The sequence below is a fragment of the Sinorhizobium terangae genome, assembly GCF_029714365.1.
Lineage (GTDB): Bacteria > Pseudomonadota > Alphaproteobacteria > Rhizobiales > Rhizobiaceae > Sinorhizobium > Sinorhizobium terangae.
The window spans coordinates 3,914,429-3,970,375 of record NZ_CP121659.1 but is presented as its reverse complement, the minus strand read 5'-3'; the positions used below and the strand labels follow the sequence as shown (position 1 = coordinate 3,970,375).

56 protein-coding genes and 1 pseudogene (1 of these 57 running past the window's edge) are annotated in these 55,947 nt (G+C 62.6%); 38 read left to right on the top strand and 19 right to left on the bottom strand.

Features of this window, described 5'->3' with window-relative positions; genetic code table 11:
* Positions 1 to 1,013: 1,013 nt before the first annotated feature.
* From rpsT to mutM, 3 genes are all read right to left on the bottom strand, one after another.
* Positions 1,014 to 1,280 (bottom strand): 30S ribosomal protein S20, encoded by a 267-nt coding sequence (gene rpsT / locus QA637_RS18700; protein WP_136506717.1) that lies wholly within the window; start codon positions 1,278 to 1,280, stop codon positions 1,014 to 1,016.
* Between the two features lie 194 nt (positions 1,281 to 1,474).
* A complete protein-coding gene (locus tag QA637_RS18695) occupies positions 1,475 to 2,248 on the bottom strand; it encodes an enoyl-CoA hydratase (protein ID WP_153442583.1) in 774 nt (257 codons plus the stop codon).
* Positions 2,249 to 2,287: 39 nt separating this feature from the next.
* On the bottom strand, positions 2,288 to 3,178 hold the full coding sequence (mutM, locus tag QA637_RS18690; RefSeq protein ID WP_283062762.1) for a bifunctional DNA-formamidopyrimidine glycosylase/DNA-(apurinic or apyrimidinic site) lyase: 891 nt from the start codon (positions 3,176 to 3,178) through the stop codon (positions 2,288 to 2,290).
* Positions 3,179 to 3,399: 221 nt separating this feature from the next.
* On the opposite strand from mutM, the gene ubiE reads away from it, so the two are divergent.
* The 8 genes from ubiE (at position 3,400) to coaBC (ending at position 11,016) form a co-directional block, all read left to right on the top strand.
* Complete coding sequence (ubiE, locus tag QA637_RS18685; RefSeq protein WP_283062760.1) at positions 3,400 to 4,176, top strand: bifunctional demethylmenaquinone methyltransferase/2-methoxy-6-polyprenyl-1,4-benzoquinol methylase UbiE; 777 nt, start codon at positions 3,400 to 3,402, stop codon at positions 4,174 to 4,176.
* A gap of 5 nt (positions 4,177 to 4,181) precedes the next feature.
* Positions 4,182 to 5,756, top strand: coding sequence for a 2-polyprenylphenol 6-hydroxylase (gene ubiB / locus QA637_RS18680; protein ID WP_283062758.1), 1,575 nt, complete (start codon positions 4,182 to 4,184; stop codon positions 5,754 to 5,756).
* Between the two features lie 363 nt (positions 5,757 to 6,119).
* Entirely contained in the window at positions 6,120 to 6,623 is a 504-nt protein-coding gene (locus QA637_RS18675; protein ID WP_283062757.1) for a GNAT family N-acetyltransferase, read from the top strand.
* Positions 6,624 to 6,721: 98 nt separating this feature from the next.
* The gene (locus QA637_RS18670) at positions 6,722 to 7,576 is read left to right on the top strand and encodes a helix-turn-helix transcriptional regulator (protein WP_283062756.1); all 855 of its coding nucleotides are present in this window, start codon (positions 6,722 to 6,724) and stop codon (positions 7,574 to 7,576) included.
* A gap of 38 nt (positions 7,577 to 7,614) precedes the next feature.
* Positions 7,615 to 8,157: a YbhB/YbcL family Raf kinase inhibitor-like protein gene (locus QA637_RS18665; RefSeq protein WP_283062755.1), complete on the top strand. Its 543-nt coding sequence runs from the start codon at positions 7,615 to 7,617 to the stop codon at positions 8,155 to 8,157.
* Positions 8,158 to 8,426: 269 nt separating this feature from the next.
* Positions 8,427 to 9,206, top strand: coding sequence for an SDR family oxidoreductase (locus QA637_RS18660; RefSeq protein ID WP_283062754.1), 780 nt, complete (start codon positions 8,427 to 8,429; stop codon positions 9,204 to 9,206).
* A 44-nt stretch (positions 9,207 to 9,250) separates the two neighbouring features.
* A complete protein-coding gene (locus QA637_RS18655; RefSeq protein WP_153442576.1) occupies positions 9,251 to 9,721 on the top strand; it encodes a nucleoside deaminase in 471 nt (156 codons plus the stop codon).
* A gap of 86 nt (positions 9,722 to 9,807) precedes the next feature.
* Entirely contained in the window at positions 9,808 to 11,016 is a 1,209-nt protein-coding gene (gene coaBC, locus QA637_RS18650) for a bifunctional phosphopantothenoylcysteine decarboxylase/phosphopantothenate--cysteine ligase CoaBC (RefSeq protein WP_283062751.1), read from the top strand.
* A 135-nt stretch (positions 11,017 to 11,151) separates the two neighbouring features.
* On the opposite strand, the gene QA637_RS18645 is transcribed toward coaBC, so the two are convergent.
* Positions 11,152 to 11,982, bottom strand: coding sequence for a class II glutamine amidotransferase (locus QA637_RS18645; protein ID WP_283062749.1), 831 nt, complete (start codon positions 11,980 to 11,982; stop codon positions 11,152 to 11,154).
* A 247-nt stretch (positions 11,983 to 12,229) separates the two neighbouring features.
* Here QA637_RS18645 and QA637_RS18640 point away from each other — a divergent pair, with 247 nt between their 5' ends.
* From QA637_RS18640 to QA637_RS18590, 11 genes and pseudogenes are all read left to right on the top strand, one after another.
* Positions 12,230 to 13,360 carry a Gfo/Idh/MocA family protein gene (locus QA637_RS18640; RefSeq protein WP_283062747.1) on the top strand — a complete coding sequence of 377 codons (1,131 nt, stop codon included), beginning with the start codon at positions 12,230 to 12,232 and terminating at the stop codon, positions 13,358 to 13,360.
* 244 nt (positions 13,361 to 13,604) lie between these two features.
* The gene (locus tag QA637_RS18635) at positions 13,605 to 14,465 is read left to right on the top strand and encodes a MurR/RpiR family transcriptional regulator (protein WP_153442572.1); all 861 of its coding nucleotides are present in this window, start codon (positions 13,605 to 13,607) and stop codon (positions 14,463 to 14,465) included.
* A gap of 109 nt (positions 14,466 to 14,574) precedes the next feature.
* Positions 14,575 to 16,527 carry a bifunctional 5-dehydro-2-deoxygluconokinase/5-dehydro-2-deoxyphosphogluconate aldolase gene (locus tag QA637_RS18630; protein WP_283062744.1) on the top strand — a complete coding sequence of 651 codons (1,953 nt, stop codon included), beginning with the start codon at positions 14,575 to 14,577 and terminating at the stop codon, positions 16,525 to 16,527.
* A gap of 67 nt (positions 16,528 to 16,594) precedes the next feature.
* Positions 16,595 to 18,448, top strand: coding sequence for a 3D-(3,5/4)-trihydroxycyclohexane-1,2-dione acylhydrolase (decyclizing) (gene iolD / locus QA637_RS18625; RefSeq protein WP_283062742.1), 1,854 nt, complete (start codon positions 16,595 to 16,597; stop codon positions 18,446 to 18,448).
* 239 nt (positions 18,449 to 18,687) lie between these two features.
* A complete protein-coding gene (gene iolE, locus QA637_RS18620; RefSeq protein WP_283062740.1) occupies positions 18,688 to 19,587 on the top strand; it encodes a myo-inosose-2 dehydratase in 900 nt (299 codons plus the stop codon).
* A gap of 193 nt (positions 19,588 to 19,780) precedes the next feature.
* Entirely contained in the window at positions 19,781 to 20,581 is an 801-nt protein-coding gene (gene iolB, locus QA637_RS18615) for a 5-deoxy-glucuronate isomerase (RefSeq protein WP_283062738.1), read from the top strand.
* 176 nt (positions 20,582 to 20,757) lie between these two features.
* A complete protein-coding gene (locus tag QA637_RS18610; protein WP_283062736.1) occupies positions 20,758 to 21,162 on the top strand; it encodes a GFA family protein in 405 nt (134 codons plus the stop codon).
* A gap of 4 nt (positions 21,163 to 21,166) precedes the next feature.
* Positions 21,167 to 21,972: pseudogene (locus QA637_RS18605) on the top strand (AraC family transcriptional regulator).
* Positions 21,973 to 22,044: 72 nt separating this feature from the next.
* Positions 22,045 to 22,947 (top strand): DMT family transporter, encoded by a 903-nt coding sequence (locus QA637_RS18600; protein ID WP_283062734.1) that lies wholly within the window; start codon positions 22,045 to 22,047, stop codon positions 22,945 to 22,947.
* Positions 22,948 to 23,018: 71 nt separating this feature from the next.
* Positions 23,019 to 23,711: a B3/B4 domain-containing protein gene (locus tag QA637_RS18595; protein WP_283062733.1), complete on the top strand. Its 693-nt coding sequence runs from the start codon at positions 23,019 to 23,021 to the stop codon at positions 23,709 to 23,711.
* A 125-nt stretch (positions 23,712 to 23,836) separates the two neighbouring features.
* A complete protein-coding gene (locus QA637_RS18590) occupies positions 23,837 to 24,208 on the top strand; it encodes a hypothetical protein (RefSeq protein WP_153442564.1) in 372 nt (123 codons plus the stop codon).
* A 43-nt stretch (positions 24,209 to 24,251) separates the two neighbouring features.
* Here the strand turns inward: QA637_RS18590 and QA637_RS18585 are convergent, their stop codons facing one another.
* Positions 24,252 to 25,835, bottom strand: a complete 1,584-nt coding sequence (locus QA637_RS18585) for a peptide chain release factor 3 (RefSeq protein WP_283062732.1) — start codon at positions 25,833 to 25,835, stop codon at positions 24,252 to 24,254.
* 91 nt (positions 25,836 to 25,926) lie between these two features.
* Between QA637_RS18585 and dut the strand changes: the two genes are divergently transcribed.
* Positions 25,927 to 26,403 (top strand): dUTP diphosphatase, encoded by a 477-nt coding sequence (gene dut / locus QA637_RS18580; RefSeq protein ID WP_283062730.1) that lies wholly within the window; start codon positions 25,927 to 25,929, stop codon positions 26,401 to 26,403.
* A 46-nt stretch (positions 26,404 to 26,449) separates the two neighbouring features.
* Here dut and QA637_RS18575 read toward each other — a convergent pair whose 3' ends face one another.
* Positions 26,450 to 26,884 carry an Lrp/AsnC family transcriptional regulator gene (locus QA637_RS18575; protein ID WP_136506692.1) on the bottom strand — a complete coding sequence of 145 codons (435 nt, stop codon included), beginning with the start codon at positions 26,882 to 26,884 and terminating at the stop codon, positions 26,450 to 26,452.
* Between the two features lie 135 nt (positions 26,885 to 27,019).
* Between QA637_RS18575 and QA637_RS18570 the strand changes: the two genes are divergently transcribed.
* A complete protein-coding gene (locus QA637_RS18570) occupies positions 27,020 to 27,931 on the top strand; it encodes a DMT family transporter (RefSeq protein WP_283062728.1) in 912 nt (303 codons plus the stop codon).
* Here the strand turns inward: QA637_RS18570 and QA637_RS18565 are convergent.
* Positions 27,915 to 28,664, bottom strand: coding sequence for a gamma-glutamylcyclotransferase (locus QA637_RS18565; RefSeq protein WP_283062727.1), 750 nt, complete (start codon positions 28,662 to 28,664; stop codon positions 27,915 to 27,917). The genes QA637_RS18570 and QA637_RS18565 overlap by 17 nt on opposite strands.
* Before the next feature lie 74 nt (positions 28,665 to 28,738).
* Positions 28,739 to 29,371, bottom strand: a complete 633-nt coding sequence (locus tag QA637_RS18560) for a LysE family translocator (RefSeq protein ID WP_283062725.1) — start codon at positions 29,369 to 29,371, stop codon at positions 28,739 to 28,741.
* Positions 29,372 to 29,545: 174 nt separating this feature from the next.
* On the opposite strand from QA637_RS18560, the gene QA637_RS18555 reads away from it, so the two are divergent.
* Both QA637_RS18555 and cysK read left to right on the top strand, forming a co-directional pair.
* Positions 29,546 to 30,163: a LysE family translocator gene (locus QA637_RS18555; protein WP_283062724.1), complete on the top strand. Its 618-nt coding sequence runs from the start codon at positions 29,546 to 29,548 to the stop codon at positions 30,161 to 30,163.
* Positions 30,164 to 30,300: 137 nt separating this feature from the next.
* Positions 30,301 to 31,269, top strand: coding sequence for a cysteine synthase A (cysK, locus tag QA637_RS18550; protein ID WP_283062722.1), 969 nt, complete (start codon positions 30,301 to 30,303; stop codon positions 31,267 to 31,269).
* A gap of 145 nt (positions 31,270 to 31,414) precedes the next feature.
* Here the strand turns inward: cysK and QA637_RS18545 are convergent, their stop codons facing one another.
* The 10 genes from QA637_RS18545 to rsmI form a co-directional block, all read right to left on the bottom strand.
* Positions 31,415 to 31,705, bottom strand: coding sequence for a hypothetical protein (locus tag QA637_RS18545; protein ID WP_283062721.1), 291 nt, complete (start codon positions 31,703 to 31,705; stop codon positions 31,415 to 31,417).
* Positions 31,706 to 31,996: 291 nt separating this feature from the next.
* Positions 31,997 to 33,529, bottom strand: a complete 1,533-nt coding sequence (locus QA637_RS18540) for a YifB family Mg chelatase-like AAA ATPase (protein WP_283062720.1) — start codon at positions 33,527 to 33,529, stop codon at positions 31,997 to 31,999.
* 239 nt (positions 33,530 to 33,768) lie between these two features.
* Positions 33,769 to 33,945: a hypothetical protein gene (locus QA637_RS30890; RefSeq protein WP_346283760.1), complete on the bottom strand. Its 177-nt coding sequence runs from the start codon at positions 33,943 to 33,945 to the stop codon at positions 33,769 to 33,771.
* Positions 33,942 to 34,760, bottom strand: a complete 819-nt coding sequence (locus QA637_RS18535; RefSeq protein ID WP_346283759.1) for an endonuclease/exonuclease/phosphatase family protein — start codon at positions 34,758 to 34,760, stop codon at positions 33,942 to 33,944. Before QA637_RS18535 ends, QA637_RS30890 begins: the two co-directional genes overlap by 4 nt.
* Complete coding sequence (locus QA637_RS18530; RefSeq protein WP_283062719.1) at positions 34,757 to 35,875, bottom strand: sn-glycerol-3-phosphate import ATP-binding protein UgpC; 1,119 nt, start codon at positions 35,873 to 35,875, stop codon at positions 34,757 to 34,759. Before QA637_RS18530 ends, QA637_RS18535 begins: the two co-directional genes overlap by 4 nt.
* A gap of 64 nt (positions 35,876 to 35,939) precedes the next feature.
* Positions 35,940 to 36,782: a sn-glycerol-3-phosphate ABC transporter permease UgpE gene (gene ugpE / locus QA637_RS18525; protein ID WP_283062717.1), complete on the bottom strand. Its 843-nt coding sequence runs from the start codon at positions 36,780 to 36,782 to the stop codon at positions 35,940 to 35,942.
* A gap of 10 nt (positions 36,783 to 36,792) precedes the next feature.
* On the bottom strand, positions 36,793 to 37,713 hold the full coding sequence (locus QA637_RS18520; protein ID WP_283062716.1) for an ABC transporter permease subunit: 921 nt from the start codon (positions 37,711 to 37,713) through the stop codon (positions 36,793 to 36,795).
* A 122-nt stretch (positions 37,714 to 37,835) separates the two neighbouring features.
* Positions 37,836 to 39,134 carry an extracellular solute-binding protein gene (locus tag QA637_RS18515; protein WP_153442551.1) on the bottom strand — a complete coding sequence of 433 codons (1,299 nt, stop codon included), beginning with the start codon at positions 39,132 to 39,134 and terminating at the stop codon, positions 37,836 to 37,838.
* Positions 39,135 to 39,228: 94 nt separating this feature from the next.
* Positions 39,229 to 39,597 (bottom strand): YraN family protein, encoded by a 369-nt coding sequence (locus tag QA637_RS18510; RefSeq protein ID WP_283062715.1) that lies wholly within the window; start codon positions 39,595 to 39,597, stop codon positions 39,229 to 39,231.
* Complete coding sequence (gene rsmI, locus QA637_RS18505; protein ID WP_283062712.1) at positions 39,587 to 40,501, bottom strand: 16S rRNA (cytidine(1402)-2'-O)-methyltransferase; 915 nt, start codon at positions 40,499 to 40,501, stop codon at positions 39,587 to 39,589. The genes QA637_RS18510 and rsmI overlap by 11 nt, the downstream gene beginning before the upstream one ends.
* 271 nt (positions 40,502 to 40,772) lie before the next feature.
* On the opposite strand from rsmI, the gene dnaN reads away from it, so the two are divergent.
* The 7 genes from dnaN (at position 40,773) to QA637_RS18470 (ending at position 45,953) form a co-directional block, all read left to right on the top strand.
* Complete coding sequence (dnaN, locus tag QA637_RS18500; RefSeq protein WP_136506667.1) at positions 40,773 to 41,891, top strand: DNA polymerase III subunit beta; 1,119 nt, start codon at positions 40,773 to 40,775, stop codon at positions 41,889 to 41,891.
* A gap of 232 nt (positions 41,892 to 42,123) precedes the next feature.
* Positions 42,124 to 42,726 carry a phospholipid N-methyltransferase PmtA gene (gene pmtA, locus QA637_RS18495; RefSeq protein ID WP_283062710.1) on the top strand — a complete coding sequence of 201 codons (603 nt, stop codon included), beginning with the start codon at positions 42,124 to 42,126 and terminating at the stop codon, positions 42,724 to 42,726.
* Between the two features lie 8 nt (positions 42,727 to 42,734).
* On the top strand, positions 42,735 to 43,313 hold the full coding sequence (locus QA637_RS18490) for a histidine phosphatase family protein (RefSeq protein ID WP_283062708.1): 579 nt from the start codon (positions 42,735 to 42,737) through the stop codon (positions 43,311 to 43,313).
* 7 nt (positions 43,314 to 43,320) lie between these two features.
* On the top strand, positions 43,321 to 44,025 hold the full coding sequence (gene pyrF, locus QA637_RS18485; RefSeq protein WP_283062706.1) for an orotidine-5'-phosphate decarboxylase: 705 nt from the start codon (positions 43,321 to 43,323) through the stop codon (positions 44,023 to 44,025).
* Positions 44,026 to 44,164: 139 nt separating this feature from the next.
* Positions 44,165 to 44,452: a DUF1330 domain-containing protein gene (locus QA637_RS18480; protein WP_153442546.1), complete on the top strand. Its 288-nt coding sequence runs from the start codon at positions 44,165 to 44,167 to the stop codon at positions 44,450 to 44,452.
* A 119-nt stretch (positions 44,453 to 44,571) separates the two neighbouring features.
* A complete protein-coding gene (locus tag QA637_RS18475) occupies positions 44,572 to 45,552 on the top strand; it encodes a complex I NDUFA9 subunit family protein (RefSeq protein ID WP_283062704.1) in 981 nt (326 codons plus the stop codon).
* A gap of 239 nt (positions 45,553 to 45,791) precedes the next feature.
* Positions 45,792 to 45,953: a hypothetical protein gene (locus QA637_RS18470; protein ID WP_153442544.1), complete on the top strand. Its 162-nt coding sequence runs from the start codon at positions 45,792 to 45,794 to the stop codon at positions 45,951 to 45,953.
* A gap of 129 nt (positions 45,954 to 46,082) precedes the next feature.
* On the opposite strand, the gene QA637_RS18465 is transcribed toward QA637_RS18470, so the two are convergent.
* Positions 46,083 to 46,889 (bottom strand): undecaprenyl-diphosphate phosphatase, encoded by an 807-nt coding sequence (locus tag QA637_RS18465; protein ID WP_283062701.1) that lies wholly within the window; start codon positions 46,887 to 46,889, stop codon positions 46,083 to 46,085.
* Between the two features lie 169 nt (positions 46,890 to 47,058).
* On the opposite strand from QA637_RS18465, the gene QA637_RS18460 reads away from it, so the two are divergent.
* From QA637_RS18460 to QA637_RS18425, 8 genes are all read left to right on the top strand, one after another.
* Positions 47,059 to 47,751, top strand: coding sequence for a glutathione S-transferase family protein (locus tag QA637_RS18460; RefSeq protein WP_136506799.1), 693 nt, complete (start codon positions 47,059 to 47,061; stop codon positions 47,749 to 47,751).
* Positions 47,752 to 47,761: 10 nt separating this feature from the next.
* Positions 47,762 to 48,934, top strand: a complete 1,173-nt coding sequence (gene queG, locus QA637_RS18455; RefSeq protein ID WP_283062699.1) for a tRNA epoxyqueuosine(34) reductase QueG — start codon at positions 47,762 to 47,764, stop codon at positions 48,932 to 48,934.
* On the top strand, positions 48,922 to 49,797 hold the full coding sequence (locus QA637_RS18450; RefSeq protein WP_283062698.1) for an SDR family oxidoreductase: 876 nt from the start codon (positions 48,922 to 48,924) through the stop codon (positions 49,795 to 49,797). Before queG ends, QA637_RS18450 begins: the two co-directional genes overlap by 13 nt.
* Before the next feature lie 461 nt (positions 49,798 to 50,258).
* Positions 50,259 to 50,633 (top strand): septal ring lytic transglycosylase RlpA family protein, encoded by a 375-nt coding sequence (locus QA637_RS18445; RefSeq protein ID WP_153442539.1) that lies wholly within the window; start codon positions 50,259 to 50,261, stop codon positions 50,631 to 50,633.
* A gap of 137 nt (positions 50,634 to 50,770) precedes the next feature.
* Positions 50,771 to 52,060 carry an RsmB/NOP family class I SAM-dependent RNA methyltransferase gene (locus tag QA637_RS18440; RefSeq protein WP_283062697.1) on the top strand — a complete coding sequence of 430 codons (1,290 nt, stop codon included), beginning with the start codon at positions 50,771 to 50,773 and terminating at the stop codon, positions 52,058 to 52,060.
* 162 nt (positions 52,061 to 52,222) lie between these two features.
* On the top strand, positions 52,223 to 53,503 hold the full coding sequence (locus tag QA637_RS18435) for an imelysin family protein (RefSeq protein ID WP_283062695.1): 1,281 nt from the start codon (positions 52,223 to 52,225) through the stop codon (positions 53,501 to 53,503).
* A gap of 326 nt (positions 53,504 to 53,829) precedes the next feature.
* The gene (locus tag QA637_RS18430; protein ID WP_428843113.1) at positions 53,830 to 55,380 is read left to right on the top strand and encodes a di-heme oxidoreductase family protein; all 1,551 of its coding nucleotides are present in this window, start codon (positions 53,830 to 53,832) and stop codon (positions 55,378 to 55,380) included.
* On the top strand, positions 55,380 to 55,947 hold the 5' portion of the coding sequence (locus tag QA637_RS18425) for an imelysin family protein (protein ID WP_283062691.1). 560 nt of this gene lie beyond the right edge of the window; 568 of the gene's 1,128 nt are visible here — the first part of the coding sequence; its start codon is at positions 55,380 to 55,382; its stop codon lies beyond the right edge, outside the window. Before QA637_RS18430 ends, QA637_RS18425 begins: the two co-directional genes overlap by 1 nt.

Genomic DNA, 55,947 nt, shown 5'->3' with positions numbered 1-55,947 from the left:
GTCCTGTTTTTCCCCCGCCGCCTGAGACTGATTGCTTCCGGCCTGACGCGCGTCAGGTGCCGTCGCCAAATTCATCTGCATGTTGCCGCCTTCCAAATTCATGCTCCGATGCCGTCATTGCTGCCGGCCTCATCTCTTATGCCCGCCTGGCACGGCCGCCTTCAAAGCCATGCCGCGCCCGACGGACGCCCTGTCGCACCGAAAGCCGGGCTCCTCATATCCCGTTCCGGTGCGCGCTGCGCTCATCCGCTCGCTTTCGTGAGCGAATGTCCCCTCGCGCCTCGCCTTTACCGACTCCACCCGGCTGTTTTCAAGCCGCGTCAGAGTCGCATTCCTCGCCGGCTGCGCCGCACCCTCGTACGAAGCGGGCAGCCCACCTGTCTCCTTCTTTCCTGGAACGCCTTCCGGCGTCCTCCCATTGCCCGGCCACCCACTCAACCAAAAGACGAAAGATCCTCGTTCCGGAACGAAGCGTCGGTCCGGTTTTTTTATCTCGACTTGTATGATTGAACGACGTGGAATGACCCCGCCACAGAGAACAGAAAGCTCGAAGCCACCTCTATCGAAATGGCCCTGTTCTTCCCTTTACAGATATGATCCGTGTCCCCTGTGCGAGGCATTTAGGCAGGATCGTTGGGCAAGATCAATCGCGAATTTTACCGACCGTTAAACGCCGCCGGTTGACTCTCTCGCCGCCTTTTGCTTGCCGCATTCTGAGTCCATCAAGAATCGCTGTTGAATCAAGGGTTTTGATTTGCGCGCGCTTGCTTAGCTGGCGAAAAAGAAAAAAAATAAAAATTCGCTTGACTCGCTTCGGACCCCGCTTGTCCCCGATCTTCGACGACACTCGCGCAAAGACCTCGCGTAAGCCATTGAAATTGCATCAAAAATTTTGTCATCGCAGTGACATACGCCAAAACTGGCGATTTGCCGATTGCCGTGACAGAAGTATGAATCCGAAAAGCCCGGCGCAAGGGCCGGGCGTTTCTTCAACAGATTTTTATTTAGCCGGATTAGGCCGAAAGGGCTTTCACGCGCTGTGCAAGGCGGGAAACCTTGCGCGATGCCGTGTTGGCATGCAGCACACCTTTGGTGGCGGCGCGCATCAGTTCCGGCTGCGCTGCCTTGAGGGCGGCAGCGGCGACTGCCTGATCGCCGGAGGCGATGGCTTCTTCCACCTTGCGGATGAAGTTGCGGACGCGCGAACGACGGGCCTTGTTCACTGCGGTGCGGCGTGCGATCTTGCGGGTCGCCTTTTTCGCCGAAGTTGTATTGGCCATTGATGCCTCTCTTCGAAAACTGACATGAACTCCGCCTTCGCCGTGCCGGGTCACTGCGACCTGTCATCCAAAGCAATTCGGGAGCATTATCGGAAAGCCTCAGAAAGCGGCGTTCCAAACTGAGGGCGGCGTATAGCTGGAAACCGCCCTCTCGTCAACGCGCAAAATTGAGAAAACTGCGCGGTTTGCGCGCGTCACTTATGCTTGAATTCGGCTTTGCGCTTTCCGACGAAGGCGGCCATCCCCTCCTTCTGATCCTCGGTCGCGAAGAGCGACTGGAAAAGCCGCCGCTCGAAGCGCAGACCTTCGGCCAGGGTAACCTCCAGCGAGCGGTTGACTGCCTCCTTGGCCATCATCACCGCCGGCAGCGAGAAGGCGGCGATCTTTTCTGCGGCGGCGAGCGCTTCCTCCATCAGTTTTTCAGGTGCCACCACACGCGAAACGAGTCCCGACCGTTCAGCTTCCGCCGCATCCATCATCCGGCCGGTCAGCACCAGATCCATGGCCTTGGCCTTGCCGACGGCGCGCGTGAGGCGCTGGGAACCGCCCATGCCCGGAATGACGCCGAGGGTAATCTCCGGCTGGCCGAACTTCGCCGTCTCCGACGCAATGATGATGTCGCACATCATCGCGAGCTCGCAGCCGCCGCCGAGTGCAAACCCGGAAACGGCGGCAATCAGCGGCTTGCGGGCGCCGGCCACCCGCTCCCAGCCGCCGAGAAAATCGCCAAGATAGGAATCGACGAAATCGAGCGCCTGCATCTCCTTGATATCGGCACCGGCCGCGAATGCACGTTCCGAACCGGTCAGCACGATCGCGCCGATGTCCTTGTCGGCATCCAAGACCTTGAACGCAGCATCGAGCTCCCGCATCACGGTCGAATTCAGCGCGTTCAGGGCCTGCGGGCGGTTGAGCGTGATCACGCCCACGCGTCCGCGCGTTTCGACCAGCAACGTCTCGTAACTCATTCTTGATCTCCTCCGTTCGGAGGCGCCCGATCGAGCGCCCTATTTCTGGCAGCGCAGGCAGTAGAAGGTCGAACGCCCGGCATGAACGATGCGGGCGACGGTACCGCCACAGCCCGGCTTGCGGCAAGCCTCGCCTTCACGATCGTAGACCGAAAAGGAATGCTGGAAATAGCCGAGCGAGCCATCCGCCTGGATGTGGTCCTTCAAGGACGAGCCGCCGGCGGCGATAGCGTCGGCGATCACCTCGCGGATCGACTGCGTCAGCGTCACCAGGCCTTGCTTCGCGCGTCCGCGCTTGTCCACCAGCGAGCCGGCGGGGCGGGAGGGCGACAGGTCCGACCGCCACAGCGCTTCGCAAACATAGATATTGCCAAGGCCGGCAACGATCTTCTGATCCAGAAGCGCTGCCTTGAGCGGCTGCGCCTTGCCGGCAAAGCGCTGGGCGAGGTAGGCGGCATCAAGCGCGTTGCCTGTCGGCTCTTGGCCGAGGTCGCGGAAGAACACGTGATCGGCGATCCCGTCGCGCCGGGCGAGATCCATGAAGCCGAAGCGGCGCGGGTCGTTGTAGATCACGCGCGCGGGGCCGGATCGGCCGTTGAGATGGAAAATCACATGGTCGTGCTTCTCGTCCTTACCGCGCGGATGATGGAACTTGCCCGGTCTCGCCGGATCGTCGCCGGCCTCGATCCGGAAAGAACCGGACATGCCGAGATGCGCGATGATGACATCGCCGCCTTCGAGATCGATCATCAGATATTTGGCGCGGCGCGACAGGGAAACGATGCGGCGCCCGGAGACCGAAGCTGAAAAATTGTCGGGAAAGGGAAAGCGCAGGTCCGGCCTGCGCAACTCGGCCCGCACGAGAAGCGCCCCCTCCATGGTCGGCGCCAGCCCCCGCTTCACCGTTTCGACCTCGGGCAATTCCGGCATTGTTCGTCTTCCCTGTTGCGCTCGCGCACCGGTCGTGCGCGGCATTCCCTTCACGGCATTGATGTCCTATAGGGATGCAGCGATTTGAAAGTGTTACAGCGACCTCGTGCGTCCGAAAGACGCACGAGGCTGTAGGCGGCAGCCATCCTCACCGCTGAGATAGCGCGGATGGGGCGATTTCGCTATGGTGCCGCCAAATTTGGTTGAAGTGGAGTTTCGTAATGACGGATGAGCGAGTATCGGCCAATGGGGGCATGGAAACCTCCTTCGGTTTTCGCGAGGTCAGCGCGGGCGAAAAGCAGCCGCTCGTCAACGATGTCTTCCACAAGGTCGCCAAGCGCTACGACATCATGAACGACGTGATGTCGGCCGGGCTTCACCGTGTCTGGAAGGATGCGATGATCGCGGCGCTCAATCCGCCGCGGCGCGAAGGCTATCGGGTGCTCGATGTGGCAGGCGGCACCGGCGACATCGCGTTTCGCATCGTCGAAGCCTCCGATCGCAAGGCCCATGCGACAGTGCTCGACATCAACGGCTCGATGCTCGCCGTCGGCGCCGAACGGGCAAGCAAGAAGAAGCTTTCGCCCAATCTCGACTTCGTCGAGGCCAATGCCGAAGACCTGCCTTTCGATCCGAATTCCTTCGACGCCTACACGATTGCCTTCGGCATCCGCAACGTGCCGCGCATCGACGTGGCGCTCAAGGAGGCCTATCGCGTCTTGAAGCGCGGCGGACCGCTGCTGGTGCTCGAGTTTTCCGACGTCGAGATGCCGCTGCTTGACCGTTTCTATGACGCCTGGTCGTTCAATGCGATTCCCAAATTCGGCAAACTGATCACGGGTGACGATGCGCCCTACCAGTATCTGGTCGAATCGATCCGGAAGTTCCCCAACCAGCGCGATTTCGCCGCGATGATCAAGGATGCCGGCTTTTCACGCGTCTCGTTCACCAATTATACCGGCGGTATCGCGGCACTTCATTCCGGCTGGAAAATCTGAACGCAATGAGCACGCCTGGAGCATATTTCCGCCTCGTGCGGATCGGCTGGGTCCTTGCGCGCGAGGACGCCTTTTCTGCCGTTCCGTCCGAGCATCTTCCTCCGCTGGCACGCTTCGTGCAGCGGCTCGCTGGCCTGCTTGCCCGCCGCAGGGCCCGGCTTGAGGCGCGCAGCGGTCGTCTTGCCCGCGCCGTCGAACGGCTTGGCCCCTCCTATGTCAAGGTCGGCCAGTTCCTGGCGACGCGCCCGGATGTCGTTGGTGCCGAGCTCGCCGCCGATCTCTCGCTCTTGCAGGACCGGATGGCGACGTTTCCTGAAAGCGACGCCAGGGCCGCGATCGAAGGCTCGCTCGGCCGATCGGTCGATGCGCTTTTTGCCGAATTTTCCGAGCCGATGGCTGCCGCCTCGATCGCACAGGTCCACCCCGCCGTCGTTCTGCGCGACGGCAAGCGCGAAAAGGTGGCCGTCAAAGTCATCCGGCCCGGCGTGCGCCAGCGCTTTGCCGCCGACATCGAGGCCATGTACCTGGTCTCCCGCATGCAGGAGCGGTTTCTTCCCTATACACGGCGGCTGAGGCCGGTCGAGGTGACAAAGACGCTGGAGCAGACGACCAAGGTCGAAATGGACCTGAGGCTCGAGGCCGCAGCACTTTCCGAACTCGGAGAAAACACCAAAGAGGATTCCGGTTTTCGCGTGCCCAAGGTCGATTGGGAACGCACCGGCCGCGACGTCGTCACCATGGAATGGATCGACGGCGTGAAGATGTCCGATATCGAAGGACTGAAGCGGGCCGGCCACGATCTCAACCGGCTCGCCGAAACGCTGATCCAGTCCTTCCTGCGGCACACGCTGCGTGACGGTTTCTTCCATGCCGACATGCACCAGGGCAATCTGTTCGTCGACGACGCCGGCCACATCGTCGCCGTCGATATGGGCATCGTCGGGCGGCTCGGCAAAAAGGAACGCCGCTTCCTCGCCGAGATCCTTTACGGCTTCATCATGCGCGACTACCAGCGCGTCGCCGACGTGCATTTCGAGGCGGGTTACGTTCCATCCCATCACGACGCCGCGAGCTTTGCCCAGGCGATCCGCGCGATCGGTGAGCCGATTCACGGCCAGCCGGCCGAGACCATCTCGATGGCGAAGCTCCTGACGCTGCTCTTCGAGGTTACCGAGCTCTTCGACATGCAGACGCGCCCCGAACTGGTGATGCTGCAGAAGACGATGGTCGTAGTCGAAGGTGTGGCCCGCACGCTCAACCCGCGTTTCAACATGTGGAAAGCGTCGGAACCGGTCGTCGGCACATGGATCCGCGACAATCTCGGCCCGAAGCGCATTGTCGCCGATCTGCGCGACGGCCTGCATGCGGCGCTCCGGGTTGCCGAGGCAGTGCCAGAGATCGCCGCCCGGACCGAGCGATTCTCATCGGAACTCATGGCGATGAGCGAAAACGGCCTGCGCTTCGATGCCGAGACCGCGCATGCGATCGGCAAGGCCGAGGCGCGCCACACGCGCTCTGGCCGCGTCGCGCTCTGGATTATCGCGGCGACGCTCATCTATATCGCCTGGCAGCTCGGATGATAGGCAGTAATCGCCCCTCTCTTCGGATTTAACCCGAGGACTAACCCTCTCCCCGCCGGCGCAGGGGATTTGAGAGGGCGCCACTGTCTCCCGCCCCCGCGGCGGACCCCACAAGTGGAGAAGGTGGCGGCCGCTGCGGAAACTTTGTCCCTCTCTTGCGATCCCCCTTCCGATTCTTCGCATCCTGAAGTAGCATCCGGCCATGGACAGTCGTTTTGCGCTCGTGCCGATGGTGACCACGCACACCCCAGGGTGTGCGGGGAGCCTGTTGCGCTAAGCGGACCGTCTCCACGCCAACCCTGCCGAGGTAAGCAGGGTTCGGCGCTGTTTCCTCGGTCTCACATCTTGAGGAGAGAGGAAACGATGCCCCCTATCCAACCCGAATTGCTAATCCGCGCCGCGTCCGCTGACGACTGGGAGGCCCTCGCCGCCTTGCGGGACTTGCCGGGCGTTCGCCGAGGCACACTCAGACTGCCCTTCGCGCCGCCGGAACAGACCCGAAAATGGCTCGAAAACCTCACCGAAACCGACATGGTTATCGTTGCCGAACTGGAGGGGCGCATCGTCGGGTTAGCTGGCCTGCATCGTCACAGGGGACGACGGCATCATGCGGCGGATCTTGGCATGAGCGTGCATGACGATTACCGGCGGCGCGGTATCGGCAGGGCCTTGCTCAACGCCCTGATCGACGCGGCCGACCGGTGGCTCGGCATTTCCCGCATCGAGTTGACGGTCTTCACCGACAATGAAGCGGCGATCGCGCTCTATCGCCAGGCAGGTTTCGAGACCGAGGGCCTACTGAAATCCTACGCGCTGCGGGACGGCGCGCTTGCCGACGTGCTAGCCATGGCGCGACTACACCCATGACGGGACGCCGCCTTCAGGCGGCCGCGGCAGGCGACGGTCTCAGAGTTTTGCCAGCGACCACCGAACTGCCATGTCATTCGTCAACCGGGAGGGAACACATGCAGCACGAAACTCCTCTTCTTTCGGCCGGTGCCCTCATCCGACAGGCGGGACGGGCGTGCTTTCATCGGCTCGTGAGCACCACCCCTGCGCTTGTCCAGGTGCGTTCGGGAACCAAGGTGGTGATCATACGCGATACCCCTTTGCGCTTCACAGCCGGCGACTTTGGCCTGTTGCCCGATCATCAGCCCATGACGATCGAAAACATTCCCAATGCAGCGCAGAACTACGAAGCCCGCGCCCTGCCCATTTCACGCCACTTGTTTGAAGAGACCTACGCGCGCCTGGCTTCCGTCGCGCCTCCTCGGACGCCACTTGCGATGAAGGCCGTGGATCTGCCGGGGGAAGCGGTCGCGCTGTTTGACTTCTGCTGCTCGCAGGAAAATCTCGCGACACTCCCCAGTGCCGTCGCCACGGTTCGCTTGATGGAACTCATAACCTGGTTTGCGCTCAGCGGTGCCGTGTTGGGCAACAGGGGAAGCCTGCTTCTGCAGGATCGCCTGCGTCAGATGATCGAGACCGACCCCGCCCACGGCTGGACTTTGGGCCATGCCGCGCGCGCCTTCCACATGAGCGAGGCCACGCTCCGGCGGAAGTTGGCGGCGGAGAACACCAGCTTCACCGAGACATTGAGCGACACGCGCATGACGCGGGCGCTGGCGCTCCTGCAGACGACAATGTTGTCTATCGCCAACATTGCCCAGGAAGTGGGCTACGATTCGCCGTCCCAATTTGCAGCACGGTTCAAAGAACGCTTTGGCGTCAATCCGCGCGACGTGCGGGGAGGTTCCGCGATATTTGAGCGGATCGGGACAGACGTTGCACATATCGGGGCAGACAAAATTTCTGCCTGACGTAGGCTTGCTTCATTGGCAACTACAGGAAAATACCTATGCGCCTCATCACAACACTTCTCACCTTGAGCTTTCTCGGCACCACCGCCGCGCACGCCGAGATGAAACTGACCTCGAAAGACCTGACAGCAGGCAAGCCGATGGCCGATGCGCAGGTCTTCAACGGCTTCGGCTGCAGCGGGAAGAATACCTCACCACATCTGGCATGGTCGGGTGCGCCGGCGGGTACCAAGAGCTTCGCGGTCATGGCTTATGATCCCGATGCACCCACGGGTTCTGGCTGGTGGCACTGGACCGTGTTCAACCTGCCCGCCGACGCCACCGAGATCGCGACCGGGGCAAGCGGAGACAAGAAGCTTCTCGCAGGCGCGGTCGAGGGCCGCACCGATTTCGGCATGTCCGGCTACGGTGGCGCGTGCCCGCCTGAAGGTCACGGACCACACCGCTACCAGTTCACGGTCTATGCATTATCCCAGGACAAGCTCCCCCTCGATGAAAATGCCCCCGCCGCCATGGTTGGCTTCTTTGTCCGGGCCAATGCACTGGACCAAGCGACGATCGAGGTCACGTACGAGCGCTGATCTGCGCTGCCCCGCGGCGCATTTCCCGCCACGGGGCAAGTTCTTGGCGGTCCGCATCGGCGGCCCCGCATCCCGAACCTGGCCATAGCAAACCTCCATGCCGAGACCGAACGCGGTGCCCCCGGGGCTTTCTCTTTGAATCCACCAGTGAATTTTCCGACTTGTGCGACACGCGGTCGCCCTGCCATTTTCCCTCTGCTTCATTGACGACATCGTCCAGGCGCGGTCCAACAATGCGAGCAGCGACAATCAGGTGGGAGGATCGGATCATGGATCTCGGTATCGCAGGAAAACGGGCGCTCGTGCTTGGCGGGAGCAAGGGACTTGGACGCGGCATCGCCGAAGCACTGGCGGCCGAAGGCGTTGCCGTTGCGCTGACCGGCCGGGACGAAGAGGCAGCCGGCAAGGTCGCGGCCGAGATCGGGTCGACCGCTGCGGGGTTTTCGCTCGACCTTACGAAACCGGAAACGATCGACGTTTTTCTGGACCGACTGGCCGCAAAATTCGGCTTGGTCGACATTCTGGTACTGAACGGCGGCGGACCACCGCCGACGCGTGCGGCCGACATCGATGCCGATTTCTGGCGGACACAATTCGAGGCGACGGTGCTGGCAGGCATGCGCATCACCCATCGCCTGCTGCCGGCAATGCGCGAGCGCCGCTTCGGCCGCATCATCGCGGTCGCCTCGACCAGCATTCGCGAGCCGATCCCCGGCCTCACCGCCTCCAATGCCTTGCGCAGCGCGCTTGCCGGTTGGATGAAGACGCTTGCGGGCGAGGTTGCGGCCGACGGCGTCACGGTCAACATGCTGCTGCCGGGGCGGCTGGCGACCGATCGCACGCTTTCCTTCGACCGCATGGACGCGGAAAGCGAAGGGGTCACGGTGGAGACCGTCGCCGCGCGCAGCCAGTCGGAAATCCCGATCGGCCGCTACGGCACGCCCGCGGAATTCGGTGCGGCTGCCGCTTTCCTTGCGAGCCGCCAGGCGGCCTATGTTACAGGTATCGCGCTGCCGGTCGACGGCGGGCTCAGCCGGTCGATGCTATGAGCGCTCTCGCGGCCGCGCAGCAGGCACGGGGTAGGAGCAGGAATATGGATGAGGAACAACGCTTTCTGCGCGAGGCCGTGTCGCTCGCGCGCAGCAATATGGAAAACGGCGGCCGCCCTTTCGGCGCCGTCGTGGTCAAGGATAGCGTGGTGATCGCGACCGGCGTCAACGAGATGGCTCGGACCGGCGACCCGACTTCGCATGCGGAGCTCAATGCGCTGCGTGCAGCGGCCAAGGCTCTTCAGTCGCTGCGGCTCGAGGGCTGCACGGTCTACGCCAGCGGCCAGCCATGCCCGATGTGCCTTGCCGCAATGCGCATGGCCGGCATCAACGAGATCAGCTACGCCCATTCGAATACGCAAGCGGAGCCTTACGGACTGTCGACTTCGGCGATCTACGCGGAACTCGCCAAGCCAGTCACGGAACAGGCGATGCGGTTTCGCCATGTGCCGCTCGAGGTGCAGGATGCGGTGCCGCTTTACGCCGAGTGGCAGAAGCGGCAACAGACAAGTTAGCCGCACACCGGCTCCAATTGCGCGCGACAGGCCCGTCGGGTAGGGTCGCGATCAAAGAACCAGGAGCGGCCACGAGCCGAAGCGGAATGACACTTTCCGGCAAGCGCATACTGCTGATCGTTTCCGGCGGCATTGCCGCCTACAAGAGCCTCGACCTCATTCGCCGCCTGCGTGAGCGCGGTGCGGAGGTCCGGCCCGTGATGACGGCGGCTGCGCAGGAGTTCGTGACGCCGCTTGCCGTCGGCGCCCTTTCCGCATCCCATGTCTTCACCGACCTTTTCTCGCGCGAGGACGAGCAGGATGTCGGCCATATCCGGCTGGCGCGCGAATGCGATCTCGTCGTCGTTGCTCCGGCGACTGCCGATCTGATGGCCAAGATGGCGAACGGCCACGCCAGCGACCTCGCCTCGACCATCCTGCTTGCGACCGACCGTCCCGTGCTGCTCGCTCCGGCGATGAACCCGAAAATGTGGGCGCATCCGGCGACGCGCCGCAACCGCAAAACACTAGCAGGCGACGGCGTTCGTTTCGTCGGGCCGACCGCAGGCGAAATGGCCGAAAGCGGTGAAGCCGGCGAAGGCCGGATGGCCGAGCCGCTCGAGATCGTCGCCGCCGTCGAGGAACTCCTGAATGGCGGACAAAAGCCCTTGGCGGGGCGAAAGGCCATCGTCACCTCCGGACCGACGCACGAGCCGATCGACCCGGTGCGCTACATCGCCAACCGCTCTTCCGGCAAGCAAGGCCACGCGATTGCAGCCGCACTCGCGAAACTTGGGGCGGAGGTCACGCTTGTTTCCGGTCCGGTGACGATTCCCGATCCCGCGGGTGTTCGCGTCGTCCATGTCGAGCGCGCCGAGGAGATGCGCGATGCGGTGCTTGCGGCGCTCCCGGCCGATGTTGCCGTCATGGTGGCGGCGGTTGCGGACTGGCGCGTCGCCTCGGCCGCCGGCAACAAGATCAAGAAGAAGCCGGGCGAAACCCCCCCTCCGCTCCAGCTTGCGGAAAACCCCGATATTCTGAAGACGATCGGCCATCACCCCTCCCGGCCAAAGCTGGTGATCGGCTTTGCCGCCGAGACGGAAAACGTCGCCGAGAACGGTCGCGCCAAGCTGGAACGGAAAGGCGCCGATTACATTCTCGCGAACGACGTTTCGCCCGCGACCGGCATCATGGGCGGCGATCGCAACCGGGTGAAGCTGATCGGCCGCAACGGCGTCGAAGATTGGCCGGACATGGACAAGGAAGACGTGGCGGCGAAGCTTGCCGCGCGCATAGCCGAGGCGCTTTCACGATAGCCTATCGTTGGATTAATGTACTGCCGCGCCTATGCGCTCAATTCGGCGCGTGGCGCATCCGCTACTGCATGATTCCTTAAATCGGAATCGATTTAAGGACAAAATCATGCAGCCATTCAAATTGTTACAGCGACCTTAGCGCGTCCGATTGGACGCGCGGCGCTGTAACGGGCCTTCCCGCACCTCGACCTCGGCGGTACCGAAAAGACGCACGTCGACGCCGTTCTCGCCTACGATGACCGCTGCACCGTCCGGGATCTCGACCCAGGCATTGTCGTCATCGTTGAGCGGTTCGGAGACCAGACAGTAGCCGCCGCTCGGTCCCATCGGCGCCGCATAAAGCGTCGGCGCCTTCCAGTCGGTGGCGTAGCGTACCGCATAGAGGTTCCGACCATCGGACAAGGCGGCCGTGAAGCGGACGAGCGGCGGCCGACCGAGACGATCTGCAAGCCGCTCGACGAAGGCCAGCGCCTCGGCAATCGCGCCGAGCGGATCGCGATCGAGGCCGAACTGCAAGGCCAGGAGAAAGAGCAATTCCGAGTCCGTCGTGCCGGTGCGCGCGGCATAGAGATCGTTGTCGAGCATGCTCTCCATCGGCCGGCGCAGATGCTCGAAATCGCTGATCTGGCCGTTATGCATGAAGGACCAGCGCCCGAAGACGAAGGGGTGGCAATTGTCGCGGCGTGTGCCGCCGCCGGTCGCCGCGCGGACGTGGGCAAGGAACAGCGGCGAGCGGATCTGCCGGGCGATGCTCCTGAGATTGCAATCGGACCAGGCGGGAAGGATGTCGCGGTAGCGGCCGGGCTCCGGACGATCGCCGTACCAGGCAATACCGAACCCGTCGCCGTTAGTCGCCGTTTTGGCGCGTGTTGCACAATGGGACTGTTCGATCAGCGAGTGCGCCGGAGAGGTTACCAGTTCCTCGAGATAGAGCGGCTCTCCGCGATAGGCGGCCCAACGGCACATACTTCTTCACTCCGGCTTTTCGAGACGATTCGTTAACCATCGTTACCGGATGTTCCAACGAAACACGGTAAAAATGCGTTAACAAATTCACCCCGTTCTCCGTAGCGGATTCGCCGCACCGGCGCTGTTTCTCGTGGCACATTGCCGGGCCGAGAAGATTTCGAACAAACATTCCATATTGACAATATTCGCACATTTCATTTCATTTCCACGAAGCGCAAAGGGGCCCTTGCCCGGGAGGAATGATATGAGCGGCAAACGCAAACTCGGCGTCGGCTTGATCGGCACGGGCTTCATGGGCAAGGCCCACGCCCTTGGCTTCACGACCGCGGCCCGCGTGTTCGATCTTCCCTTTGAGCTGGATCTCGTTTCCGTTGCTGACGTGACAAAGGACAGCGCCGAGGCCGCGCGCGGGCGCCTCGGTTTCCGCAAGGCGACGGCGGACTGGCGGGAGTTGTTGACCGATCCCGATATTGACATCATCGACATCACCACACCGAACCTTCTGCACAAGGAGATGGCGCTTGCGGCGATCGCCCACGGCAAGCACGTCTATTGCGAGAAGCCTCTGGCGCCAACCGTCGCCGATTGCGCCGAAATGGTCGCCGCCGCCGAAAAGGCCGGCATCGTCACCCAGGTCGGCTTCAACTATCTCAAGAACCCGCTGATCTTCCTCGCCAAGGACATTATCGAAAGCGGCGAGATCGGCGAAATCCGCTCGATGCGCGGGATTCATGCCGAGGACTTCATGGCGGATGCCAACGTTCCGTGGGGCTGGCGGCTCGATCCGCGCAGCGGCGGCGGTGCGCTCGCCGATATCGGCAGCCACATTATCGCCTCCATGCGCCATCTTGTCGGACCGATCAGATCGGTACTCGCTGAAACGGTCATCCAGATCCCGGAACGCCCTGTCTCGCCCGGCACGGCCGAAACGCGTACCGTCGAAGTCGATGACATTACACGCGCTTTTGTACGCTTCGAGAACGGCGCGACCGGCAGCTTCGAGGCAAGCTGGATCGCCACCGGCCGCAAGATGCAGCATGACTTCGAAATCTACGGATCGAAGGGCAGTATTGTCTTCACCCAGGAACGGCTGAACGAAATCAAGGTCTACTATGCGGGCGACGACATCCGCAGTCGTGGCTTCCGCACGATCTGGGCCGGACCCGAGCACCCGCCCTACGGCGCCTTCTGCGTGGCGCCCGGCCACCAGATCGGCTTCAATGACCTGAAGGCAATCGAGGTCCACGAATTTCTTGACGCGATCGCCAAGGGCGGCAAGCCGTCGACCGATTTCCGCGAGGGCTACGAGGTCCAGAAGGTGCTATCGGCAACCTACCAGTCGGCCCGGACGAACGAATGGGTCGAAATCGGCTGAGGCTACTCGATCCGACACCTGGGCTGGCTCGTTATTCGCCCCTCACCCTGACCCTCTCCACGCAGGCGGGGCGAGGGGACGAAGTGGGCGCCGCGGGAGTCCTTCTCCCCGCCTGCGGGGAGAAGGTGGTCGGCAGGTCGGATGAGGGGCGTACATGACGGAAAAATGGAACATCCATTCTACCGCGACCGTCATCAATCGATTAGAATAAGGCAGTGAAACAAGAGGCCGGAGATTCTGAACGATGCCGATGCCGGAGACGACCATGGACGTCCCTCAGGATTTCGAGGCGCTGAAGGCCGTCATCCTCGAGCGCAAGGCGCAACTGCCGAAGCGGCTGAAACAGGTCGCCGCCTATTCGCTCGACAATCCGGACGAGATCGCCTTCGGCACGGCGGCAAGCATTGCGACATCCGCCGATGTCCAGCCGTCGACACTCGTGCGCTTCGCGCAGCATTTCGGTTTCGAGGGTTTTTCGAGCCTGCAGCAGATTTTCCGAGCGCGGCTCAGGGAACGCACGCCCGGATACGAAGAGCGGCTGAGGGCGCTGAGCCAGAACGAACACAGCAAGCTCGAAAGCGGCTCGATCTTCAACGGCTTCGTCGCCGCCGCTCATCGATCGCTGGACAATGTTGCCACATCCGTCGACCCGGAGGCCTTCGAGCGCGCCGTCGACATCCTCGCCAACGCCGACACGATCTATCTCATCGCCAAGCGCCGCTCCTACCCTATTTCCAGTTATATGGCCTACGCCTTTGGCAAGCTGAAAGTGAAGTATCAACACGTCGGGACGGCAGCCGGGATTGACGACGACATGCTGGCCATGGCGACGAAACAGGATGCAGCCTTCGCGGTCAGCTTTTCGCCCTATGCCTCGGAAAGCGCCAGTCAGGCTCGATCCCTCGCCAGCCGAAAGGTGCCGGTCGTGTCGCTTACCGATTCGGCCTTCTCGCCGCTCGCCGAATCGTCGAAGGTCTGGTTCGAACTGGTGGAGGCCGACCATGCCGGCTTCCGTTCCCTTTCCGCCAGCATGGCCTTTGCAATGGCGCTGACGGTGGCGATCGCCGAGAAGCGGCAGCGCCTGACGGACAGCGGCGGTCAATAGAATGAAAATTCCATATTGACGGACAGACGGAACTTATGTTTCATAACCTCATCGCCCATGACATAATGATAATTGTCGGCGCCGGCGCGGCGTCCGCGGGGAGGAAGCAGTGAGCCAGAGTCCATCGGCCCAAAACCCGTCGGCAAAGGGAGCCAAGCCCCTCGACCTCATCACCATCGGCCGGGCATCGGTCGATCTTTACGGCCAGCAGATCGGCACACGGCTCGAGGACGTGGCAAGCTTTGCCAAATCCGTCGGGGGCTGCCCCTGCAACATCTCGGTCGGCACCGCTCGCCTCGGCCTGAAATCAGCGCTGCTGACACGCGTTGGCGACGAGCAGATGGGCCGCTTCATCCGTGAGCAGCTTCAACGCGAGGGGGTGGAGACCCGCGGCATCGTCACCGATCCGGAGCGGCTGACGGCGCTCGCGATCCTTTCCGTCGAAAACGACAAGTCCTTCCCGCTGCTCTTCTATCGCGACAACTGCGCCGACAACGCGCTCTGCGAGGATGATGTCGCGGAAGACTTCATCCGTTCCGCGCGCGCGGTCCTCGTTTCGGGGACGCATTTCTCCAAGCCGAATACCGATGCCGCCCAGCGCAAGGCCATCCGCATCGCCAAGGAAAGCGGCGCGAAGGTCGTCTTCGACATCGACTATCGCCCCAATCTCTGGGGTCTTGCCGGCCACGACGCAGGCGAAAGCCGCTATATCGCCTCCGACCGCGTCTCCGCGCACCTGAAGACCGTTCTCGGCGACTGCGACCTCATCGTCGGCACCGAGGAAGAGGTTCTGATCGCGTCCGGCGAGAGCGATCTGCTCAAGGCGCTGAAAACCATCCGCACACTGTCCAAAGCCACGATCGTGCTGAAGCGCGGGCCGATGGGCTGCATCGTCTATGACGGCCCGATCTCCGACAATCTCGAAGACGGCATCGTCGGCAAGGGTTTTCCGATCGAAGTTTACAACGTGCTGGGTGCGGGCGATGCCTTCATGTCCGGCTTCCTGCGCGGCTGGCTGACCGGCGAGCCGCACGCGACATCGGCCACCTGGGCCAATGCCTGCGGCGCCTTTGCGGTGTCGCGCCTGCTCTGCGCGCCGGAAATCCCGACCTGGACCGAGCTCAATTTCTTCCTCGAAAACGGCAGCAAGGAAAAGGCGCTCCGCAAGGACGAGGCAATCAACCACGTTCACTGGGCGACGACCCGCCGCCGCGACATCCCGCTTTTGATGGCGCTTGCCATCGATCACCGCAGCCAACTGGAAGATATTGCCGAAGGCAAGCCGGAACTTCTGGCACGCATTCCGGCCTTCAAGGTGCTTGCGGTCAAGGCTGCCGCTCAGGTCGCCGCCGGCCGGCCCGGCTTCGGCATGCTGATCGACGACAAATATGGCCGCGACGCCCTCTATGCCGCCGGCGCCCACCGCGATTTCTGGATCGGCAAGCCGATCGAGCTTCCCGGTTCGCGTCCGCTGCAGTTCGAATTCAACCAGGACCTCGGCAGCCGCCTCATCGACTGGCCGGTCGATCATTGCATCAAGGTGCTGTCGTTCTTCCACCCCGATGATCCGGCCGAGCTCAAGGCCGCGCAGATCGCCAAGCTTCGCTCTGCCTTCGAGGCGGCGCGCAAGGTCGGCCGCGAGATCTTGATCGAAATCATTGCCAGCAAACACGGCACGCTTGACGATCTGACCGTTCCGCGGGCGCTCACCGAGCTTTACGATGCCGGTTTGAAGCCCGATTGGTGGAAGCTGGAGCCACAGGCGAGCCGCGGTGCCTGGGCGGCTATCGACGCCGTGATCGAAACGCGCGATCCGCTTTGCCGCGGCGTCGTCCTGCTCGGCCTCGAGGCACCCTATGAGGTGCTGAAGGATGGCTTTGCCGCCGCGCGGACGTCGAAGACGGTCAAGGGTTTTGCGGTCGGCCGGACGATCTTCGCCGACGCCAGCAAGGCCTGGCTCGCCGGCACCATAACCGACGAGCAGGCGGTCGCCGACATGGCGGCGAGGTTCAAGGCGCTGGTGGACCTCTGGCTGCAACTGGGTGAAACAAAGGCTGCATAGTATCGCTCCGGCGACGATGCAGCGGAAGGGCGAAGCAGAAACTTCGCCCGCGAGGAGGAAACAGAAAATGAGCCAGAAAACCGTGCGCCTCACCATGGCCCAGGCCGTGGCGCGGTTCCTGACCAAGCAGATGACGATCATCGACGGCGAGCGCGTGCCGATCTTCGGCGGTGTCTTCGCGATCTTCGGCCACGGCAACGTCGCCGGAGTCGGCGAGGCGCTTTACGCCGTGCGCGAAACATTGCCGACCTACCGCGGGCAGAACGAGCAGGGCATGGCGAATGCGGCGATCGCATTTGCCAAGGCGAGCTTCCGCCGCCGCTTCATGGCCTGCACGACCTCAATCGGCCCGGGTGCGCTGAACATGGTCACGTCGGCGGCGCTTGCCCATGTCAACCGGCTGCCGGTTCTTCTTCTGCCCGGCGATGTCTTCGCCAACCGCCGGCCCGATCCGGTGCTACAGCAGGTGGAAAGCTTCGGCGACGGCACGATCTCGGCAAATGACTGTTTCCGCCCCGTCTCGCGCTATTTCGACCGCATCACCCGGCCGGAACAGATCATCCCTGCGCTGCGTCGCGCCATGCAGGTTCTGACCGACCCGGCCGATTGCGGCCCGGTCACACTCTCGCTCTGCCAGGACGTCCAGGCGGAGGCCTACGACTATCCGGAATCCTTTTTCGACGAGAAGGTGTGGGTCCCCCGGCGGATCGAGCCCGATCTCGACGAGCTCGCCGCGGCGATCGCGTTGCTCAAGTCAGCCAAGAAACCGATCATCATCGCCGGCGGCGGCGTGCTTTATTCGGAAGCAAGCGCGGAACTGGCCGACTTTGCCGAAAAGCATGGCATTCCGGTCGTCGAGACCCAGGCCGGAAAGTCCTCGCTGCCGCATTCGCATCCGCTCAACATGGGCTCGGTCGGCGTGACGGGCACCTCCGCCTCCAACAGGCTTGCTGAGGAAGCCGACGTTGTACTCGCCGTCGGCTCGCGGCTTCAGGATTTCACCACCGGGTCCTGGGCGCTCTTCAAGAACGAAGGGCTGAAGATCATCGGCCTCAACGTCCAGCCTTTTGATGCCGGCAAGCACAATGGCCTGCCGCTGATTTCCGATGCGCGGGCCGGCCTCAACCGGATCTCCGGCGGCCTTGGCGGTTACAAGGCCGACAGCGCCTGGACCGAGAAGGCGAAGGCCGGCAAGGCCGAATGGCTGGCCGCGGCCGACAAGTCGACGGCCACGACTAATGCGGCGCTTCCCTCCGATGCCCAGGTGATCGGCGCCGTCCAGCGTGCCCGCGGCGGCAAGAAGACGACGCTCGTCTGCGCTGCCGGCGGGCTCCCTGGCGAACTGCACAAGCTGTGGCAAGCGGAAGAGCCCGGCGGCTACCATATGGAATACGGCTTCTCGACCATGGGCTATGAAGTGGCCGGTGGCCTCGGCGTCAAGCTCGCCAAGCCCGACAGCGACGTGGTCGTCATGGTCGGCGACGGCAGCTACATGATGCTGAACTCCGAGATCGCCTCCTCGATCATGCTCGGCGCCAAGATCACCATCGTGCTCCTCGACAATGCCGGCTATGGCTGCATCAACCGGCTGCAGATGGAAACGGGCGGCGCGAACTTCAACAACCTGTTGAAGGACACGCATCACGTGATGCTGCCGGGCATCGATTTTGCCGCGCATGCCGCGGCGATGGGCGCCGTCACCCGCAAGGTCGGCTCGATTCCGGAGCTTGAGGCCGCACTCGCCGAAACGGCGGAAGAACCGCGCACTACCGTCATCGTCATTGATACTGACCCGCTGATCACCACGGAAGCCGGCGGCCATTGGTGGGATGTCGCGGTTCCGGAGGTTTCGGATCGCGAGCAGGTGAAGGCAGCCCGCGACGGGTATGAGAAGGCGCTCCAATCGCAGCGCTTCGGCTGATCGCCACGAATGGCGCTCGCGGTTTTGCGCGGGCGCCGCTCTACGTCCAATGGCCCCTCACCCTAACCCTCTCCCCGCAGGCGGGGAGAGGGGACTTGAGAGGGCGCGGCATATCCCTTCTCCCCGCAAGCGGGGAGAAGGTGCCCGGCAGGGCGGATGAGGGGCATTATGTGCCCTTTGCGTAAATAGAACAGCGACCATCCGCCCCAAGCGCGTGGTGCATCAGAAAGTGAAGAGACATGATCCGCTACGGAACCAACCCGATTGCCTGGAGCAATGACGACGATCATTCGATCGGCGCGCATTTGACGCTCGACGACTGCCTTTCCGACTGCCAGAAGATCGGCTTCGACGGCATCGAGAAGGGCCACAAGATGCCGTCCGACCCGGAGGCGCTGAAGCAGAAGCTCGCCTCTTATGACCTCGTCTTCGTTTCCGGCTGGCACTCCACCAATCTGCTGACGCATGACGTCGAAGCCGAGAAGAAGGCGATCCAGCCGCATCTCGATCTCCTGAAACACAATGGCTGCAAGGTGGCGATCGTCTGCGAAACCTCCAATGCCATTCACGGCGATGATTCCAAATCCGTCGCCAACGACAAGCCGGTGCTGCCGGCCGATCAGTGGAAGAAGTTCGGCGCCGACCTTGAGGCGATCGCGCAGTATTGCGCCGACCAGGGCATCGATCTCGTCTATCACCATCACATGGGCACGATCGTCCAGACCGGCGAGGAGATCGATCTCTTGATGCAGCATACCGGCCCGGCCACGAAGCTCTTGCTCGACACCGGCCACGCTTGGTTCGGCGGCTCCGATCCGGCGGAAGTCGCGAAGAAATACATGCACCGCGTCCGCCACATCCATTGCAAGAACGTCCGTCCGGCGATCCGCAAGGAAGTGGAGAGCCAGGGCCTCTCCTTCCTCGAGGGCGTGCGCCGTGGCGTGTTTACCGTTCCGGGTGACAAGGAAGGCGGCGTCGACTTCCTCCCCGTGCTGAAAATCGCAGCCGAACACGGCTATAATGGCTGGTTGGTGATCGAGGCGGAGCAGGATTCGGCCGTACGCGATCCGTTCGAATACCAGTCGCTCGGGCTAAAATCGCTGAAAGCGTTTGCGAAGGAAGCGGGGCTGGACAAGTAAAGCCCATCGGCTGCTGGCACGCCGCCCCTCATCCGGCTGCCGCCACCTTCTCCCCGCAAGCCGGGAGAAGGGATATGCCGCGCGCCCTCAAGTCCCTCCCGCAGGCGGGGAGAGGGCTAGTCCTCGGGTTAAACCCGAGGAGAGGGGCTTAAGCGCCGAGCCGCCCCGATCGAACAAACAGGAGACCGTCGAAATGTCCAAACTGCTCGTCAAACCGAAGGCACAATCCGGGCTGATGCAGGAGATCACGCCCGAGAGCGCCGGCTGGACGTATGTCGGTTTCGCGCTCAACCGCTTGAAGCCCGGCGAGAGGACGGCGGGTGAAGCCGGTGCGAAGGAGCTCTGCCTCGTTCTCGTCAGCGGCAAGGCGAAGATTTCCGTCGATGGCGAAGACTTCGGCGAACTCGGCGAACGCATGACGCCGTTCGAGGGCCAGCCCTACGCCGTCTATGTGCCGAAGGGCGGCAAGTGGGAGGCTGAGGCGACGACCGATCTCGACCTTGCCGTCTGCTCCGCGCCCGGTGGCGAGGGCTTCAAGGCCAAGGTCATCCGTCCCGGCACGCACCCGCAGATGACGCGCGGCAAGGGCACCAACACCCGTTATGTCACCAACATCATGCCGGAGGACGACGGATCGGCGCAGTCGCTGCTCGTCGTCGAGGTGATCACGCCGGGCGGGCACACCTCGTCCTACCCGCCGCACAAGCACGATCAGGACAACCTGCCGGCCGAAAGCTATCTCGAGGAAACCTATTATCATCGCCTCAACCCGCCGCAAGGATTTGCGATGCAACGCGTCTACACGGACGATCGCTCGCTCGACGAAACGATGGCGGTGGAAGACGGCGACGTGACCCTCGTCCCGAAGGGCTACCATCCGGTCGCCGCCGTTCATGGCTACGATGTCTATTACTTGAACGTCATGGCGGGACCGAAGCGGATCTGGAAGTTCCATAACGCCAAGGAACATGAGTGGCTGTTCACCGGCATCTGAGGGTACACTCTGGACGTTTGTCCCGGCTGGTCTATCGTACCCCCTCTACCGCGTCGGGCGTTTTATCAAACGCGCAAAGGACGCTGTAGCAGTTTGAATTGCTGCATGTTTCTATCCTTAAATCGGCTACGATTTAAGGAACCATGCAGCAGCGAAAACCGTGCGAGGAGCGGCCGATGCGGATCGATGGTCAGTGCCATTGCGGCCATATCACCTATGAGGCGGAGATCGACCCGGACGAGGTGTCGATTTGCCATTGCACCGATTGCCAGCAACTGACCGGGTCGGCCTATCGCGTCACGGCGAGCACGCCGCGGGCGTCCTTCCATCTGACCGGCGCCGAGCCGAAACTTTACGTGAAAATCGCCGAGAACGGGCGAAAGCGCCTGCAGTTCTTCTGCCCTGACTGCGGCTCGCCGATCTATACGACCGGCACGGACGAAGACGCCGAGGAGATCGGCATCCGCCTTGGCACGATCAACCAGCGGCGCGCGCTTGCGCCGCGGTCGCAGATCTGGTGCTCGTCCGCCCTGCCCTGGATCGGGGACGTCGGCAAGCTGCCTGGCAAACCGCGGGACTAGAGGCATGACGAAGCGCCAGTTCAGAATGCTGCCTCGCCGGATCGCCGGCGTGAATGCGGTCGAGGCGGCCACAAACCACAGCTTTCCGCGCCATACGCATGATCAGTTCGGCATCGGTCTTATCCATCAAGGGGCGCAAAAATCCCTGAGCGGACGCGGGCCGGTGGAGGCCGCGCGCGGCGACGTGATCACTGTCAACCCTAATGAGGTCCATGACGGCTCGCCGATCGGCGATGCCGGTCGCTCCTGGCGGATGCTCTATCTTGATCCGGCAATCGTCGAAGCCGCAGTCAGCGATATCAGCGAGAGCGGACGGCGAACATGCGAGTTCGCCAACCCGGTCATCCGGAACGCCGCCATTGCGGCCCGTTTCCGTGAACTCTTCGCAATCGCGACTACCGCGGACGCCAGTGACGCCACCGTTCGCTGGGACGAGCTCGTTCTGATGCTTTTTGCCGAGGCGATGCAGGTCGTCCCAGGCGGCGCACGCAAAGTGCCGGAATCGATCGCCGCGGCGCGCAGCCTGATCGATGACGACCCGTTGGCTTCCATCACGCTGGCCGATCTGGCGCGCGAAAGCAGCCTCAGTCGATTCCAACTGGTGCGGGGATTTGCGAGGCCACCGGTCTCACGCCCCACGCCTATCTCCTTCAGCGGCGGATCGACATCGTCCGGCGGCTGATCGCCGAGGGGACCCCGCTCGCGGAAGCGGCGATCGCCGGTGGCTTCGCCGACCAGAGCCACATGACGCGCGTCTTCGTGCGCACCCACGGCATTTCGCCGGGCGCCTATGTCGCAGCCTTGGGCTGATCCCTGCAATTCCGTTCAAGACCGCCGGGCGCCGATTGGGTTTTCTGCAGCTCTCACGCGGGGCTTGCAGTCATGTCGAAGCAATTTCAGGGTTATATCTATTTGTCGCTCGCGATGGCACTCGTGGGCAGTACGGTTATCGCGAGCAAGATTATAGCGTCCGGACTGCCGCCGTTCACGGCCACGGCCTTGCGCTTTGCGCTCGCCTTTCCGCTCTTCCTCATGCTGATGCGCGCGACCGCGACGCCATGGCCAAGGCTGCAACGGCGCGAATGGCTCATCCTGTTCATCCAGGCGGGTGCCGGCAGCGTCGGTTATACGACGCTCCTGATTTCCGGCCTGCGACTGACACCCGCAGCCGATGCCGGCGTCATCATCGGTACGCTGCCCATCGTTTCGGCGGCGATTGCCATTGTCGTTCTCGGCGAACGGCCGGATCGTGCGATCCTGCTGGCGATCGTCCTCGCCGCCGCAGGCGTCCTTTCGATCGTCTTCCGGGCAAATAGCGGTGGTGCGCCTTCGCTCCTCGGCAACATTCTGGTGTTTGGCGCCGTCATCTGCGAAGGCCTCTTCATTCTCATCAACAAGCGCCTGACAACGGCTATTTCGCCCCTCGCTCTGTCGACGCTGATGGCCGGACTGGGCGTCGCTGTCTCGGCACCGATCGCCCTGCTCGAAATTCCACAGGCAGTTGCGGTAACCACGCATTCGATCGCCGCGGTCTGCTATTACGCACTTGTACTGACAGTCGGCGGCTTCCTGCTCTGGTATGCAGGACTAGCCAACGTAAGCGGCACGGAGGCATCGGTGTTCACGGCGCTTGCCCCTGTTTCAGCCGTTCTCCTTGCCTTTATCGTACTTGGTGAGCCGATTTCCGCCAATCAGCTGATCGGCATCGCCTGCGTACTCGCCGCCGTCCTCAGTCTGGGTCTTCGGTTGCCGGGCACGCAGCGAAACCGCTCGGAGGCCGGATGAGGCAACGTGCCCTCCCGGCTGCAATGCCGTCACCGCTGCAATCGCCGTTCACATCAGAGAGGCCAGCAACCATGTATTTCCGCCATGCAAGCGACATCTGGAGCGACTTTCCCGGACTTTCCGCCGGAATTCTTCATGTCGAAGGCATTCACCGAGACGCCTCCGCCGATGCGCACATCGCTGGTTTCGAGGCCGCGGCGAAGGCACGGCTCGCGGCAAGCTCGGAGGGTGAATTTCCGGAGATCCAGGCCTGGCGACGCGCCTTCTCGCGCATGGGTTTGAAGCCGACGCAATACCGTTCGGCCTCCGAGGCGCTGCTGCGGCGTTTGCGCAAGGATGGCTCCCTACCGCGGATCCACCCGCTGATCGACCTTTGCAATGCGGTATCGCTTGCATTCGCCATTCCGATCGCGGTTTTCGATCTTTCGAGAGTGACTGGTCACCTCGAGGTTCGTTACGCCTCCGGCAGCGAGATCTACACGACGTTTTCCGGCGAAACCGAACATCCCGAGCAGCACGAGGTGATCTTCGCGGACGAGGAAGGGCGAGCCCATGCGCGCCGCTGGACGAACCGCCAGAGCGGCTATTCGGCGGTGGGCGACGAGACGACGGCCGTGCTGATCGTCGCCGAAGCGCTGCATGCCGGCGCGGCGACAGACGTTGGCCGGCTCGTCCATGAACTGGCGGGAGCCGTGGCCGCGGTCTGGGCCGTCACGCCGCGCAGCGCCGTGTTGGACAGCTCGGCCCCGCGCTTCGATATTTGAGGCCGTGGCGCACGTGCGTCCCCAAAAGGGGTCTGATGTCCGCGCGACCGGCCGAAACTCTTTGACGACGCAAACGCGAGGCCAATATCATCCGCGCCAAATCACAAAGCGAGACCACAGCATCGATGTCCGACGAACGCGCCACGCCATGGCTTCTGAACCTCAAGCAGGCACTCCTCGATCGGGGCGGGCTCGAGGAAATCTTCCGCCACGTCCGCAATCTGGTTGTCGCGACCCTGGTCATCGCAGCCGGCCTGCATGCCGTCGAGAATCCCGACATCATCAATGTGAAGGGGCTTTTGAGCATCCCGGTCGCCGGTTACATCGTCTTTTCGATCGGGATTGCGCTGTTCTTCCTGAACTTCGCAGACGGGCTTCATCGGCTTGGGAAAATCAAGCGGCACGTCGCCCTGCAGCTGCTGCTGGTGGCCGTCTACGTGTTGATCACCATCCGTGTCGCCCAACTGATCCTGGCACTCCGGATGACGCCGTCGTAGCCGGCGCTGTGCGGGCGCCAGCGACCATGTTCACGTGGATCGATCACGCAGCCTTGGCGACGTGATATTCCTTGATCGCCACCATCTTGATTGCAGGATAGCGTTCCGCCTCGTAGCGCAACGAGAAGCTATCCTGCGCCATGAACACCGGGTCGCCATCGAGATCGCGGGCGATGTCGCCACGGCGGGCCGTGATGAACTTGTCGAGCTCGCCCGGATGATCCGCGGAAACCCAGCGGCAGACGGAGAAGCGCGACATTTCGAAGGAGACCGGCAGGCCGTATTCCGCCTGCAGGCGCTCCTTCAGAACGTCGAGTTGCAGCGCGCCGACGACGCCGACGATCGCCGGCGAGCCGTCGTCCGGCGAGAAGAGCTGCACGACGCCCTCTTCCGCCATCTGCTGCAGCGCTTCCTTCAGCTTCTTCGCCTTCATCGCGTCCTCAAGCCGAACGCGGCGGAGAATTTCCGGCGCGAAGTTGGGGACGCCCTGGAAGACGAGCGGCTCACCTTCCGTCAGCGTATCGCCGATGCGAAGCGTGCCGTGGTTCGGGATGCCGACGACATCGCCGGCAAAGGCCGTGTCGGCGAGCTGGCGCTGCGAGGCGAAGAAGAACTGCGGCGCGCTCAGCCCCATCTGCTTGCCGGTGCGCGAGAGGCGCGCCTTCATGCCGCGCTCGAGCTTGCCGGAGCAGACACGGACGAAGGCGATGCGGTCACGATGGTTCGGATCCATGTTCGCCTGGATCTTGAAGACGAAGGCCGTCATCTTCTCGTCCGTCGCCTCGACGGTGCGGATGTCGGCGACCTGGGCACGCGGCGGCGGCGCATATTCGCTGAGCGCATTGATAAGGTCGCGTACGCCAAAATTCCTGAGCGCCGAGCCGAAGAACACCGGCGTCAGATGGCCTTCGAGAAAAGCCTTGTGATCGAAGGACTTGCAGGCCTCGATCGCCAGCGTCGTTTCCTCGATGAAGGCGTCACGCTCGTTTTCCGGCAGTCGATGCGAAGCCATTTCGGGATCGTTGACCTTGGTGAGCCGCTCCTGCGTGTCGGCGCCGCGCACCTCGTTGGTGGCGAGATGATAGGTGCCGCAGAAGGTCTTCGAGCGGCCGATCGGCCAGGTGACCGGCGCGCAGTCGAGCGCCAGCTTATGCTCGACTTCGTCGAGAATCTCGAAGGGATCGCGGCTCTCGCGGTCCATCTTGTTGACGAAGGTGATGATCGGGATGTCGCGCAGCCGGCAAACCTCGAAGAGTTTCAGCGTGCGCGGCTCGATACCCTTGGCGGCGTCGATCACCATGACGGCCGCATCCACGGCCGTCAGCGTCCGATAGGTGTCGTCTGCAAAGTCCTCGTGACCGGGCGTGTCGAGCAGGTTGAAGACGGTGTCGTCATATTCGAAGGTCATAACCGAGGTGACGACCGAGATGCCGCGTTCGCGCTCGATCTTCATCCAGTCCGAGCGGGTCTGAATGCGATCCTTCTTGGCCTTGACTTCGCCTGCGAGCTGAATCGCGCCGCCGAAGAGGAGGAGCTTTTCGGTGAGCGTCGTTTTACCGGCGTCCGGGTGCGAAATGATCGCAAATGTGCGGCGGCGGGAAACCGCCTCGGCAATGCTTTCGGCCATGATCTGAGTATCCTGTGAGTTGCGGCGTCTTTACAGGCTCGCAGGCCAATATGCAATTGACTGCGGAGGCGGCCGTGACGCTTATGACGGAATGATCACGCACACCTCCGAAAACCGCCCCGCTCTCAGCCTTGTCCGCCTGCCGCACGCGCAGGATCTCGACCTGCCCGCCTATGAGACGGCGGGAGCCGCAGGCATGGATTTGCGCGCGGCTGTTCCGGCCGGCGAGCCGACGATGATCAAGCCGGGCGCGCGCGCCTTGGTGCCGACCGGGTTCATCTTCGAGATTCCTCTCGGCTACGAAGGCCAGGTCAGGCCGCGCTCGGGCCTTGCCTTCAAGCACGGCATCACCTGCCTCAACACGCCGGGAACGATCGATAGCGACTATCGCGGCGAGGTGAAGGTGCTCCTCATCAATCTCGGCGGAGAGGACTTCATCATCGAGCGCGGCATGCGCATCGCCCAGATGGTGATCGCACCGGTGACGCAGGTGGCGATCCGCGAGGCGGACGGGGCCAGCACGACAGAGCGCGGCGCCGGCGGCTTCGGCTCCACCGGATCCAAGTGATGCATGTCGCCCAAAAGCGTTGAGCGGTTTTGGGATAAACAGAAAACTAAAGCGGCGGCAGCCGTCGCTTGACCGGCGTCGACTTGACGATCGAGGTGTTGGTCTGTGCCTTTTCGGCGATGCGGTCGAGGATCGTGTCGAGCTCCTCCATATCCCGCACCAGCATCTTGGCGATGAAGCAGTCGTCGCCGGTGATCTTGTCGCATTCGACAATCTCCGGCGTTTCCTGAATGAGCTTTTCGACGATGTGCAGCATTCCGGGCATTGGCCGGACACGCACGACCGCCTGCAGCGGATAGCCAAGTCGCGCCGGATTGACGGAGACGGTGAAGCCATTGATGACGCCGCGTTCCTCGAGCTTGCGCAGCCTGTCGGCCGCACTCGGCGAGGAGAGGCCCGCTTCCTGCGCGAGCTCCTTCAGCGACACGCGCGCATTGGCCGCGAGGATCTCGAGAATGCGGCAATCGACATCATCCAGCATTACGCCACCTCCGATAAGACAAAATAGCAAATTCTCCTTCCACAATTAGGCATCGTAATTCGTTTTCCTTTCTGAATCCATATAGAGTCGCGCAACAGCCGATTATTGTTGTGCAATCGGAAAAGGAGACCAGCCATGGACGGAGAACTGAAGCGCGGAAGCATTGAGATGACGGCGGCAATGCTGATTTCGGGGACAATCGGCTGGTTCGTGCTGATGTCCGGCCAGCCGGTCACGGGTGTCGTCTTCTGGCGTTGCGTCTTCGGGGCGCTGACGCTGATCGCGCTCGCGGCAATGCTCGGGCTCATCGACTTCCGCCAGCTAAAGCCGCGCGTCGTCATCCTTTCCACGCTCGGTGGCGTGGCCATCGTCGTCAACTGGCTCCTGCTTTTCGCCGCCTATTCGCGCGCATCGATCTCGATCGCGACGATGGTCTACAATACGCAGCCCTTCATGCTGCTCGGCCTCGGCGCGCTGTTTCTCGGCGAACGGATCACCGCCACCAAGCTTTTCTGGCTTTCGGTCTCCTTCGCCGGAATGATGGCGATCGTTTCGGCCAAGCCGGGCGGCGGCTTCGATCCCGACCACTATCTCGCCGGCATCGCGCTTTCTATCGGCGCAGCCTTCTTCTATGCCGTCGCCGCGCTCCTTACCAAGCTTCTCAAGGGCACGCCGCCGCATCTGATCGCCCTCATTCAGGTGATCACCGGGTCGATCATGCTGGCGCCCTTCGCGCTCTCCGCACCGCTGCCGCAGGACGCTTGGCAATGGACGCTGCTCGTCGCCGTCGGCGTCGTTCATACCGGCATCATGTATATCCTGCTCTACGGAGCGATCCAGCGGCTCCCGACGCACATGACGGGCGCGCTCTCCTTCATCTATCCGATCGCCGCGATCCTCGTCGATCGCGTCGCTTTCGGCCACGAATTGCAGGCGATACAGATCGCCGGATCTGCGGCAATCCTCCTGGCCGCGGCAGGCATGAATCTCGGCTGGAGCCTTCGGTCGATCCCGCTCTTCAAACGCGCGATCAGACCGGGCGCCTGATCGTCAGGCGCTCGCTACCTCGTTCGCGTGCACCGTCATTGTTGCGCTCGATGCACTCTGCGACGAGCGCTTGCAGGCGCCACAGATTGCGGTCCCGGATACCCCTCGCCTCGAGATGCGTCACGGTGTTGAGCAGATATTCCGCGCCTGAGCCGACATGGCCGCATGCGCAAGCCAGCACCTCCGCGACGGCTTCGAGGGAGAGACTGCCGGCATAGAGCGGCGAAGCCCGGTTCATGACGAAGGACAGCGCCGACACCGGGCCCGACGCCGTCTCGACCTTGATCCAGCGCGGCATGCTGTTGGGCGGTTTATAGGTGAATTCGCGTCGGAAGAGTTTTCCGAGCTGCCCCTCGATGCCGTCATCCGGCACTCGGTAGAGGACACCCCGACACTGGCCGCCGCGATCGAGCGCCATCATGAGGCCCGGCTGTTCGGGCGTTCCCCGGAAGCGGATCATCCGGAAGCAGAAGGCGCGATGCCAGCCCCGGGCAACGCCAACCGTTTCGCCGACATATTCGATCTCCGGCCTCCAGATCAACGATCCATAGGCGAAGAGCATCGTTGGCAATCCCGGAGCCGGATGGCTCCTTATCATCCGCTCCACCCATTCGTCGTAGTCCGCGTCGCTATGGAGCACTGCGCCCGGCCCCGGGCCGCCATCGTCAATCGCCCGGTGCACCTGCGCGACGTGCGCCGGAGTCAGGCTCAGTGGTCTTGGTTTGCCGGGCATGGTCATCATCTCCACCTTGCCGAGAGGATCGCGCAGCGCGCATCCCGAAGCAAGTTGCGGCCCGCACGTCTCGCTTATCTGCGCGCCTCCACCGCCATGCTGACGGCAAGGCTGGCAAGCACGGTGCTCATCAGCCAGCGCTGCACGAGCATGAAGAGCGGGCGACCGGCAAGGAAGGCGGCGATCGAGCCCGCCGTCACCGCGATCAAGGCGTTAACGGTGACGCTGATCATGATCTGCAGACTGCCGAAGACGAGCGACTGGCGAAGGACGTCGCCCTGTTCGGGGTGGATGAATTGCGGCAGCAGCGAAAGGTAAAGCACCGCCACCTTCGGGTTGAGCAGGTTGGTGACAAGCCCCATCAGGAAGAGCTTGCGCGGTCCGTCCTTCGGCAGATCGCGTACCTGGAAGGGCGAGCGGCCGCCGGGCCTGACCGCCTGCCAGGCGAGATAGAGCAGATAAAGCGCCCCGGCAAAACGCAAGGCGTCATAGGCGAGAGGAACCGCCAGCAGCAAGGCCGTGATGCCGAGCGCGCCGAAGACCATGTAGAAGACGAAACCGAGCGCCACTCCGCCGAGAGAGATGAGGCCAGCCGCCGGACCCTGGCAGATGGAGCGGGAGATCAGGTAGATCATGTTCGGCCCAGGCGTCAGCACCATGCCGAGCGCGATCAAGGCAAATCCGACAAGGTTCTGAATTTCGGGCATGGGCATTGCCTTCCGCGATTTTTCCGAAAGGTGCATGGCTCTCCGGGTCGGAGCAATGCCGTTCTTGTCACCCGATCAATTTTCGCACGAGAAGCCTCGCCACCGGGATCAAGCCGGGTTCTCCTTCGCCGCGGTTTGCGCTAAACAAACCACCCGTTCCGGAGGAAAACCATCGTGACAATCGCGGCCCTTCTCGCCTATAGCGGCGCCCTCTTCATCGCGGCGGCCATTCCCGGCCCCGGCATCACGGCGCTGGTTGCGCGGGCACTCGGCTCCGGCTTTCGCGAAACCTTCTTCATGGGTCTCGGACTAATTCTTGGCGACATGACCTATCTGACGGCCGTTGTGCTCGGACTCGCCTTCGTCGCCCAGACTTTCACCACGGCCTTTCTTATCGTGAAGATCGCCGGTGCGCTCTATCTCGGTTACATTGCCTGGAAGCTCTGGACCGCCGGCCTTCTGTCGCAGGATATCCAGGCGAAGAAGTCAGGAAACGCGGCGATGTCTTTCCTGTCGGGCCTGACGGTGACGCTCGGCAACCCTAAGACGATGCTGTTCTATGTTGCCCTGGTGCCGACGCTCATCGATCTCGCCGCAATCGGCCCCGAGGATTACAGCCTGCTGCTGGCGGCAACCTTCCTCGTCCTTCTCACGGTGCTGGTTCCCTATATGCTGCTCGCAGCCCGCGCCCGTTCGCTTCTGAAACAGCCGAAGGCGCTCAAGACCATGAACCGCGCTGCTGCGGGCATTCTTGCCGGAACGGCAGCCTATATCGCCACCCGTGCGAGCTGAAAAAAGATTTCTGCGTCAGCCGCCTCGTAGACGTATTTTCCTCCGGCTGGCGCGCTTCGGGGGCCGTCCCACCCTGGAACGGGCTCGCTATTGTCCGTATTCTCGCGGCAACTAATTTCAATTGAAGGGAGAAACATATGTCCGAAACACGCAAGCCTGGCCGCGGCCGCGTCTTTTCCTCGATCACAGAAACGATCGGCGACACTCCCATCGTGCGCCTGGACAAGCTCGCAAAAGAGAAGGGCGTAAAAGCGAATCTCCTCGCCAAGCTTGAATTCTTCAATCCGATCGCCTCGGTCAAGGACCGCATCGGCGTCGCCATGATCGAGTCGCTCGAGGCCCAGGGCAAGATCGCGCCTGGCCGCACAACTCTCATCGAGCCGACTTCGGGCAACACCGGTATCGCGCTCGCCTTCGTTGCAGCCGCCAAGGGATACAAGCTGATCCTCACCATGCCCGAGACGATGTCGGTCGAGCGGCGCAAGATGCTCTACCTGCTGGGGGCAGAACTGGTTCTGACGGAGGGCAGCAAAGGCATGAAGGGGGCGATCGCCAAGGCGCAGGAACTCACCGAGACGCTTCCCGACGCGATCATTCCGCAGCAGTTCGAAAATCCGGCCAATCCCGAGATCCACCGCAAGACGACGGCCGAGGAAATCTGGAACGACACCGAAGGCGGCGTCGACATCCTGGTCTCGGGCATCGGCACGGGCGGCACGATCACCGGCGCCGGCCAGGTCCTGAAGGCGCGTAAATCCTCGGTCAAAGTCATCGCCGTGGAGCCGGAGGAATCCCCTGTCCTTTCTGGCGGCGAACCCGGTCCGCACAAGATCCAGGGCATCGGCGCCGGCTTCGCGCCGGCGATCCTCGACACGAGCATCTACGACGAGGTGATCACGGTGAATGCCGGCGAAGCGGTGGAAGCCGCGCGGCTCGTCGCCAGGCTTGAAGGCGTGCCGGTCGGCATTTCCGCCGGCGCTGCACTCCAAGCCGCGATCGAGGTCGGCCGGCGCGAGGAGAACGCCGGCAAGAATATCGTCGTGATCATTCCTTCGTTTGCGGAGCGTTATCTTTCGACCGTACTGTTCGAGGGGCTGGGGGCGTAAGCGGCAGTTCCTCTCCGCGTATGCGGTCATCCGGCAGCACAATTACGAACTCAACGGAGCTTCCGGGCGCTCTTTTTCATACGACCACGAGTAGTCAGGAAAAGCAGCAGGTTTTTCCTGAAGGATAGCGCCCGCAAAAGAGCGATCACGCTTTCGCCTTCCTGGCACTACTTCGCAATTCCGGGGCAAAGAGCTTGAAAATCTCGGTGTCGAACGGGAAAAAGCGTTCCTCCCCATTGCGGCGGATGAGATAGTCCGATTCCGAAAAGTAACCCTGCTTGATCAACTCCGGCTGCTGCTTTGCGGAGCCATGAAATGAGTAGTTGTCGCCGTACATGTCTGTCCAAGTACGCTTCACGCAATCGCCGGTGACACGATCGGCAAGCTTTTTCTCTGCAAGCACCTGTCGGACGCAGCGCATCGAATGATCGAGCATGTACTAGACGCAGAAGCTTTTCGCATCTTGCGCCGTGTGCTTCAAACGGATCACCGCGTTTGCGTACCAACTCCCTCCTTCGACACGATGGTCATCGACTGACCCGCTCTCGTTCCATAAAAAAGCTTACCGATGTCTTCGGCCGCGGCGGGCCGGCCTGTCAGGACGAGGAGCATGCCCACCATAATAGCAGCCGCCACGAGGAGGCGCTTCGACTGGCGGGTATCGCTGGTGAAAAACACGATGCTGGGCCTTTTGAATAAAAGATGAATCGCGTGTAAGCGGAACACGCTACGCCGCCACCGGCAGCCGCTCTCCGGCGACCCGGTAGGAGATCGCTTCCGCGAGATGGATCCGCCCGACCATCGACGCTTCGTCGAGATCGGCAAGGGTGCGGGCCACCTTCAGCACCCGGTGATAGCCGCGCGCCGAGAACTTCATCTTCTCCGCCGCATCCCTCAAGAGCTGCAAGCCGGCCGCGTCCGGCTCGGCGATCTTCTCGATCATCGTCGTCGATGCACGGGCATTGCTCGTGAGCACCGGATGGCCGAGGGCGGCGAAACGGTCCGCCTGCAGCGCGCGGGCGCGGGCGACGCGCTTGGCAACGGCGGCACTCGGTTCGGCCGCCATCGGGCGAAGGAGATCCGCGGCGCTGACGGCCGGGACATCGATGCGGATATCGATGCGGTCCATCAGGGGTCCGGAAATCCGCGCCTGGTAGTCGGCCATGCAGCGCGGGCCGCGGGCGCATGTGCGCCCGGGCTCACCCGCCATGCCGCACCGGCACGGGTTCATCGCTGCCACGAGCTGGATCGCCGCCGGATAGCTGACGCGGTGATTGGCGCGGGCGATGATGCATTCCGCGGTTTCGAGCGGCTGGCGCAGTGCGTCGAGCACCTGCGGTGAAAATTCCGGGAACTCGTCGAGGAACAAAACACCGTGATGGGCAAGCGATGCCTCACCGGGCTTCGCCCTGAGCCCGCCGCCGATCAGGGCTGCCATGGTGGCCGAATGGTGCGGCGCCCGGAACGGCCGCCGATCGGAAAGCTTGCCGCCCGGCAGCTGACCGGCGATCGAATGGACCATCGAAACTTCGAGCAATTCCGCCGGGGAAAGCGGCGGCAGGATCGACGGCAGCCGCGCAGCCAGCATCGATTTGCCCGAACCGGGTGGGCCTACCATAAGCAGATTGTGGTTGCCGGCGGCGGCCACTTCGAGCGCCCGCTTGGCGCTTTCCTGCCCCTTGATGTCGGCGAGATCGGGCAGGTTGGCGGCCGCGGCTCTTATGGCCGGCTCGGGACGAGAGAGCACCTGCGTGCCGCGAAAATGATTGGCGATGGCGATCAGGCTGCGCGGTGCGAGAATGTCGATCTCCGATCCCGCCCAAGCCGCTTCGGGTCCGCTTTCCGCCGGGCAGATAAGGCCCTTGCCGAGCGCGTTGGCACCGATGGCGGCAGGCAGCGCGCCGGCGACGGCGGCGATGGTGCCGTCCAGATTGAGTTCGCCGATGACGACATAGCCGTTAAGCGCATCGGCTGGAACGGCACCCAGCGCCGCCATCAGGCCGAGCGCGATGGCGAGATCGAAATGGCTGCCTTCCTTCGGCAGGTCGGCCGGCGCCAGGTTCACCGTGACCCGTTTTGCCGGCAACGCCAGCCCCGAGGCATGCAGTGCCGCCTGGACGCGCTCACGGCTTTCGGCGACCGCCTTGTCGGGCAGCCCGACGATCTGCATGCCGACCTTGCCGGGTGCCACCATCACCTGGACGTCGACCGGAACGCCTTCGATCCCCTGGAATGCAACCGTGCTGACACGCGCGACCATGATGCCCCCTAACGTGAGAGCGGGAGATGCGCGGAAACCGCTTCACGCTGTCCTCACCCCGCTCCAGTCACGGCGGCCCGCCTCGCGCCGCCACAACCGCTGCCGGTTGCGGCATCAAATCTTGCACGGTACGCGCACAAAAACAAGAACAATAATAGAACAAATGCGGGCCCGCGCTTTTCGAACGAAACCCGCTGCGCGCTCCCTTAGCCCAACAGATGCGGGCTCAGACCTCCATGCTATGCGAAACCTTCGACGACGCAGGTGATGAGGTCATGGTCGGACAGCGGGCGGCCCGAAGGATCGAGTGAAGGAATGATGTGGCTTTTGCCAATCTTCAGGCCACGCGCAAGGAACCAGTCGAGCTTCATTGCACGCTTCGGCCAGCGGGTGATGAGGCTCGGCCGCGTCGTCATGCCGTCGTCGGGCCGCCGTGGCGCGTGAAGCCGCGCTCGGCGCTCATGGCAAACAGGCCCTCGGCTTCGAAGTCGCCGCCAATATGGTTCCCGCTGTTGAGATCGCCGCCGATCAGGACAGGAAGCCCCGGAAAGGTCGCGTCCAGCGCGTCGATCAGTTCCTTGACCTGCCGCTCGCGATAGGCAGCCGTGGTCGCGCTTTCGAGATGGGTGGAAATGGCGACGAAAGGGCCCGCCCGAGTCTCGATCACGGCGCCGATGGCAAGGCGCTCGCCGACCCTCGGTTGGTCGCCGCCGTCCATGAACCACAGCCTCTCGCCCCAGAGCCGCAACAAGAACGGGCGGTCGAGCGGAGCGGTCGCCATCAGCGCATTGCCGTGGAAGCCCTTCTCGTTGAAGTCGTCCTTGCAGAACTCGCGCTCGGTATCGGACCCCAATCCCAGTTCGATGAATTCGACGCCGTAGGCGTATTGCATGCCGAGCGCCACGGCGATTTCGGCGGTCGGGTGCCGCTGGCCGGTACGCGCCATGCCGTTGTCCATCTCCGAAAGCAGAACGAGCGACGCGCCGGTGACGCCAAGGTGCGCAGCACTTTCCCCGGGGAACAGGCAGCGTTCGAGGTTCCAGGCCGCGGCGGTGAAGGGAAAGGCGAGCGGCCTGCGGGCGGGCGGCGCACCGCCGATCTCGATCGTGTTCATTTCCTCAAGGCTCTCCATGACGGCGTCATGGGCGGCGATGCTGCGCTCGATCCGGGCAAAACCAGCGCGCGTCTCCGGCGAGGAAACGGCGAGCGCCGCTGAGGTCGTTTCAATCACAATGCAGGCTCCATGTTCACGGTTCGCGTCGTGGCCGGTACGATGCCCGTGGCCGCATTCGGCTCTTCAAGCCTCCTGCCGGTCTCGGACGAGAAGAAATGCAAGCGCCCCGGTGCGATGGTAACGGCAAAACCGTCCGAAAGTGGCGCCTCCGGCGCAAGCGCGACAGTGACAGAATGATCGTCGATTGCGCCGTGGACGAGGCGCTGCGCACCCAGTTCCTCGACATACTCGACCCGGAAGAGTAGGGCCTGCTCGCCGACACCGGCGAGACGCAGATCCTCCGCGCGCAAGCCCACGGTCACCGATCCGTCCGCCGGCGCCCGATAGCCGAGGTCGATCGACTGCGTGCCGATCTGCAGCCGGCCGCCGTCGAGAACGCCTTTGACCAGGTTCATCGCCGGTGAGCCGATGAAGCTCGCAACAAAGGTCGAGGCCGGCGCATGATAGACGTCGAGCGGCCGGCCAATCTGCTCGATCCGGCCGCCGTTCAAGACGACGAGCCGATCGGCGAGCGTCATCGCCTCGAGCTGGTCGTGAGTGACATAGAGCGAGGTGGTGCCGAGGCGCTTCTGCAATCGCTTGATCTCGCCGCGCATGGAGACCCGGAGCTTGGCATCGAGGTTCGACAGCGGCTCGTCGAAAAGGAAGGCCGCCGGCTTGCGCACGATCGCCCGGCCCATGGCGACGCGCTGGCGTTGCCCCCCGGAGAGTGCGCGCGGCTTGCGATCGAGATAAGGCGCGATCTCGAGCATGCGCGCAGCCTCGGCGACCCGCGCCTCGATCTCGGTCTTCGGCGTCTTCCGGTTCTTCAAACCGTAGGCGAGATTTTCGTAGACGGTCATGTGCGGATAGAGCGCATAGTTCTGGAAGACCATGGCGATGTCGCGTTCGGCGGGATCGACATCGTTTATGATCCGCGGGCCGATTCGCACGGTGCCCTTCGAGATCGTCTCCAGGCCTGCGACCATGCGCAACAGCGTTGACTTGCCACAGCCGGACGGACCGACAAGCACGATGAACTCGCCGTCGGCGATGTCGATCGAGACGGATTTCACCGCCTCGACGCCGCCGGCGTAGATTTTCGAGACCTCTGCGATATCGATCGCCGCCATGGGTTGCCTCCGTTAATAAAATTCGCTGCTGAGGGCTGCGAGAAGCCCGCATCCTCGGTCCGCTCTACTTGTCGCTTTCGGTCAGCCCCTTGATGAACCAGCGCTGGAAGATGACGACGATCATCACCGGCGGCAGCATGGCGAGGATAGCCAAGGCAAAGGCCTCGTTGTAGTCGGGAATGTTGGAGCCGACCCAGACGAGCAGGATCTGCTTGATGCCGCGCACGAGCGTGAAGAAGCCCTCGTCCGTCGTCATCAGCGTCGGCCAGAGATACTGGTTCCAGCCATAGACGAACATGATGATGAAGATGGCCGCCATCATCGTGCGTGACAGCGGTACCAGAACATCGATGAAGAACTTGAATGGCCCGGCACCGTCGATGCGCGCCGCTTCGAGCAGTTCGTCGGGCACCGACTTGAAGAACTGGCGAAAATAGAAGGTGCCGGTCGCCGATGCGAGCAGCGGCACGATCAGGCCCGTGTAGGTGTTCGTCAGTTTCAATGCGTTCATCACCTCGTAGGAGGGGAGAATGCGCACTTCGAGCGGCAAAAGCAGCGTGGTGAAGATGATCCAGAAGGCAACCGTCGCCAGCGGAAAGCGGAAATAGACGATCGCATAGGCGGCCAGCATGGACAGCACGATCTTGCCGGCGGCGAAGCCGAGGCCGAGGATCATCGAGTTCAGCATCATGTTGAACCCGGTGATCTTGCCGGTGAAGCCGCCCGCGCGCGTCAGCACGGTCTCGTAAGTCTCCGCGAAATGGCCGCCCCAGGTGAGGCTCAGACCGTTGCTGTGGATATCGGCGGCCTCATGGGTCGAGGTCATGAACGCGACCACGACCGGCGCGACCATGATGAAGACGCCGATAAGAAGGATGACGTGATCGAGGATCTTCGTGCGGTGCATGGCCGTTACCTCAGTTGTAATGGACACGCCGCTCGATGAAGCGGAACTGGAAGATGGTGAGCACGAAGACGACGACCATCAGGATCACCGACTGGGCGGAGGAACCGCCGAGATCATTGCCGCGGAAGCCGTCCATATAGACCTTGTAGACAAGGGTGATGGGATTGTTTGCAGCCTTGTCCTTCACCATGACGTCGATGACGCCGAACGTATCGAACAGCGCATAGGTGACGTTGATGATCAGCAGGAAGAACGCCGTCGGCGCGAGCAAGGGGAGCACGACCGTCCAGAAGCGGCGCGTGCCGGAACGGCAGTCGAGCGCTGCGGCCTCGCGCACGGAGACGGGGATCCCCTGCAGCCCGGAGAGGAAGAAGATGAAGTTGTAGGGGATCTGCTTCCATACGGAAACGACGATCATGGCGAAGGCCGTGTCGAAATAATCGAGCCCCACCTTGATATCCAATCCGAACCAGGCCGCGAGCTTGACAATCGGACCGATGTGCTGGTCGAAGAACATCATGCCGATCAGGCCGGCGACAGGCGGCGCGATGGCATAGACCCAGATCAGCAATGTCTTGTAGCCGCTATTGCCGCGGATGACGCCGTCCGCCTTGACGGCGAGCAGCAGGCCGATCGACAACGCGAAAAACGTCACCAGAACCGTGAAGATCGCCGTGAAGCGCGCGATACCGAGATATTCGTTCGACCTCAGCACGTCCGCATAGTTGCTCATGCCGACGAAAGTGGATCCGAAACCGAAGGGATCTTCCAGGTAGAAGGAAGACTGGATCGCCTGCGCGGACGGCCAATAGAAGAAGATGAAGATGATCGCGAGCTGCGGCGCGAGGAAGAGATAGGGCAGAAAAGGCGATGAAAACTGAACGCGCTTCGCCCCTGCCTTATCCCTCCGATCGCCGGACGATCCCGTCATCCAGCCCGCCGGCCACCTCCTCCCCGCCTTTGTGGAGAGACGCAACGTTCCATCGTCCGCTGCACTCACCTCTCCCCGCGTAAGGGGAGAGGGCCAGGAGGAGGGGCCGGCGTGGCTCATGATCAGCCTGCCGTCTTGGCGAAGCGGGCGAGCAGCTCGTTGCCCTCTTTCTCGATCGTCTCGAAGGCATCCTTGACGGTCGTTTCGCCGGAGAAGATGCGGCCGTATTCGCGCTCCATGATCTCGCGGATCTGCGGGTAAAAGCCGAGACGATAACCCTTCGACCATTCACCGGCCGGCAGGAGAAGCTGCTTGATGCCGACTTCGGCAACAGGCTTTTCCTTGTAGTAGCCATCCTTTTGGGCAAGCTCGTAGGCCGCCTTGGTGATCGCCACGTAACCGGTGGACTTATGATAGAAATACTGGATTTCCGGCGATGTCAGAAACTGGAAGAAGTCGGCGACGCACTTGTTTTCCTCGTCCGATTTGCCGGACATAGCAAAGAGCGCGGCACCGCCGATGAAAGAGTTGGTGCCGGCGCCTTCGATCGAACCCCAATAGGGCAGGAAGGTCGCCGAGAACGGCATCTGCGCCGTCTTCGTCAAGCCGCCGAAGGAACCGGACGAGCCGATCCAGAGGGCAGCCTTGCCTTCCTCGAAAACCTTCTGGTTGTCGTTCCAGCCGGCGCCGTAGAAGGCGAAGTAACCCTCGTCCTTCCAGGCCTTGAGCTTCTCGAACATCATCTGCAGGTTCGGGTCGGTGACCTTGAGCTCGGTGTCGGCGACGCTGTCGTAGCCGTTGTTGTTGGTCGCGAACTGGATGTTGTTGCGCGAGAAGAAGTTTTCGGTGAACTGCCAGGTAAGCTGCGACTGGACGAGCGGGATATAACCGGCTTCCTTCAGCTTCGGAGCGACTGCCTCGAAATCTTCCCAGGTCTTCGGAGCTTCGACGCCGGCCTTTTTCAGTGCCTCGTCGTTGATATACATGATCGGCGCCGAAGAGTTGAACGGCATGCCGACGAACTTGCCCTCGCTGTCGGCGTAGAAGTAGCGCACGCCGTCGATGAAGGCGTTGCGATCGAAGCTGTAGCCGGCCTTGGTTATCAGGTCCTCGGCCGGGATGACGGCGCCCTTGGCATTGATGATGGTCGCGGCACCTGCGTCGAAGACCTGCAGTATGTTCGGCTGCTCGCCCGAACGGAAAGCGGCGATACCGGAAGCGAGCGCTTCCTCATAGGTGCCCTTGCTGACCGGCGTCAGGGCGCAGGCGCTCTGGGATTCGTTGAATTTCTGCGCGACTTCGTTGATGACCTCGCCGTTGCGGCCGGCCATGCCGTGCCACCAGGTAATGTTGGTCGCGGCGAGCGATGTCGTTGCGGAAAATGCAAAAGTAACGGCTGCAAGCGAAATTCTCTTGAACATGGTCCCCTGTCCTCTCCACCGTTTGCGGATGGCAGTGGACTAGTGACCTTCCATGACAGGCCCGTAACGCTTTTATGTCGTGACGATTACAAATTCAGAAGGCATCCGGCAAATGCCGCGGCCAGCGCCAGGGAGTGACCGCGACGATATCGTAGCGGACAGAGAGACGGTGGAAATCCGCCTGGCGCGACAGCCAGATATCGCTTGCAGCCCTGATCCGCCGCTGCGCCGTGACGGAGACGGCGAAGACCGCCTCGTCGAAGCCGCGGCGAGCCTTCACTTCGACGCAGGCGACGAGATCGCCGCGGCGGGCGATGATGTCGATCTCGCCGAGCCTGGTGCGGTAACGCATCGCCACGATGCGATAGCCCTTGAGCATCAGGCAGAGCGCCGCGCGGTATTCGGCGACGTGACCGCGCTTCAGGGCGTTCAGCTTGCGATTGTCCGGCGGCTCAACCTTCATCGCGTTCCTTGCGGGCGAGAAGCCGGTCGTAGAGTTCCTTGCGCGGCAGTCCGGTCCGGCGGGCGGCTTCCGTTGCCGCCTTGCCCATCGGCATCTCTTGCGCAAGCGCGCTCAAGAGAGCGTCCACATCCGCTTCCTTTGGAACCGGTTTCGCCTCCGGCGGACCGACGACGAGGACGATCTCGCCCCTTACGTTCGCGCCGTCCGCGTAGAAGGCGCGGAGCTCGCCGAGTGTGCCGCGCCGGAATTCCTCGAAGGCCTTGGTCAGTTCGCGGCAGACGGCCGCTTTCCTCTCAGTGCCCAGTACATCGGCGGCGGCGGCAAGTGTTGCCGCGATCCGGTGCGGCGACTCGAAGAACAGCAGCGTCGACGGCACCGCGGCAAGCTCGCCGAGGCGATCGCGCCGCGCCTTGTCCTTTACCGGCAGGAAGCCGGCAAAAAGGAAAGCGTCGCTCGGAAGACCAGAGCCGACAAGGGCGGCAAGAGGAGCCGACGCCCCCGGGATCGGCACGACCCGGTGGCCGGCCTCGATCGCCAGCTGCGCCAGCCGATAGCCGGGATCGGATACGAGCGGCGTCCCGGCGTCGGAGACGAGCGCCACCGATTTGCCCTCGCCGAGCGCCGAAAGCAGCCGCGGGCCGGCCTCGTCGGCATTGTGCTCGTGATAGGCGAAGGGGCGATTGACGATGCCGTAGCGATCAAGCAGCACGCGGGTGACGCGCGTGTCCTCGCAGGCGAGGACGTCGGCACCGGCAAGCGTCTCCAGGGCTCTAAGCGTAATGTCGGCGAGATTGCCGATCGGCGTCGCGACGAGATAAAGCGCCGGCTCCAGCGGGCGGGCCGGTATGCTCATATTGTGCAGCCGGTAGCCGCGCTGTCTCTCCCTGTCCGCCGCTTCGGCCATTTCGTGTTTTTCCAATTGCTTATCTTCCCGCCGACCATGCCCGTCGCCCCGGCTTCGCCCTTTATGGGCGAGCTGATGGCGTGAGGCAAGGACGGGCCGCGGCCGCACGCTTGTGCAATTGGGGAAACTCCCGGCGAAACCCCTTGCTTTTGCGGCTCTCTTTCTGCCATTTTGCCCGTCCACATCCTTCCGGCTGATCGGCCGGGACACTCGCAGTTGACGCCGCGGCGGGTTCCGCCCGCCGGGCAATGGTTGAAAGCGGTAGCATCCCATGCGCATTACTCTCGAGCGGTCCAATCTCCTGAAATCGCTGAACCATGTTCACCGCGTGGTCGAACGGCGAAACACGATCCCGATCCTCTCGAACGTGCTGCTGCGCTCCGACGGAGCGAGCCTCGAAATGAAGGCAACCGACCTCGATCTCGAGATCACCGAGGCGACGCCGGCGCAAGTGGAACAGGCGGGCGCCACCACGGTTCCGGCACACCTCCTCTACGACATCGTTCGCAAGCTCCCCGACGGAGCGGAAGTGCTGCTTGCGACCAATGCCGAAGGCACGGCGATGACGGTGGCCTCCGGCCGTTCGAAGTTTTCGCTGCAGTGCCTGCCGCAGTCGGATTTTCCGGATCTGACGGCCGGAAGCTTCTCGCATTCCTTCCGATTGAAGGCGACGGATCTCAAGATGCTGATAGACCGGACGCAGTTCGCGATCTCGACGGAGGAGACCCGGTATTACCTCAACGGCATTTTCATGCACACGGTCGAGAACAAGGGACAGCTGAAGCTGCGCGCGGTTGCGACCGACGGCCATCGCCTTGCCCGCGCCGATGTCGAGGCTCCGGCAGGTTCCGAGGGCATGCCAGGCATCATCATTCCGCGCAAGACTGTCAGCGAGTTGCAGAAGCTGCTCGACAATCCCGACATCGTCGTGACGGTCGAAGTCTCGGACGCCAAGATCCGCTTGACGATCGGTTCGATCATCATGACCTCGAAGCTGATCGACGGCACTTTCCCCGACTACCAGCGGGTGATTCCGGCCAACAACGAGAAGGAATTGCGCGTCGATTGCCAGTCATTTGCCCAGGCCGTCGATCGCGTCTCGACCATTTCCTCCGAGCGCGGCCGCGCGGTGAAGCTTGCGCTTACGGACGGACAGATGACGCTGACGGTCAACAATCCCGATTCAGGCAGTGCTACGGAAGAACTGCCGGTCGGCTATGAAAGCGATCCACTGGAAATTGGCTTCAACGCCAAATACCTGCTCGACATCACAGCGCAGCTGACAGGCAACGATGCAGTCTTCATGCTCGCCGATCCCGGCTCGCCGACGCTGGTGCGCGATCTCGCTGCCGAGGACGCGCTTTACGTCCTCATGCCGATGCGCGTCTGAGGGTTTCCTTCGACCGCGCCATGAAAGCTGACCCGCCGGCACTGGACGGCGGGTTTTTTGTGAAATCCGTGGTCGCGCGTTGTTGATAAGCTGTCGCTTTTAGACGCGGACAGACTTGTTTTTGCCGCAGATGGGAGCACATTATGCTCCATGCGCTTGCGCGACCTCGCCGAATCAGAACGCTGCGTCGGCCGCGTGCGACTGAATGAGAATGATTTTTCGAGGGGATTCGATGAGATTGCACCTGAAGGTGAAGGAAAAGTTCGGCCGGAAGTTCGATGAGGAAATCCGCTTCTTCAAAGGCTGGATGAACAACACCCGTGCCGTCGGAGCGATCCTTCCAACCTCCTCGATCACGGCGCGACGGATGGCGAGCGTGGTCAATCCCCACTCAGGCCTGCCGGTGCTCGAGCTTGGCCCCGGGACCGGGGTGATCACCAAGGCGATCCTGGAGCGCGGCATCGCGCCGGACAAACTGGTCTCGGTTGAATATTCGACCGATTTCTTCAACCAGCTGAAGGCCCGTTTCGCCGGCGTGCAGTTCATCAACGGCGACGCGTTCGATCTCGAACACACGCTGGGATCCTTGAAGGGCCACCAGTTCGACAGCGTCGTATCCGCGGTGCCGCTGTTGAACTTTCCGATGCACCGCCGCGTCGAACTTATCGAAGACCTGCTTTCGCGCATCCCGGTCGGACGGCCCGTCGTCCAGATTTCCTATGGGGCGCTGTCACCGGTAGTCGCCATGCCCGATCGCTACAGCATCCAGCATCTCGACTTCGTCGTGCGCAACATTCCGCCCGCTCAGCTCTGGGTCTATCGCAAGGCGCATTGAGGCGCCGCGTGTTCGGCGTCTATCTGACCCATCCGCAGGTCAAGATCGACCCGGCAATCGCCGTGCCGAAATGGGGATTGTCCGAGCTCGGCAGGGATCGCGCCCGCGCAGCGGCCTCGACCCCATGGGTCCGGTCCCTCGGCCGCATCATATCCAGCCACGAGACGAAAGCCGTGGAGACCGCAGCCATACTGGCGCGCGCGGCAGGAATCCCGGTCGAGACCGACGAAGAGATGGGCGAGAACGATCGTTCGGCGACAGGCTTCCTGCCGCCACAGGCATTCGAGGAGGCGGCCGACTGGTTTTTCGCCCACCCGAACGAAAGCTTCAAAGGATGGGAGCGGGCGATCGACGCGCAGACGCGCATCTGGAACGCGGTTTCCTACATTCTCGATCGCCACGACCCAGCGATTCCGATCGCCTTCGTCGGCCATGGCGGCGTCGGCACGCTGCTCAAATGCCGCATGACCGGCACCGCGATCGCGCGCGACGCGGACCAGCCGGCCGGCGGCGGCAACCTCTTTGCTTTTCGCCTTGCGGATCGCGCTGTCACGTGCGACTGGACGCCGATGGAATTCTGGGGGTGATCTCGACATGACCATGAGCGCGCGCGACCGGCTGATCGTCGGCCTTGATATTCCGACGGTTGCCGAGGCGGAAAAGATCGTCTCGACGCTTGGAGACAGCATCGCTTTCTACAAGATCGGCTACCAGCTTGCCTTCGCCGGCGGGCTCGAATTCGCCCGCGATCTTGTCGCGAGCGGCAGGAAGGTCTTCCTCGACATGAAGCTGCTCGACATCGACAACACGGTGGCGAAGGGCGTCGAGAACATTGTGAAGATGGGCGTGTCGATGCTGACGCTGCATGCCTATCCCAAGGCGATGAGGGCGGCCGTCGAGGCGGCGCGCGGATCCGGCCTCTGCCTGCTCGGCGTTACGGTGCTGACCTCCATGGACGAGCAGGACGTCATCGATGCCGGTTACGAATACGATCCGCACACGCTGGTGTTGCGCCGCGCCGAACAGGCGCGCGCCGCGGGAATGGGCGGCATTGTCTGCTCCGCCGAGGAGGCCGCGGCGGTGCGCAAGATCATCGGAGCGGACATGGCGCTCGTCACGCCCGGGATCCGGCCGGCCGGTGCCGACAAGGGTGACCAGAAGCGCGTGATGACGCCCGCCGAAGCGCTTCGCGCTGGATCGAGCCATCTCGTCGTCGCGCGGCCGATCGTCCAGGCTGCGGAGCCATTGACGGCCGCCCGCGCGATACTGACCGAGATGGAGAGCGCGCTCTCGGCTTGACCCGTCCGCGAAGGCAAGCTTCGCCGGCTATTCTGCAAGCTTCCCTCCATCGACGAGAAGCTGCGCTTGACGTTGACCGCGAATTGCCGGAAGTAACGATCCCGTCTGTGTATTTCTACCGAAAGACGAGGAGCTTATCATGGCCAAGGGATATTGGATCGCTCGGGTCGATATACGGGACCCGGAGCGTTACAAGGACTATGTAGCGGCGGCAAAGCCGGCCTTCGAGAAATACGGCGCCAAATTCCTTGCCCGCGGTGGCAATTTCCATCGCCTGGAAGGCGCGGTTCGCTCCCGCAACGTCGTCATCGAGTTCCCTTCCCTTCAGGCCGCAGTCGACTGTTACAACTCGCCAGAATACCAGATTGCCGCGGCAATCCGCCAGGAAGTGGCCGACGCCGAGATGGTGGTGGTGGAAGGCGTCTGAAGCCCGCAGAAGGCGTCACGAAAGTGCTGGTGCGGCCCTGTGGATTGGCCTTCACCTCGCCCGCCGCTTGGGCTATGTAGCAAGCAATTCTTCCCAATGATATCAGGAGTGCGTTTCCCATGACCTTGTCCAACCTTCCGCCGCTGGTGACGATTTTCGGCGGATCCGGATTTGTCGGCCGTCATGTGGTGCGCGCGCTCGCCAAGCGCGGTTATCGCATTCGTGTCGCCGTCCGTCGGCCGGATCTCGCCGGCCATCTCCAGCCGCTCGGCAATGTCGGCCAGATTTCCTTCGTTCAGGCCAATCTGCGCTATCGCAAATCGATCGACCGCGCCGTCGAAGGTGCCGACCATGTGATCAACTGTGTCGGCATCCTGTTCCAGAGCGGCCGCAACACGTTCGACGCGGTCCAGGATTTCGGAGCGCGGGCAGTTGCCGAAGCGGCTCGGGCGGCCGGGGCGACGCTGACCCACATCTCGGCGATCGGGGCCGACGCCAAGTCCGAGTCGAGCTATGCCCGCACCAAGGGCCGAGCCGAGGCGGCGATCCTCGAAACGCTACCCGAAGCGATCATCCTGCGGCCGTCGATCATTTTCGGGCCCGAGGACGGCTTCTTCAACAAGTTCGCCGAAATGGCCCGGTTCTCGCCATTCCTGCCGCTCGTCGGCGGCGGTCGCACGAAGTTTCAGCCGGTCTACGTGACCGATGTTGCTGAAGCGGTCGCCCGCGCCGTCGACGGCAAGGTCGAGAAAGGCAAGATCTATGAGCTTGGGGGGCCGCAGGTCCTGTCGTTCCGCGAATGTCTCGAGCTCATGCTGAAGACGATCGACCGCAAGCGCCGCCTCGTCTCGCTGCCCTTCGGCGTCGCTTCGCTGATGGGCAGGGTCGTGTCGCTGGTGCCGTTCATCACGCCGCCGCTCACCGCAGACCAGGTAGTGTTGCTCAAATCCGACAATATCGTCTCCGCACAGGCCGAAACCGAGGGGCGGACGCTCGCCGGAATCGGCATCCAAGCGACGATGCTCGAATCGGTCCTGCCGAGCTATCTGGTGCGCTATCGCCCGCATGGGCAGTATCAGCGCGGCGGACGGGCGGCCTGATATCTCACTCTTCCGGATTTTCGCTCTGTGACCGCCGGCATGCCGGCGGTTTTTGTTTGTTGCAATGACGCAACACCGTTGCAGTTCTGCCGCAGTTGCAAGACGCGAACAACGTTTACCGCAGATTCAGCATGTCCTGATATTGATCATGACATGTCCGGCGAATAAACACCCCTCGCACCACATCGCTCGGCGAGCGCAGTCGGTGCCAACATCACACTCGAAAGGCATAACGTCCCATGGGCAAGTCGATCGCAATCTTTTTTGCGTCTGCGGCACTGATCATTCTGGCTGGCTCATTCATGGCTCCGGGCACCGTGGCAAGCAGCAGCAAGGGATGCGCGCCCGCCTATGGCGTCGATCCCTGCACGACGGCGTCTATCGAGTTTTCCGGCGAGTAAGCCGGCACCTGTCGCATAAAGAGCGGTCCCCCCAGAGACGGACGGCACTGCGACGGTGACATTTTAGTTTTGGCGGGGGCCAGGGAGCCGCATGCGTCTCGAAAGAGCGCATGCGGCTTTATTCTTTGCCTATCCAAGAAGCCAAAGGCCGATCAGACCTGCGACGCCGATGATGATCCGCCAGATCGCGAAGGGCGTGAAGCCGCGGTACGAGACGAAATCGAGCAGCGAGCGCACGACAAACACCCCGGCCACGAAGGCGGCGATGAAGCCGACCGCAATCAGCGTCATATCGTCGAAGGACAGCGCATCGCGGTTCTTGTAGAGATCGATGGTGAAGGCGCCGACCATCGTCGGCATGGCAAGAAAGAAGGAAAACTCTGCCGCGGAACGCTTGTCGGTTCCCATCAGCAGAGCACCGGCAATCGTGGCGCCGGAACGCGACGTGCCCGGAATCATCGCAAGGCACTGAAAGAGGCCGATTTTGAAAGCCAGCGATGGCGGATAGTCCATCACATCGGTGTAACGGGGTTTAAGCGGCAGATGGTCAATCGCGTAGAGGATGACGCCGCCGACGATCAACACGATACAGATCAGCATCGGTGTTTCAAAAAGCACCGACTTGATGAAGCCGTGGGCCGCGGCACCAATGACCGCCGCCGGAAGAAAGGCGATGAGCACCGAGAGCACGAAGCGACGTGCCAGCGCGCTTGACGGCAAGGCCAGCGTGATCTTGAGCAGCCGGTGGAAATAGACCAGCAGGATCGCGAGGATCGCACCGAGCTGGATGAGAACGGCGAAGGTATTTCCGGGTGACCTGAAGCCGAGGAAGTGGCCGGCAAGAAGAACATGCGCCGTCGACGACACGGGGATGAACTCGGTCAGTCCCTCGACAAGCCCGAGAACGAGCGCGCTGATGATCGATTGATCCGCCATAAATAAGATGTTCCTGACATGTTGGGGTGTGGGAGGAGAGGGTCGATTTGCTTGTGTTTGCCACCTGAACTACCTATAGCTCGTTTTTATGACAAGCCGTGGCCAGACACATGTGTCACGATGCTACTGTAGCGCTCCCGAAAAAACAGATCCACGAAGCCGACCCTCGATGCCGACACTCTATCATCACCCCATGTCCTCCGCCTCCCGGTTCGTACGCCTGATTCTTTCGGAATACGGCTACCAGACAGAGCTGAGCGAGGAGCAGCCCTGGGAGAACCGGCGCGACTTTCTGGCGCTCAATCCGGCGGGCACGCTGCCTGTCTATGTCGACGACAGCATGCGCGCGCTTTGCGGCGCGACGATCATTTCGGAATATCTCGATGAGACCAGCGGCATCATGAAGCGCGACCGCCGGTTGCTCGCCGAGGATCCGTTCCAGCGAGCGGAGATTCGCCGGCTCACCGAATGGTTCCTGCAGAAGATGGAAGCCGACGTGACACGCCCCTTGGTGCGCGAACGCATCTTCAAGCTGCAGATGACCCCGGATCAGGGTGGAGGTGCGCCGGATTCGAAAATCCTGCGCACCTCGCGCGCCAATATCCGCCAGCACATGAAATATCTCTCCTGGCTCGCGGGCTCGCGCCCGTGGCTTGCGGGCGACCGCATCTCCTATGCCGACCTCGCCGCGGCGGCCGCGATCTCCGTGCTCGACTACCTCGGCGAGATCGACTGGTCCGAGGCACCGACGGCCAAGGAGTGGTATCAGCGATTGAAATCCCGCCCGTCCTTTCGGCCGCTGCTCGGCGAGCGCGTGCGGGGCGTCACACCGGTTTCGCACTATGCGGACCTCGATTTTTGAGGACAAGGCAATGCCTGGCGACGCTGTAAGAGCGGAGAACCAGGGGAGGAAACGCAGCACACTGACCGCGTTCCTGAAGAGCGAGGCGGCAGACAAGGGCTTCGATATCTGTCGCATCACCAGGCCGGACGCCATCCCTGAGGCGCCCGCACGGCTGAGACAGTTTCTGGCCGAAGGCGCCCATGGCACGATGGAGTGGCTCGCCGAAACGGCAGAACGCCGGTCCGATCCCCGCGTGCTGTGGAGCAACGTCCGCTCGATCGTCATGTTCGGCATGAACTACGGTCCCGAGGACGATCCGCGCGCGATCCTCAGCAGGCGGGAGCGGGGGGCGATTTCGGTTTATGCGCAGAACCGCGATTACCACGATGTCGTCAAGGGGCGGCTCAAGGAGATCGCGACGCGCTTTGCCGCCCGCGCCGGCGAGGACGTGAAAGTCTTCGTGGACACGGCCCCGGTCATGGAAAAGCCGCTCGCCGAGAAGGCCGGTATCGGCTGGCAGGGCAAGCACACTAATCTCGTCAGCCGCGAATACGGTTCGTGGCTGTTTCTCGGCAGCCTTTTCACGACCGCCGATCTCGATTTCGACGAGCCCGAACGCGACCATTGCGGCTCCTGTCGCGCCTGCCTCGATGCCTGCCCGACCGGCGCCTTTCCGGCGCCTTACCAGATCGACGCACGGCGCTGCATTTCCTACCTGACGATCGAGCACAAGGGGCCGATCGAGCCCGAGCTCCGCCCTCTGATCGGCAACCGGATCTATGGCTGCGACGACTGTCTTGCGGCCTGCCCGTGGAACAAGTTCGCGCGTTCGGCCTCTGAGATGAAGCTCAAGCCCCGCGACGACCTGAAGGAGCCGGAATTGAATTTCCTGCTGACCTTGGACGATGCGGCGTTTCGCACCTTCTTCTCCGGTTCTCCGGTTAAACGCATCGGCCGCGACCGTTTCGTCAGAAACGCCTTGATCGCGGCCGGCAATTCCGGCGAAAAAGGTCTGATACCGCATTGCAAGGCATTGGTGCGCGACGCTTCCCCAACAGTAAGGGGCATGGCCATCTGGGCGCTCTCGCGGCTATTGCCGCGCGACGAACTTGTCGCCTTCGCCGGGCAGTGTGAGCTGGAAACCGACAACGACGTTCTTTCCGAATGGGAAATGGCAGGAGTAAGCCGATGCATGTCCTGATTCTTGGCGCCGGCTATTCCGGCACGGCGATCGCGAAAGCGCTGGCGCCTGCCGCCCAGTCCATGACCGGCACAACTCGTTCGCCCGAAAGGCTCTCCGAACTCGCACAAGCCGGGATTCGCCCCCTCCTTTACGATGGAACGGCGATATCCGCCGAGCTCGCGGACGCTATGCGCCAGGCAACCCACCTCGTCCAGTCAATTGCCCCGGGACGCGACGGCGACCCGATGTTCCGCGCCGGCGTCCAGCCGTTGCCCGAGCTTTTGCCGAACCTTCGCTGGATCGGCTATCTTTCCACCGTCGGCGTCTATGGCGACCACAAGGGCGCCTGGGTGACGGAAGACACGCCCTACAAGCCGGTTTCCCAGCGTTCGGTCGAGCGGGTCGAGGCTGAGGATGCCTGGCTTCACTACGGCGCGCAGCAGCGCATTCCCGTCGCGATCCTGCGCCTTGCCGGCATCTACGGTCCGGGGCGCAATGCCTTTCGCAATCTCGCCGAAGGCACGGCACGCCGGCTGGTGAAGCCAAACCAGGTCTTCAACCGCATTCGTGTCGAAGACATCGGATCGGCTGCCGCCTTTCTCGCCAACCGTGGCATGGGTGGAGTCTTCAACGTCACCGACGATGAGCCGGCCGCGCCGCAGGACGTGGTAGCGGAAGCCGCCCGGCTCATGGGCGTCGAGCCGCCACCGGAAATTCCCTTCGAGACCGCCGAACTGTCGCCAATGGCGCGCTCCTTCTATGGCGAGAACAAGCGCGTCTCGAATGCACGCCTTCGCGAGGCTGGCTTCCAATTCGCCTTCCCGAACTATCGCGTGTCGCTTGCACAGTTGTGGCAATCCGGCGCCTGGCGCGGCAAGTAGACTCCCCCACAATTCACGTATCCAGAATAATCCGTTCGGATGAAAGCATGTCTTCAGATCATCCGATAGTAACAGTGAACTCGACTTTCGTTTGACTGCCTAACGCTTGCCCATATTTGGCCTATACTTCGCCCAATCGCACAACCTGCGCGCTAGTTAGCGGATTTCCACGAACGGGATTCATGGAAATTCATGCGAATCGAACTTTTAAATGTTTTTTTTCGAACGCGGGGAGCCTGCACTCTGCCTTGCGTCGCGTTCGACGTCTAACCCCTGATTCCTAGGAACTTCGCACCACGATTTAAAATAATTCAAACAATCTCCCATTTTAAATTTCCACTGCTTTTCAAGAATACCTAATAGACAGTTAACGGTTGAAGCACGGTTTTGCCATTTTTCGCCTCAATTACGTCGATCAGCAGGGAAAATTAACTAAACTTTCAAACCGTGGGGGTCGTCGCTTGAAACCAGCGAACATTAAAACTGCTGCCGCAGCAGTGCTATTCACCGTCGGGATGGGGTTGGTCTCGGCATCCGATAGTCAGGCAGCAGGGTCCGCTTGCGGCGGTGCATCCTGGTACGCACTGACCTCCAAGACCGCGTCCGGCGAAAGAATGAACGCCGCGCGGCTCACCGCCGCCCACCGCAGCCTCAAATTCGGCACGAAGGTCGCAGTCACCAACAAGCGCAACGGCAAGACGGTCGTCGTCCGCATCAACGATCGCGGTCCATTCATTCGCGGCCGCGTGCTCGATCTGTCGAAGGCGGCCGCCTCGCAAATCGGCATGATCCGCTCGGGAACCGCCAGCATCTGTTACCAGGTCATCAATTCCTGATACGCCAATACTTCCGCCCGATTATCGCTCCGGGCAGATTTGTTTATGGAGGCTGCGGGTCTCTCGCATTTATACCGCATCCGTCTTGCTCTTCGGTGTCATCGCCGTTACCACGGCGAAAAAGGAGTTCATCGAAGATGCGATTGGGCGGAAGGCTCGCCGGAGCCATCGAGGTTCTTGACGACATAGAGAAACGGAAGCGTCCCGTCGCCGACGCGCTCAAGGACTGGGGTCTTTCGCACCGCTTCGCCGGATCGGGCGACCGTGCCGCCATCGGCAACATCGTCTATGACGCGCTGCGGATGAAACTGTCGCACGCCTATCTGATGGACAGCGACAGCGCCGCGACGCTTGGGCACGCGGTCATGTATCGGCAATGGGGCTTTTCCCCCGAGACGCTTGCCGCGGAGCTCATCGACGACAAGTTCGCGCCTGAGGCGCCTTCAGCGGAAATGATGAACGCCTTTGCCAAGCGTCGGCTCGAAGACGCGCCCAAGCATGTGCAGGCAGATATTCCGGAATGGACGCAGGCCTCTTTCGAGGAAAACTTCTCCGACCACTGGCTCGAGGAGGCTCAGGCGCTTGCCGGCCGGCCAACGCTGGACCTGCGCGTCAATACACTGAAGGCGAACCGTGACAAGGTGTTGAAGGCGCTCGAGCGCAGCGGCGCCGAACCGGCGACGATCGCGCGCCACGGGGTGCGCATCCCGGCCGGTGAAGGCGCCTCGCGCCTTCCGAACGTTACAGCGGAGATCTCGTTCCAGAAGGGTTGGTTCGAAGTTCAGGACGAAGGCTCGCAGATCGTCGCCGACCTCGTTTTCCCGCAGGAGGGCGAGCAAGTGCTCGACTACTGCGCCGGTGGCGGCGGCAAGACACTCGCAATGTCGGCAGCGATGAACAACAAGGGCCAGGTCCACGCCTACGACACCGATCGCAAGCGGCTGGCGCCGATCATCGAGCGGCTGAAGCGCGCCGGCACGCGCAACGTGCAGGTGCATGAATCGGCGGAATCCCTGGCGCCGCTTGCCGGGCGCTTCGATCGCGTGCTTGTGGATGCGCCCTGCACCGGGACCGGCACGTGGCGCCGCCGCCCGGACACGAAATGGCGGCTCACGCAGAAAAACCTGGAGGAGAGACTGGCCCAGCAGGAGGAAGCGCTGGCGAGCGCCGCCCACTTCGTTCGGCCGGGCGGACATCTGATCTACGTGACCTGCTCGGTGCTTCCCGAGGAGAACGAGTCGCAGGTCTACGGCTTCTGCGAGGACAATCCGGAATTCGAGATTCTCTCGGCCGCCGACACATGGGCGGCACTCTTCGGTACCGACAAGCCGCAGCCGTGGTCCGCCGACATGAAGACGGTCACGCTGACACCCGCCTCGACCGGCACGGATGGGTTTTTCTTCTGCCTTATGGGCCGAAGGAGCTAACGCCGGATAGCAGGCCGGCATTTTCCGCCCGCCGCCCGGGAAAAGATTGAAAATATTCTAAACTATACACTTTGACACAAGTTTACTTTTGGTCCATGACAAAGCCGCTTCAACGGGTCTCGAGGCGTCTGCTCGGCCCTGGAACAAGCCAAGGAGAGGGTCATGACCAAGAATTGCATCCGCGCCGCCGCGCTGGCGCTCATGACGGCAACGTCTGCGCTGGCTTTGCAACCGGCGAATGCCGCCACCGACGCCGCTCAGGTGGTCAAGCACTATGCTGCCGTTGCACACGCCAAATACGAAGATGCCCTGACGACGGCCGAAGCCCTCGACAAGGCGGTTGACGCGCTGATCGCAAGCCCGAGCGAAGAGACCTTGAAGGCCGCGCGTGACGCCTGGCTCAAGGCGCGCAACCCCTATCAGGAAACCGAGGTCTATCGTTTCGGCAACGCGATCGTCGATGAGTGGGAAGGCAAGGTGAACGCTTGGCCGCTCGACGAAGGTCTGATCGACTATGTCGACCAGAGCTATGGCACCGAAAGCGACGAGAACGCTCTTTTCGTTGCCAATGTGATCGCCAACAAGTCGATCAAGATCGACGGCAATGACGTCGACGCGACGAACATCACGCCGGAATTCCTGTCCGGGACGCTGCAGGAAGCAGGCGGCATCGAGGCGAACGTTGCGACCGGCTACCATGCGATCGAATTCCTGCTCTGGGGACAGGACCTGAACGGCACAGGCCCGGGCGCCGGCAACCGCTCCTATACCGACTTCGATACCAAGGCCTGCACGAACGGCAACTGCGATCGCCGAGCCGCCTACCTGAAGGCAGCCACCAGTTTGCTCGTTTCCGACCTCAAGGAGATGGTCGCCAACTGGACGCCGGATGGCGCCGCCGCCAAGGCGGTGGAAGCCGATCCCAAGGCCGGCCTCGCCACCATCCTCACCGGCATGGGCTCGCTTTCCTACGGGGAACTCGCGGGCGAGCGCATGAAGCTCGGCCTGCTGCTGCATGATCCGGAAGAAGAGCACGATTGCTTCTCGGACAACACGCACAACTCGCATCTCCATGACGCGATCGGCATCCAGTCCGCCTATACCGGCGAATATACCCGTGTCGACGGCACGAAGCTCACCGGTCCCTCGATTTCCGAACTCGTTGCCGCGAAGGATGCGGCGCTGGACAAGGAGCTGAAGGACAACCTTGCCGCCACGGTCGAAAAGATGCAGGCGATGGCGAAGCGCGCCGAAACGGTCGAGGCCTATGACCAGATGATCGGCGAAGGCAATGCGGAGGGTAACGCCACCGTCCAGGCCGCGATCGACGGCCTGATCGCGCAGGCGAAGACCGTCGAACGCGTCATCGCCTCACTCGATCTCGGCACGATCGAGCTTGAAGGTTCCGACAGCCTGGATAATCCTAGCGCCGTCTTCCAATGAGCCGAAAGGCGGGCCGCTCCGAAAAGGTGCGGCCCGGCCCAAGTCCAATGCATGTGACCTCCCGCCTCTTCGCGCTGCCCATCGCCGCGCTCATCAGCGTCACCGCAACAGCAGCGGCGACGGGCGACGGTCCCGGCCTCGTCGTCAAAGCGGAACCCCGAGGGATACCAAAGGCTGAAATCGGGAAAGGCGGCGTCGATACCCCCCTCTGCCCTGCCGGGCATCTCCTCCACAAGGGGGGAGATTGGCCGGAAGCAAAGCCTTGCCCGACAGTAAGCGCGCAGGGGCCGGGGTCGAATTCAACGGCACACGCCCAGGTTAGTGGATTGAGCGGGACATCGCCCCTTGCCGATCTCCCCCCTTGTGGGGGAGATGCCCGGCAGGGCAGAGGGGGGTGCAGCGCCGGACAGGTGGCAAACAACCAGATCTCGCCTCGCCCTGCGCGCCAGGACCTTTCCGAGCACGACCGCGAACGCGTGCTGACCGTCACCCGACCAACGACGGATTTCTTCAAGGCCGAACAGTTCGAGGCCCTTTCCGCCGGCGCCGCAACGACAATCGCGCCGGCCGACCGGCAAGTCTTCTCCCAGTTTTCGGCGAACCTTCCCTTTGAGGCCGAGCAGAACTTCAAGCTCGGCAAGGCGCTCTTCGAGAAGCTCTGGGTTTCATCCCCCTCCTCCACGCAGGCCTCCGACGGGCTCGGCCCGCTCTACAACGCCCGTTCCTGCGAGAGCTGTCATCCCCGCGACGGACGCGGCCGACCGCCGGAAGGCGGGTCCGGCTCAACATCGATGTTCTATCGCTTTGCGCGTGCGCCGCGCGATGACGCCGAACGGGAGATGGTCGCCGCCCATGCCGCGCTCAATTTTCCCGATCCTGTTTACGGTGCGCAACTCCAGGACAGTGCCGTGCCGGGGCTTGCAGCCGAAGGGCGCGTAAAGATCACCTATAAGGAAGAGCAGGTGAGGCTTGCGGACGGCGAGACGGCTTTTCTGCGGAAGCCGCATTACACGGTCGCCGGCCTCGGCTATGGCCCGCTCGATCCGACAACGACGCTTTCGCCGCGCGTCGCCTCCCTGATGATCGGTCTCGGCCTGATCGAGGCGATCCACGAGGCCGACATTTTCGCGCGCGCAGATCCGGAGGACCGCGACAGGGACGGCATCAGCGGGCGGCCCGCGCTGGTCCGCGATGCCAAAACCGGAACCGTAACGCTTGGCCGCTTCGGCTGGAAGGCCCAAAGCCCGACGCTCCGACAACAAGCCGCCGACGCCTTCGCCATCGACATCGGCATATCCAACCCCGACAACGATCGCAGCCATGGCGATTGCACCGAGGCGCAGACCGGCTGCCAGGCGCTTCCGACCGGCGTTCAGGAACGGCTCGGCCCCGTCGAAGCACCCGATCCGGTGCTTGGGCTGGTCACCTTCTACGCCTCCAACCTGGCCGTGCCCGCCCGCCGAAAGGCAAGCTTTCCGGAAACCTTGAGGGGCAAGCGGCTCTTCTACGAATCCGGCTGCGTGGCCTGCCATGCGCCCAAATTCGTGACCCGGCGCGATGCATCGCACAAGGAGCAGACGTTCCAGTTGATCTGGCCCTATTCGGATTTCCTGCTGCACGACATGGGTGAAGGTCTCGCAGACGGCCAACAAGTCGGCGTCGCCAATGGCCGAGAGTGGCGCACGCCGCCGCTCTGGGGGATCGGACTGACGCAAACCGTCAGCGGCCACACCTTCTTCCTTCACGATGGCCGCGCCCGTAATCTTACCGAGGCCGTCCTTTGGCACGGCGGTGAGGCGGAAAAGGCTCGCAACGCCTTTGCCGCCCTGCCGAAGGACGACCGAAAAGCCCTGATCACATTCCTGGAGTCACTCTGATGCGCCCGAGCCTTCCCCTAACACTGGCCGTCCTCCTGTTTGCGGCCACCGCCATCCCGACGGCCGCGCAAGAAGGTGGAGCGCTGTCGCCGCGCGTCGTCGACGAGGCCGCCGTGCCGGGCGTCATGGCAAAAGCCGTGGACGGCTTCATCGTCCCCGGCTATCGCGGTCTCGCGGAAGCGACGGTCGGCCTTGCGGAAACGAGCGCCGCGCTTTGCGAGGCGCCCTCGGCAGCGGCGCTCGAGGCTGCCCGCTCGGCCTTTTCGGGCGTCGTGCGGAGATGGTCGGCGATCGAGATCATCCGCCTCGGCCCGGCCCTCGAACAGAACCGCTTCGAGCGCTTCCTGTTTTATCCCGACCGCAAGAGCACCGGCCTCAAGCAGGTGCAGGCGATTCTTGCGAAAGAAGACGAAAGCGCAACGCAGGTAGAAAGCCTCAAGAAAAAAAGCGTCGCTGTCCAAGGCCTCGGCGCGCTCGAATACGTACTCTACGGCACCGGGGCAGAAACGCTTGCCGGGAAGGACGGCGCCTTTCGCTGCCGCTACGGCGTCGCGATATCGGAGAACC

Bases quoted from the DNA above. Each gene is read 5' to 3' on its own strand.
- rpsT (WP_136506717.1), bottom strand. From the start codon at position 1,280: ATGGCCAATACAACTTCGGCGAAAAAGGCGACCCGCAAGATCGCACGC.
- QA637_RS18695 (WP_153442583.1), bottom strand. From the start codon at position 2,248: ATGAGTTACGAGACGTTGCTGGTCGAAACGCGCGGACGCGTGGGCGTG.
- mutM (WP_283062762.1), bottom strand. From the start codon at position 3,178: ATGCCGGAATTGCCCGAGGTCGAAACGGTGAAGCGGGGGCTGGCGCCG.
- ubiE (WP_283062760.1), top strand. From the start codon at position 3,400: ATGACGGATGAGCGAGTATCGGCCAATGGGGGCATGGAAACCTCCTTC.
- ubiB (WP_283062758.1), top strand. From the start codon at position 4,182: ATGAGCACGCCTGGAGCATATTTCCGCCTCGTGCGGATCGGCTGGGTC.
- QA637_RS18675 (WP_283062757.1), top strand. From the start codon at position 6,120: ATGCCCCCTATCCAACCCGAATTGCTAATCCGCGCCGCGTCCGCTGAC.
- QA637_RS18670 (WP_283062756.1), top strand. From the start codon at position 6,722: ATGCAGCACGAAACTCCTCTTCTTTCGGCCGGTGCCCTCATCCGACAG.
- QA637_RS18665 (WP_283062755.1), top strand. From the start codon at position 7,615: ATGCGCCTCATCACAACACTTCTCACCTTGAGCTTTCTCGGCACCACC.
- QA637_RS18660 (WP_283062754.1), top strand. From the start codon at position 8,427: ATGGATCTCGGTATCGCAGGAAAACGGGCGCTCGTGCTTGGCGGGAGC.
- QA637_RS18655 (WP_153442576.1), top strand. From the start codon at position 9,251: ATGGATGAGGAACAACGCTTTCTGCGCGAGGCCGTGTCGCTCGCGCGC.
- coaBC (WP_283062751.1), top strand. From the start codon at position 9,808: ATGACACTTTCCGGCAAGCGCATACTGCTGATCGTTTCCGGCGGCATT.
- QA637_RS18645 (WP_283062749.1), bottom strand. From the start codon at position 11,982: ATGTGCCGTTGGGCCGCCTATCGCGGAGAGCCGCTCTATCTCGAGGAA.
- QA637_RS18640 (WP_283062747.1), top strand. From the start codon at position 12,230: ATGAGCGGCAAACGCAAACTCGGCGTCGGCTTGATCGGCACGGGCTTC.
- QA637_RS18635 (WP_153442572.1), top strand. From the start codon at position 13,605: ATGCCGATGCCGGAGACGACCATGGACGTCCCTCAGGATTTCGAGGCG.
- iolD (WP_283062742.1), top strand. From the start codon at position 16,595: ATGAGCCAGAAAACCGTGCGCCTCACCATGGCCCAGGCCGTGGCGCGG.
- iolE (WP_283062740.1), top strand. From the start codon at position 18,688: ATGATCCGCTACGGAACCAACCCGATTGCCTGGAGCAATGACGACGAT.
- iolB (WP_283062738.1), top strand. From the start codon at position 19,781: ATGTCCAAACTGCTCGTCAAACCGAAGGCACAATCCGGGCTGATGCAG.
- QA637_RS18610 (WP_283062736.1), top strand. From the start codon at position 20,758: ATGCGGATCGATGGTCAGTGCCATTGCGGCCATATCACCTATGAGGCG.
- QA637_RS18600 (WP_283062734.1), top strand. From the start codon at position 22,045: ATGTCGAAGCAATTTCAGGGTTATATCTATTTGTCGCTCGCGATGGCA.
- QA637_RS18595 (WP_283062733.1), top strand. From the start codon at position 23,019: ATGTATTTCCGCCATGCAAGCGACATCTGGAGCGACTTTCCCGGACTT.
- QA637_RS18590 (WP_153442564.1), top strand. From the start codon at position 23,837: ATGTCCGACGAACGCGCCACGCCATGGCTTCTGAACCTCAAGCAGGCA.
- QA637_RS18585 (WP_283062732.1), bottom strand. From the start codon at position 25,835: ATGGCCGAAAGCATTGCCGAGGCGGTTTCCCGCCGCCGCACATTTGCG.
- dut (WP_283062730.1), top strand. From the start codon at position 25,927: ATGATCACGCACACCTCCGAAAACCGCCCCGCTCTCAGCCTTGTCCGC.
- QA637_RS18575 (WP_136506692.1), bottom strand. From the start codon at position 26,884: ATGCTGGATGATGTCGATTGCCGCATTCTCGAGATCCTCGCGGCCAAT.
- QA637_RS18570 (WP_283062728.1), top strand. From the start codon at position 27,020: ATGGACGGAGAACTGAAGCGCGGAAGCATTGAGATGACGGCGGCAATG.
- QA637_RS18565 (WP_283062727.1), bottom strand. From the start codon at position 28,664: ATGCCCGGCAAACCAAGACCACTGAGCCTGACTCCGGCGCACGTCGCG.
- QA637_RS18560 (WP_283062725.1), bottom strand. From the start codon at position 29,371: ATGCCCGAAATTCAGAACCTTGTCGGATTTGCCTTGATCGCGCTCGGC.
- cysK (WP_283062722.1), top strand. From the start codon at position 30,301: ATGTCCGAAACACGCAAGCCTGGCCGCGGCCGCGTCTTTTCCTCGATC.
- QA637_RS18545 (WP_283062721.1), bottom strand. From the start codon at position 31,705: ATGCTCGATCATTCGATGCGCTGCGTCCGACAGGTGCTTGCAGAGAAA.
- QA637_RS18540 (WP_283062720.1), bottom strand. From the start codon at position 33,529: ATGGTCGCGCGTGTCAGCACGGTTGCATTCCAGGGGATCGAAGGCGTT.
- QA637_RS30890 (WP_346283760.1), bottom strand. From the start codon at position 33,945: ATGACGACGCGGCCGAGCCTCATCACCCGCTGGCCGAAGCGTGCAATG.
- QA637_RS18530 (WP_283062719.1), bottom strand. From the start codon at position 35,875: ATGGCGGCGATCGATATCGCAGAGGTCTCGAAAATCTACGCCGGCGGC.
- ugpE (WP_283062717.1), bottom strand. From the start codon at position 36,782: ATGCACCGCACGAAGATCCTCGATCACGTCATCCTTCTTATCGGCGTC.
- QA637_RS18520 (WP_283062716.1), bottom strand. From the start codon at position 37,713: ATGACGGGATCGTCCGGCGATCGGAGGGATAAGGCAGGGGCGAAGCGC.
- QA637_RS18515 (WP_153442551.1), bottom strand. From the start codon at position 39,134: ATGTTCAAGAGAATTTCGCTTGCAGCCGTTACTTTTGCATTTTCCGCA.
- QA637_RS18510 (WP_283062715.1), bottom strand. From the start codon at position 39,597: ATGAAGGTTGAGCCGCCGGACAATCGCAAGCTGAACGCCCTGAAGCGC.
- rsmI (WP_283062712.1), bottom strand. From the start codon at position 40,501: ATGGCCGAAGCGGCGGACAGGGAGAGACAGCGCGGCTACCGGCTGCAC.
- dnaN (WP_136506667.1), top strand. From the start codon at position 40,773: ATGCGCATTACTCTCGAGCGGTCCAATCTCCTGAAATCGCTGAACCAT.
- pmtA (WP_283062710.1), top strand. From the start codon at position 42,124: ATGAGATTGCACCTGAAGGTGAAGGAAAAGTTCGGCCGGAAGTTCGAT.
- pyrF (WP_283062706.1), top strand. From the start codon at position 43,321: ATGACCATGAGCGCGCGCGACCGGCTGATCGTCGGCCTTGATATTCCG.
- QA637_RS18480 (WP_153442546.1), top strand. From the start codon at position 44,165: ATGGCCAAGGGATATTGGATCGCTCGGGTCGATATACGGGACCCGGAG.
- QA637_RS18475 (WP_283062704.1), top strand. From the start codon at position 44,572: ATGACCTTGTCCAACCTTCCGCCGCTGGTGACGATTTTCGGCGGATCC.
- QA637_RS18470 (WP_153442544.1), top strand. From the start codon at position 45,792: ATGGGCAAGTCGATCGCAATCTTTTTTGCGTCTGCGGCACTGATCATT.
- QA637_RS18465 (WP_283062701.1), bottom strand. From the start codon at position 46,889: ATGGCGGATCAATCGATCATCAGCGCGCTCGTTCTCGGGCTTGTCGAG.
- QA637_RS18460 (WP_136506799.1), top strand. From the start codon at position 47,059: ATGCCGACACTCTATCATCACCCCATGTCCTCCGCCTCCCGGTTCGTA.
- queG (WP_283062699.1), top strand. From the start codon at position 47,762: ATGCCTGGCGACGCTGTAAGAGCGGAGAACCAGGGGAGGAAACGCAGC.
- QA637_RS18450 (WP_283062698.1), top strand. From the start codon at position 48,922: ATGCATGTCCTGATTCTTGGCGCCGGCTATTCCGGCACGGCGATCGCG.
- QA637_RS18440 (WP_283062697.1), top strand. From the start codon at position 50,771: ATGCGATTGGGCGGAAGGCTCGCCGGAGCCATCGAGGTTCTTGACGAC.
- QA637_RS18435 (WP_283062695.1), top strand. From the start codon at position 52,223: ATGACCAAGAATTGCATCCGCGCCGCCGCGCTGGCGCTCATGACGGCA.